This is a genomic window from Segatella paludivivens DSM 17968 = JCM 13650 (assembly GCF_000373185.1).
In the GTDB taxonomy this organism is placed as follows: Bacteria; Bacteroidota; Bacteroidia; order Bacteroidales; family Bacteroidaceae; genus Prevotella; species Prevotella paludivivens.
The window spans coordinates 1-43,412 of the sequence record NZ_KB890645.1; the positions used below are offsets into that span (position 1 = coordinate 1).

Below are 43,412 nucleotides of genomic sequence, written 5' to 3' on the forward strand. Positions count from 1 at the left end.
AAGGATGACGAATAATCACTCTAGCGGTAGCTTTGTCCTTTTTTTTTAAATAAAATGACACTTAAACAAGCAAAAGAGAAAAGACTAACNGAGCATTTTACTCTTTATGAAATGATGCGTTCTGAGACTGCTGAAAACCACAACATCGACAACACCCCCGACGCAACACAGATTAATAACTTAAAGAATCTGTGTGAAAAAATCCTAGAACCTTTACGCCGTAACTTTGGCGTAATCAAAATTAACAGCGGTTTCCGCTGCCCAGTACTTAACGAACGAGTTAATGGAGTTGGAAACTCTCAACACCTCTTTGGTGAAGCTGCTGACATACATTGCTATAACGCATATATAGCCAGAAAATATTTTGACTTTATTACGAATCACTGCCCGTATGACCAACTGCTTTTCGAATACCGAAAAGGCGGTTCTTTCTGGATTCACGTTTCACTTAAACGTAACGAAAAGAATCGTAAAATGAGAATAGAAAATTATCCAGCTAAACATTAACACTGAATTATGAAATACTATATGCTATCATCAAATTTCCTTAATAGTGAGGAAATGCAAAAATTAGACATTAATCACAGACTTGAAGGACGTGGAGCAATCATGTTTATCTTTGAGTACCTCATTGACCGCAGGAATGGATTGGGAAGTTATATCAGCATCCCAAGTCTTGCCAGGGCAATGGGTAAGAACAAGAAGTTTCTGCTTGACATTATCAACAACTACGGATTGTTTTGCAGTCCTAAAGATACTGATATTTTTTATAGTCCTTATCTGCGTACTACTCTTGGCTTGCCAGAACACCCTTCTGATGATGAGATTAAGGAGTGTGTTGGAGGGTGGAAAAGCACAAAGAAGGTCAAGGAAAGTTGCAAGAAAGTTCAAAAAAGTTCCAACAAAGTTGCAACATTTTCAAAAAAAGTTGCAAAAATAACGCCGCAACTCACTGATAATCAGCAACCCCACTATATAGAAGATAAAGATAGAGATAGAGATATAAAAAAAGATAAAAGAAATTCTTCGTCTACGACTACGAATTCCCAAAAAGACGACGTAATCGCAAACGTAAATTCTTCTTTTGATTCTATTAAAAAATCTTTTGCTGACGCCGATTGGGTGAAGTCCATTTCGGGTGTTACGGCTCTCGAACTGACCAACGAGACTGTTGCCGATGCCAGTATAGAGTGGTTCTGCATGCAGTGCAAGGCAAAGGGCAAGACCTTTGACACGGACGAAAATGCAAGGTGGTATTTCTGTAATCTGCTACAGCCCGGACGCAAGACAAGGGAGTCGTTTAATGAATACTACCAGCAATATAAATACGACGAAATGGTGAGGAAGACAGCCATGGAATGCTGCGAGGACGATTATTACGACTACAAGGAGAATGGTCGACGATATGATTCACACCACCAGATTATACCGCCTGATGCTCCACGGCAGATTGATCCAAACACGATATGGAGTTGGATAAAACTTGAATTTATTCCAGTTGGTGACTTCAAGATGGACCCTGAAATGGCTGCCCGCTCTGAATACTACGAAGAGTACAGAAGAATTCATAACATGAAATGACATGGCACAGACGTATGATGACGGCTACGGTCACAAGGTTGTGGCAAAAGAAGACTTACAGATATCAAGGGCTACGAGCGGAAAGACGGGCGGAAAGATAAGATGCAAATGCCCTGAATGCAGCATGCACGATGGCAACAACGCCAACTCTGACTGCGTGAGCATAGACCTTGACACTGGTTGGGGACACTGCTTCAGATGCGGAACGGTATTTCTGCTTGAAAGCCATTTCAAGACATGGAAGGAAGGGCAGGAAAAGCGATATGCCAAGAAGAAATACAATCTGCCCACTGCTGATTACTTCATGGCTAACTTCGGCACAAAGACGATGGAATATCTCAAATTCAGATGCATCAGCACGGAGACGGCGCATAAGCTGGGCATCAGAACGAGAGTTATTGAGCATGGAGCTGAGAAAGAGGAATATCTGGGATTCCCATTCATCGACGGTAGCAACACCATTGACGTGCAGTTTAAACTAGCTTCAAAGACTGAAAAGAAGTTTTTCTTTGAACAAGGTTGCGAAAAGATTCCCTATAATGTGAACAGTGCTATCGGTGCGTCGCAGATACTCATCACAGAGGGGATGATGGATGCAGCGGCATGCGTGGAGTGTGGCTACGATGCAGTGGTGAGTCTGCCCAACGGAGCACAGAGCGACCTACGATGTTTTGATAAATACAAGGACTACTTTGCCCATGCCACAATCATTTATGCAGGAGACACTGACGACCCCGGAATTGAGGCACGCAACAAGGTGGCAGCATATTTTGGTGAGGCACGCATGAAGTTTGTTGACTGGACATATAAATGGAAGGATGACGAGGGCGAGGACAATCTGCACTGTGCCAAGGATGCCAACCAACTGCTCATGGAGAAGGGCAGAGATGCCGTGGTATGGTGCATTGAGCACGCAAAGAAGATGAATGTAGCTGGACTTGTGGAACTGGACAGCGTGGAGTCGCAACTTGATGATTTGTATGAGAACGGACTGCCTAAGGCAAAGGACTTGCATGTGGCTAAGCTCAACAATGTTTTCAGAATCGAGGACGGACTTATCTATCTTGGTTTTGCTGCTCCGGGCAGTGGAAAGTCTACGATGATGAACTTCATCATGATGAGTATGGTGCATCTTTACAAAATGCACATCCTCGTTTACAGTCCTGAGAAATATCCAACGGCACGTCATTATTCAGAAATGATAAACGTGATGACGGGCAGAACTTTCAACAAGGGCAAACTGATAGAGCCTGCCTATAAGCGGGGAAAGGACATCTGTAGGGAATATATCCGAGAGATTGATGCAAACGTGACCAACGACATCGACGGCATACTGCACATCGCCCAGCAGGAATATTATCAGGGACTGTGTGACATGCTTGTGATAGATCCGTTCAACTGGATTCAGCTACCCGAACAGACTGGTATCACGGACACGATGAAGTACACGATGCTGCTGATGAAGATTGTTCAGTTCGCGCATCAGTATAAAGTTCCAATATTCATGATGCACCACCCCCGTAAATTTGATGATAAGACCAAACTCACCATCAACGACATCTTCGGTAGTAGTGACTTCGGAAACAAGAGTGATTACGTGTTCTGGCTTGACCGCAAGAAGGACGAGAACCCAGAGATGGAAGTAACGTACTGGAACTGCATCAAATGCCGTTGGAGTGAGATAGGAAAGACGGGTACGGTGGCGCTGAAGTATTCCACGGACACCATGCGGTATGCTGGCTGCAATCAGAACTTCGATAAGACGTATTGTGCTATCAGCGAGGATACAAGCGATTGGACGAAGCATGAAGCTACGTCGCAGGAAATAGACTTTGAGGAAAAGCCCCCAGAGGTATGCCCGTTCTAGTTAGCTGCTGTTTCGTGGAAAGATTGGGAACATGAGGTTTATGCTGTTTTGTGGTTATGTGGTTTGTCTGCGTAAATCTGCGAGATCAGCGGGAGATACTGGGGTTTCTTCTGTGTGGATTGATTGAGTACTCTTATGTGAATATTCTCCCGCAGATAACGCAGATAACGCAGAGGAATGCAGCAAGCTGCATCATTACGCAGAGAAAGACAGATTGGGGATGGTTGTTGCTGTTTTTGTTGTTTTTGTTGTTTTGGGTTTCGTCTGCGATCATCTGCGGGATCTGCGAGAGACACTGGGGTTTCTTCTTTGCGGATAGATTGAGTACTCTTGCGTGTTATTCTCCCGCAGATAGCGCAGATCACGCAGAGGAATGCAGCAGGCTGCATTATTACGCAGAGAAAGACAGTTTGGTTATTGTTGTTTTGGGTTTTGTCTGCGATAATCTGCGAGATCTGCGGGAGACATTGGGGTTTCTTTGTGCCGATAGATTGAGTACTCTTGCGTGTATTCTCCCGCAGATAACGCAGATCACGCAGAGGAATGCAGCAGGCTGCATCATTACGCAGAGAAAGACAGTTTTTGTGTGGTTAATGTGGTTTTGTTGTTTTGGGGTTTGTCTGCGATTATCTGCGTGATCTGCGAGAGATACTGGGTTTTCTTCTGTGCAAATTGATTGAGTACTCTTGCGTGAATATTCTCTCGCAGATAGCGCAGATTACGCAGAGGAATGCAGCAGGCTGCATCATTACGCAGAGAAAGACAGTTTGGTTATTGTTGTTTTGGGTTTTGTCTGCGATAATCTGCGAGATCTGCGGGAGACATTGGGGTTTCGTTTGTGCGGATAGATTGAGTCCTCTTATGTGAATATTCTCTCGCAGATAGCGCAGATGACGCAGAGGAATGCAGCAAGCTGCATTATTTCGCAGAGAAAGACAGGTTCGTGAGGCGGTGAGGTTAATGTGGTTTTGGGGTTTTGTTGTTTGTCTGCGTAAATCTGCGAGATCTGCGGGAGACACTGGGTTTTCTTCTGTGTGGTTTGATTGAGTACTCTTACGTGTATTCTCCCGCAGATTACGCAGATCCCGCAGAGGAATGCAGCAAGCTGCATTATTTCGCAGACAAACAGCAAACAACATGAACTGTATTGTTTCCACTATGTGGTAATTGTCTTTCTCAGCGTTATCTGCGGCATCTGCTTTAGTAGATACATTTGCGCTAACTGTCTTTTGTCTGCGTAATCTGCGAGATCTGCGGGAGAATCGGCCGTTAAACACATAAGGAACGAGCAAAGAAAGAACGAGGAATAAAACAGCAACGAAACAAAAATAAATAAAGAAAAAAATAAAGCAAGGAAATAAACAGTGAGCAATAACAATATAAGTATTAATAATTAAAACAAAACGATGATGTCAAATTTATCAATCGGGAGACACTCCCGCAAACAATCAAATGTCAGAAGTGCGGACGCGAATTGCCTAAGCAGAAATTAGAACGCATGCGCTCTGGCACGTACCGACAAGTGTGCAATCAATGCAAATACGAGTACTACATCAAACCTGCTAGGATAAGACGAATACTCAGGGAACTGGATGCACGGGGCATGCCCTAAGGGTTGCAAAAAGAATAGCTACGAAGCTACGGCGTGCCTTATGTTGCTAATAATCAACATTTTACAATGATGAAATTAAGAATTTAGCTACGATAAGCTACGTTTTAGCTACGTATTTTCTTGCGTTTTACGAAGCAATGCACTGCAAAGCATCGTATTTTCCACTGCAATATGATAGCAAACGCACTGCAATAAATCGTGAAACGCACCCAAATGCTTCGTAAAACGCAAAAGGGAATTGAATAATAATTTTTCTACAACTATGAACATCAAATATGTGTATAAATCAAGAGGTGAGACGAAACAAAAGCTCATCAGTCTTGATGAATTCTGCAATCAAGTGAAAAATTGCAAGTATCAGAAGCTCTGTGACAGTCTGAAATACAAACTTGGAGCCTCTATCAACCTAGAAAAGACTAAATTTGAGGAGACAGAACGGCTGCCACACGTGTTTTTCTCTGTCGGCAAGGACTATACTGGGCTTGTGATGCTCTCTTTCCGTGCTGAAGGTGGATGGGCAGACAACTACAAGTTTCTGGCTTCTGCACTTCCGCAGACGCTGCTGTGCTTTGTGGGTTCGTCTGACCGAACATTGAAGATTATTGTGCCATTTGCACTGCCCGACGGTAGTCTGCCGACTGATGAGAAGGATATTCAGCAGTTTCATCAGACGGCATACGTGATGGCTGCAAAGTTTTATGAGTCTGAACTGGGTACGCAGTGCGAGGCAGTATGTCCTGGAATAGAAAACGGATGTTGCATGTCGTGCGACGAAAGCATCTTTTACAACCCCAATGCGGTGAAAATGGTGGTGAGTGAACCATATAACAATGTGCAGAAACCAGACAAGTTGCGGCGCAGTATCATCAAACAGACCGTTATGGCACCTCATGACATGTTGCCCGACTTTGACTTGCATCAGATGTCGATGATTAAATATCTGATGTGTTATCGCAATGTGGTGGAGAACGGCGGATATGAGGACACAGACGAGTTGTTGACGATGCTTGCCAAGGAATGTCAGCACAACGGACTGGAAGAGGAGTTTGCCGTGAGCAGGACGTTGAGATATGCGTTTGCCAAGGATATTGAGATTATCGTGCGCAACTGCTTCCGCAATGTCTACGACGTCAGTATAGCTCCGTCAAGTTGTGCGGTTCCTAAACCAACAATTAATCAGGCACGGCTGCGCCAGTTTCTCTTTGTGCGCTATGCTTTTCGCCGAAACAGTATGACGGGCGACAGCGAATATCACACCAAAGACAGTTACATATTTTCGTGGCATCCGCTGACAAAGGAAGTTTACAACACGATGACAATCAACGCGAAGGCTGAAGGCATAGACGCATGGGACAAGGATATCAAGCGATTTGTGGAGTCGACGTTTGTAGAAAGTTTCGATCCTATCATGGAATATATCTCGGCATTGCCCGAATGGGACGGCGAAGAGCGCATAGAACGGTTTGCAATGCGTGTGCAGACCGATTTTAAAGGTTGGGCACAATACTTCCATCTGTGGTTTCGCGGCATGGTGAGCCAATGGATGGGGCGCAACGTGATGCACGGTAACTCAATGGTGCCCATGCTTGTAGGTGCTCAGGGAGACGGCAAATCCACGTTTTGCAGAATGATTCTGCCAGAGGAACTGCTGGTGTACTACACGGACAGGGTGGACTTTGCAAAGCGCAACGATGCCGTGAAGGCACTGACAAGGTTTCTGCTGGTAAATATTGACGAATATGACAGCATTTCAAAGCGTCAGACGGCATTTCTGAAATATATGCTGTCAACGGCTGACGTGAAATATCGCAACCTCTATGAGAGTATTGTGCAGCAGCATCAGCGATATGCGGCGTTTGTGGCGACAACGAATAATCCGCAACCACTAACAGACAGCACCGGTTCTCGAAGATACATGTGCGTGCAGGTGAACGAGCGCATAGACACGTCGTCAACGGTAGACTATGGGCAACTATATGCTCAGGCAGTGGCGGAGATTAGGGCAGGCATGAAGACGTATTTTGACAACGAGGACGAGCAGGCGATTCAGATCAGTAACGGTCTTTTTCAGCAATACGACTGCATAGACGAGATATTTTCGGATATGTTTCATCGTCCGCTCAAGACAGAGGTTGCAATACGTATGACGGTGACGGAGATCGTGGGGCGCATGAAGGAGAAATACAAGAACATAGAACTCAATAAGAGCAACATCATGCGTGTAGGTCACATCTTGCGCAACGGCAGATACAAGTTCATCCGCAACAAGCGCCTCGAATATTTCGTAGGTGAGAACGTAGCTAATACGTAGCTTGCCGTAGCTGAAAGGTGATGTTGCGAGGATGCAACAGGATGCGTATCAGTTGTTTGAAATGTCGCCGTAGCTTCGTAGCTGGAATATATGAAATTGCTAGGGGGGATTCATGAATTATTATCAATAATAAGTAGTTGCATTATAAGGTCATGTCAAGCCGAGAAACATTTAATAGAGTAAATTGGCCCAAACACTTTTAATGTTTGGGTCAAGATATAATAATCATTCTCTCAAGTTATATACATCTTGCATCTCTGTTACAGGCAAGGAAACTGGCACGCTGAATTTAATTCTATTTGTATTCATTGTGTTATCTGTATCTTTTATGTTTCCTCCCACACCAAATACAGATATACCTATTTTACCACCAGCTGAATTCTCTGAAGAGTTAGATATCGCAACTGAAACATCTATTTCAATAGGTGTTATCCTTCTACATATTCCGTGACGAGATGGATCTTCCGGTATGTATAACTCGTTATTTGATTGTTGGTAAATATTTGGATTTACAATAATATCTAAATCCTTGCATTTCTCCATTGACTCTTTAACTCCAGTTGCAATCTGATAGATTGTCTCGCTGATAAAATCTTTTAGTTCCATATTTTATTTACAATATCGTTTTATTTTTTTATTATCGAAATAATTTTTAAAATTGTCAATTATGCCTCGTGATGTTTTTAAATCGGCAGCATTGCCTGCAAAAACATTACTGTATTTGTTAAAGTTATAATGTTTTTCTATTACATAAGATAAATCTCTTGTATGAATTGCTATTTTAAATAATATAGATGCTGGTGATGGATTTAATTTTTTCATTTCATCCAATGTAGGTTGAATATATTCCGATTCCCAAATATCTAAATTAGAACAATTTGAAGATTTATCTATTGCATTTTTAAATAAACGGTAAAAATGTTCAGCTTCAGGATTATCTTTATAATTTATGTTTGAGTATACATTAAGTAAGTTCATACAACAGTTATTCCATTCGTTCATTATTTCTTCACTATGTTTGATATATTCATTATATCTGTCCATAATTAAAGATTGTATTTTCTCTAAATACTCAAGTTGATAGATGAAATTCATTAATTGTATACGTTTTTCTTTATAGTCTTTGTGCTTAATTCCAAATATATAAATATCAGCGTATCTTTCTAGTGGTATTTTATTTATTTGAGAAAAATGAATTATACTGCTTGTCCACTTTGGTATATTTAAGTCTTTATTATTTTTTATGTCATCCGAAAATTCCTGAAGTGAAGATATATATTCATCTAAGACTTGATAGCTTTCGGTTACCCATTCTTCTATAAATTGTTTATATTGTGTTAATTCTGTTGATTTGTTATACCTTCTGATTGCTTCTGATATTATAAATCCAAGCCCTAAAATAAAGAAAGATATACAACCAGAAATTATAACTGTTTGATAATTAACATCTAAACTTGACCACCAAGTAGATATATTTAAAATTAAAATTATGAATCCCATACTATAGTTCATTTGAGATGAGTTTGACGAATTAAAAGTACAAAGAATTGGTTGTCTATGAAAAGATCTGTATGTGTCTGGTTATTTATCATTGGTACTTACAAACAATTCTCGTAGTGATTACTGTGCCCAAAATTACGTAATTATTTTGTGTTACAGATAATTTCTACAAGTTTTTTTTCATGACGATGCTAAAATACAAACAGCAAAGTAAAATACTGGGCGTTTAAATTTTATAATTAATTCCCTCACATTATTCATTTACCCAAACTGTCTTTGTCTGCGATAATCAGCGTGATCTGCGAGATATATTTGGGGTTCGTTGTGCAGATTGATTGAGTACTCTTGCGTGTTATTCTCTCGCAGATAACGCAGATGACGCAGAGGAATGCAGCGAAGCTGCATTATTTCGCAGAGAAAGACAGTTAGGTGAGGTTAATGTTGTTTTGGGTTTTGTCTGCGATTATCAGCGTGATCTGCGAGAGACATTGGGGTTTCATCTGTGCGGATTGTTTGAGTACTCTTACGTGAATATTCTCCCGCAGATCCCGCAGATCCCGCAGAGAGGAATGCAGCAAGCTGCATTATCACGCAGAGAAAGACAGGTTGGGATGGATAATGTGGTTTTGGGTTTCGTCTGCGTAAATCTGCGAAATCAGCGGGAGACTACTGGGGTTTTCTTTGTGCAGATAGATTAAGTCCTCTTGCGTGTTATTCTCCCGCAGATTACGCAGATCACGCAGAGAGGAATGCAGCAGGCTGCATTATTTCGCAGAGAAAGACAGGTTGGGATGGATAATGTGGTTTTGGGTTTCGTCTGCGTAAATCTGCGAAATCAGCGGGAGACTACTGGGGTTTTGTTTGTGCAGATAACTAGAGTACTCTTGCGTGTTATTCTCCCGCAGATAGCGCAGATCACGCAGAGAGGAATGCAGCAGCAGTGGATATTAATCTATTTAATGGATAATATAACGTGAACTTTACCAATGATTATTCGCTGATTATCAATTGATAATTGCTAATAATATGTTTTATTATGTTAATTTTGGCTATAAATTCGGCGCTATTTTATTGCAAGCGTGAAAAAAACACGTGAATAATTCACGGAATACAAAAAATAATGTATCTTTGTATTCAAAAGATAGCTATTTTCAATTTATATAAGCTACCAAAAGATATATAACCTATTAAAATTACGTTGTTATGATACTCCGTGTAATCCTTAAGAATTTTCTTTCTTTTAACGAAGAGGCTCAGTTTGATATGTTTCCCAATAGGAAAAGGACTTCTTTGTCGAAGCATATTAACGTATTTGAAGATAAGGTGGCAGTTTTAAAAATGGCTGCTATCTACGGTTCTAATGGGGCAGGTAAATCGAATTTATTGAAGGGACTTAATTTCTTGAAGGAATTGGCAACCGATAAAACTTTTTTAGATAAAGAAAGTGTTGGCAAATATTTCTTTGGATTGAAGAAAGATGCAGGAATGCAACCTTTAGAGTTAACTGTTGAATTTATAACAAAAGCGGGCGTTCCATACGTCTATTCCGTAGAGATTACAAAAGGTGGTATCAAGTATGAAACTTTGCAAGTTTCTGGTTTAGGAAAAAGTGATAATATAAATGTATTCACTCGTGAAGGAAGAAAAGTGCAATATGCAATAACTCCATCTGAAGAAATTAGTAAAATGGTTACAGTATGGTTGGAGAAAAATCCGTTTGCAAGTTTGTTAACTATTAATAATGATGTGCCCATCCTAACAGATGAGAATATTAATAATGGGCAGAAATGGTTTGAAGATGAACTTGAAATCATTGGGCTTCATTCATTTACTCCAGCATTGATAGATATATTTAAAAACAAACAAAGAGTGAGAAAATTTGCTTCTCAACTTTTTAAAGCTATTGATCTTGGCATTGATGATGTAAAAGTGGAAACAGAGAATATTGAGGACTATATTAGTACTCATAATGCTAGCATGTTACCCATAGACAAGGTGAAAAAAATGCGTTCTGGGAGAATGTCTCAAATTGTTAATTTCAGAAATACTAGTATTATTAGTATTGAGAAAGGTGTGCAGAAGATAAGTCAGATGATGTTTGAGCAATTTGGAAAAGATGGATTTTCAAAAGAAATGGATATTCAAGCTCAATCTGATGGAACGGTTCGTTTATTGTCTCTTGTTCCAGCCTTTTATGATGCAATGAAAGTTGGTAAAACTGTGGTTATTGATGAATTGGATCACAGCATACATCCCCATTTGGTTCGCGAACTCGTGCGTTATTTCTCTTCACAAAAAACCAAAGGTCAGTTAATATTTACGACGCATCAAACATGTTTGCTGAATCAGAATTTTATCCGTACAGATGAAGTTTGGTTAGTTGAAAAGAAAGATGGATGCACCCACATGTATTCGCTTAATGATTTTAAAATCCATAATACGATTAGCTTAGAGAATGGTTATTTAGAGGGACGATATGGTGCAATCCCGTTTATTGGTGATTTAAATATGTAAATGAATTTCATAGATGGATTTGTCAAAACTAACATATAAGAAAAGCAATTCTACAATAGAGTTACCAAAGAATGTAGTCCAAACAACTTCTAAAGCGAAACGAGAAAGGCAGAAGACAATTAATATTCCTCATGTAGACTTGGCATATGAGAAACAGGAAGGAATTTTGTCTTCCAATTTGTTTTTTGTACTCTCTGGAGGAGAAAAAAAAGAGAAAGACTTTTTAAAAGAACTCATCAAAAAACCTAATTTGCATTCACTTAAAGTTCTCTTTATGTCTAAAAAAGGGCAGGGCTTGTTTCCATATCAGATGCAAAAGAAATGGCTAGAAATACAAAAAGAGCATGAATTTGTAATAGAAGATCAGATATACCATCTTGATACTATGGATAAAATTTTTCTTTTATCTGATGTGGATGAGTTTTATGAACAGTTGTTAGAAATTAGTAAAGATACTGTAGCTGGGGATCAAGGTCAGTGGATTATAAGCAATCCTTGTTTTGAAATTTGGTTATACTATTGTTATTTGAATAATCCAGAAATAGACTTGGCAGCTTTAAAATCTCTTACTGTTGCAAAAAGAAGCCTGAAACTTAAATCTTTATGCCAAACTGTTGTTGATGGAGGTTTGAATCCTTGTCTTGCTTTTGAGAAAATCAATACGGGTATTAAGAATAGTAAGCCTCATTATGACATTGATGCAAATGGAATCCCTGTTTTGTTTGCAACCCAAATGTATCAAATGGCTCAATACCTTATTGATTCAATGAATTCTAATAATAACGAATACATTAATTATATAAGGCAGAAACAAAAATGGAGAGCGGATATGAAAAATAAAAACAAAAATAAATAGTATATCTGCTTGCAGAATTAAATTAATATATTTAATTCCGCTAACAAGTTAAGAGTATATTTTATAAGGGTAAATTTTTGTATGTGTGAAAGTTTTAGTTAGTTCCCGACAATACAATCTAACATCATATTCGGTTATTTAACCGCACACACATTGAATGCTTTTTTTAGGATATGTAATTGTAGCATTATGATACTTTTTCAATAGAGAGTCATGTTTGGTAATCTGCCTTAGTACTTCTTTTATTTAACTTTTCTTTGTCTGCGTAAATCAGCGAGATCAGCGGGAGAATAAATCTGCTTTAGCAGATTGTACGGGATGTATACAGAAAGAGCAAAATACTTTTTGATGATGATAGAATTGACTTATAACGGCACGTAAATTAAGTTTTTTGCATAAAGAGAGTAGAATATATCATAAAAATAACTATATTTGTAACTTGATAAATATGCCATAATATCCATGAGGTGTAAAATGAACTATGCTAACATTGAATGTTGATGCAATACGTTAGATATCATATATGATATCCTCATCGTAAGAGAATTAATCGTAATGTGCTTCTTGGATGTTTTGAATATCCAGGAACGCCAACCACAATATGAATATCATCTGCATGCAAGACATTGAACAAGATGATGACAGAAAAATATAATAATTGTAGAACGTAATATGATACAGCAAATTAATATTGAAAATTACAAATCAATCCGTGATGCAAAGATTCCTTTGAAGAATCTTAATGTCTTGATTGGCTCTAATGGAGTTGGAAAAAGTAATTTCATTTCATTTTTTGATCTACTTAAAAATATGCTGGATCGGAACTTGGGTAATTTCATCTTGAGTCAAGGGGGGATAGAAAGATTCTTGTATTGCGGTTCTAAAAGTTCGAAATATATCAAAGGAACGATTGATTTTAATAATATAAATGCTTTTTTCTTTACGTTAAATCCAACAACAGATAATAAGGCTTTTATTGAAGAATCTGGAGACTACTATAATGGATTCAACGGTGATATAAAGGATTATTTAAAATGGGATAGGCATCTTTATGATACAGCTGTAGAAGAATCTAGTATTATGAAGACTGATAACAGTAGAGTAAAATATTTGAAATCATATATTAAGAACTTAATTGTTTATCATTTCCATGATTCTAGTAAAAACTCTCCGATGAGACTTGACTGTCCTGTTGATGATAATGAGAGATTGAAACATGATGGATCAAACTTGGCTGCTTTTCTGTACAGACTTCAACAAACTGAGCCACAATCGCTAAAATTAATTGAAGGTGTTATCAGGTCTATTGCTCCATACTTTAAAGGTTTCAAACTTCAGCCTAGTCGCATAACTCCAGACCGCATAAAACTAGAGTGGGAGCAATTTAATTCAGACATGTATTTGGATGCACAAAGTTTTTCTGATGGTACAATTCGTTTTATTGCATTGGCAACAGTTTTGTTGCAACCAAACTTACCGGATACGATTATTATCGATGAACCAGAGTTAGGTCTTCATCCTTCTGCTATTAATAAATTGTCAGCTTTAATGAAAAGAGCTTCAAAGAAGACACAATTAATTGTGGCTACACAGTCTGTCAATCTTGTAGATTGTTTTGATGCAGAAGATATTGTTGTTGTTGACAGAAAAGATAATCAGACAGAGTTCAAAAGATTGTCATCAGATGATCTGTCAGCATGGATAGATGATTATAGCATGGGAGAGATGTGGGAGAAAAATGTGATAGGAGGTCAACCATGAAAAGACTTTATATCATTGTAGAGGGGCAAAGTGAACAAGAATTTGTCAACACACTCATCGCTCCTTATTTATCTGGATTAGGGATATATACTGTTACCCCTATTCTCATTCGCACGAGTAAAAAAGCACGAGGTGGCTTTGTTAATTATGAGCATTTAAAAAATGATGCATTGAAATTATTATCATCTCAAAAAGATGATTTTATCGTTTCAATGTTTGTCGACTTCTTTAGATGTCCTGAGTTACCACAAAAAGAACGCTATGAAGAAATCATAGATCATAAAGAGAAAGTGGATGAAATGGAAAAATGTATTGGCGATGATATAAAAGATAATCGCTTTATTCCCTATATTCAGCTTCACGAATTTGAGTCTCTGCTTTATTCTTCCAACGTAGGATTTGAAGTATTCTTCTCAGACAAACAACAGCAGCAAACAAAAAATATAATCGAAGAGTTTTCAAATCCAGAAGATATAAATTCCTGTCCAGAAAAGGCTCCTTCTAAGCGCTTGTTGGCGATAAAAGAAGACTATGATAAGGTGATAGAAGGTAACATGATTGCTTTGGAAGTTGGACTTGAGCAGATAATGAATAAATGTCCAAGATTCAAAGCTTGGATAGAAAAATTAATCTCTGCTTGTAAAGACGATTGAATTACAACCTAGAGTAAATTTTCATAAGTAAACGTATGTATAATCAGTGTTATCTGCCTGAGACACATTTGGTGTCCTCGCAGATAGATTGGGCAGGCTTACGTGTTTATTCTCTCGCAGATGGCGCAGAGGACGCAGATGAATGCAGCAAACTGCATTATATCGCAGAGAAAGACAGTTACGGTAATCTTCAGAAAATATGGCTCGTCCAAGATGTACTTTTGCTTGCGGCATGTGGTTAAAATAAAAGAATGTAGATTTAGTAACTTACATAATATGTGTAAATTAGGTACTAGTCTTGATTGTTTTAAGCTAGCTTAAGTTAATTTATAAAAAACTCAATTTGTATATATATATATAATGTATACCTTTGTATGGAATTAGAAGAACTATATATGAAATTAAAAATATTAGTTGTTTGTTCTGTTATTTTGGGAATGGTTTCTTGTGCAGATAAAGAAGACTTGTCCAATCTTACTGATGCTTCTGACACAAATCAATCCTTACAAAACAATGTTGGTAAAAATAGCAATATCGAATATGAAATGCAATTTGCTAAATGTCTTTCACGAGCGGTATATGAGCGCCAAGATGTTCGCCAGTTTATGAAAGATGAAGCCCTTAAAAAAATAGATAATGCTTATGATGTTTTCTTTCCTATTGCAAAAGATAAATATATAGGAAATAAAACTTTTGAAGATGTACTTTGCCAGTATGTATCACATGATGTTTTGGTGGATTCTATTGAAAAGCATGTACCAATGTTGAATATCCATTTACCTGAGTTAGGAAGTGCTAAAGTAAGTGATTTGAATACTTCAGAAGCAGAATTACCTGTTCTTTGTGAGCAAAAAATATTCATTAATGGAGAAGTGGTTGATTCTCTTTCTGATGATGAAATACCGGATTTTAACGTGTTAGTTATTTCAGAAAATAACACGATACAAAAAAAGACTTCATCAACACGCAGCTTTGATCGTGATGATAATGCTATGTTAGGAAATAATTATGAATATGTTTCCCCTGTGTTCAATCCTAGTTACAATAAGTACAACTCTATTTCAAGTACAAGGAGCGGAGGGCAAATGGCACCATCTGATAAATATACAGATGGAAGAATACCAAGCTCTGATTTAGATCCAAAACTTATCTATGCATATAAAATATCTAAATCATCCAAACGAGGGACACGATTTGCGATGTATTATGGTTTGAATAATTTAAACGATACAACGCTGACTTTGAAATCTGATGTTAAGGATTGCATTTATAGAATGAAATTTTCAGTTAGTGCTGATTTTAAAGATATGGCAATAAATAAAGGGGCTTATAACTTTTTTAATAAGGATGTAATAGTTAAGAAGAATCCTATAACTAGAGAAAATGCTATTAGTAGACTAATAAATGGGCGCGTATATTGCTTTCTATTTACTTTTATTTCAGGAAACGAGGCTCAGGATAATGTGGCAACTCAGAGTGTAAGAATTTATGCACGACCTGATCAACTTTTTAATTTGGATGTAACTCAAAGTAAGAGACACCATACAGCATTTAGACATTCACGATATACTTATAGTATCAATCTAAAAAATATAGATTCAAAATGGTTTTATCCTTTGGAAAATAACCAATTACCTATTTTAGACAGATGGAATATTTTAAAAGGACCAATAACTAAGTATGTTGTGGTATATTTAATAAATCCAGATGAAAAATCGACAACCACTACTTCTGAATCTTATACTATGAAGTATTCTTCTGATGTAAATTTAGGATTAGACGCAAAAGCAAAATTATTTAAGATATTGGATTTGGGTATTAATGGAAAATTTGACTCTAGTAATTCGTTTGAGAAAACGGTTACGAAAACATTTTCAATAGCGGCTCATAATTTAAGAATAGGTGATTTTAAAATGGATTATTTTGAGGATTACCCAATATCAACAATATACTCAGATGGGAGTGTTGTTCCAATGATTTTGGGAACAGGTCCACTAACAATGAGTATATTACCACTTTCAATAGATTACTTAACTCAAAAAAGATACAATAAGCAATGAAAACAACGAAGAAGTGTGTTTTTACGATAAGTCTTATACTGTTATTGTTGAATACCTTTACGGCATGCAGTAAGGACGATGACAGCCTAGATAAGGAATTTGCAAACACAGTATGGATTCATCGCTTTACTCCTGCAGATCATATGGAGAATGGCGTGTGTGCAGAAGTTTATGTATTTTTGAGTGACGGCACTATAAAAGATTGCGCTTTGGATAGCAATAATAAATACTTGATGGATTTGGGAACTTATCATTTTTATCGAATAGATAAAAATCATATTGCGTTTTCTAAAGGTGATTCCAATGGTATGCTTATAGATGGTAATCATTTCAACAGGTTTTATGATTTCTACAAAAGTGCTTATCGTCCAGAAGACTTGGCTTAGTTGTTAAGTGAAGAGCAATCGTAAAACATTAAATGGGGTGTCTTACGATTGCTCTTTTCAATATGATTGAAACAATTAATCCTTGTTGTCTCTTGACCTAACAAGCTCTATCGCTTCCTTACTTGTAATATGATCTATTTCCATTCTCATGACGGCAACATGCGACCATCCTTTTTCTATTTCCTTACGAAGATTTTCGTCATCTCCTGGATTATAATGGTTTCCTAGAATTTGTAAAGCTCTCATTCTGGTAGCGTCATCATGTATTATATGTATGCGTCCAAATGCAATTACACTGCGAAAATAAGTAGTAAATTCACTAGGTATGACATTGTCTTGCTCTATGACGCAGAATGAACACTTTTCATTTGATGCGATTGCATCAATTTTATGCCCGGATGTTGCGGAATGAAAATATATATCCCCATCATTATAAACATAACTAATTGGCAATGCATATGGATATTCTTGATCTCCCAAGAGTGCTAGTACTCCAGATGTGCATCTATTAAGAATGTTGATAGTCTCATCATCGCTCAGTTGTTGGCGCTTGCGACGCATTTGTCTAAAAGTTTCGTTCATAAGCATTTAAGTCCAATAATAGAAATTATAAGTGTTGAAATAAAAAACAGTCTTTTAAAAGTAAATGGTTCCTCAAAAAATAAAATACCAATTATAACCGTTCCTACGGCTCCTATTCCCGTCCATATAGGATAAACTGTTCCTATTGGCAACGTTTGAGTTACTTTTGCTAATAGTGACATACTAATGATGGTAAAAATAATAAAGCCTAGCATCCAAGCCATCCATGCTGTGCCTGTTAATAATTTTGCACGACCAAGACAGTAGGAAAAGCCTACTTCACACAGCCCTGCAATAATCAAGATAATCCAATTCATGATTTTTATCTTAAAATGATTATTTCGAGGGCTGCAGAGCTATCCGGCGTCTCCTTCTGGTTGCAAAGTTAATATATTTAGTGATTATAATAAAATTTATCGGTGGAATATTACATGTAAATTTATATAATTCAGTTGTAAATACAATGTTGTCCATATAAGTAGATTATTCATTTATCTACTTTTGTCGCCGTGAAACATGTGGCAACGTAACTTTGGCTAACATGCCAAACATGATTTCATTGCATGCCTTAAAAACTTGCAGTATCTTTGCCGTGTCATTTGAAAATCAGGTGACTGGGCTTAATGAAAGGAGGAACATTATAGGTGCACATATATGATGCTTTCAGCAAGTCTCAAACAGTAAAAAAACAATTTAAAAAAGAAAGAAACATGCTGAATTACAAAATTTACAAGAACAACAACAAAAAGAATCTGAAAACCTATAACAAGTTTTACGCTCGTGCCGTCTATCTCGGAATAGCTCAACTTGATGACATGGCAGAAAAGATTCAGGCAAACTGCTCAGTCAAAAAGAGTGATGTACTAGCAGTACTCACAGAACTTGCAGAGGTGATGACTGTCGAACTTCAGGAGTCAAAGGTCGTAAAGATCGCAGGACTAGGTTCATTCAAACTAACACTAAAGTGTGTTGGCGCAGATAGCGTTAAGGAGTTCTCACCAGCCAAGAACATCAAGAAAGTTAACATCCGCTTCAGTCCGGAAGCACATGTAGACATGGGTTCAAAGACACGAACAAAGGCACTTGTAACCGGTACGCAGGTAAAGGAGTACGCAGAGTACAACAAAATCAAAACTGCACCAGCTGCAGGTGATCCAAACGGCGGAGTAGTAAAGCCTTAAACATCGTTCCCGCTCTGATGCGCAGCAGAGGGGGATTTGTTTTTTAAGAACACACACACAACGATTAATTAAAAGAAAACTAAATGAACAAGAACAACGTAAACATTTCATGGATCATTAAGATAGTAATCGCTATCGCTTCCAGTCTTCTAGGGTTGCTTGGGACGCAACAAGATGAAACACAGAATTAGCTATATGAGCTATCACGATTTCAACGACTTAATTAAAATCATAACCAGTCTAGTCTGGTTAATTGCAGCGCTCACAGCGCTACTTAGCTGCACGGTATGGATTGCAGGATAACAAGAGAGGGATGTGCTAAAGCGCATCCCTCTTAATCGTTTATGGGGTCTCGTAGATAATGTGTTGTTTGTTGTCTCTCTGATAGATGGAGTACACTTGTGTGTTTATTCTCTCGCTGATAACGCAGATAGCGCAGACGAATGCAGCTGAGCTGCATTTGTCCCGCAGATGATTGTTGTTGATGTTATTGTGTTTTAGTCTGCGTGAATCAGCGAGATCTGCGAGAGAACATGTAGCAGATATGAAGGAATTATAGTCTTATTTCCTACTTTCGTTGAAAGGAGATGATTAAATAGATTCACTATTTTTCATCTATTTTTTGTCCATGTCATCCATGTTGAGACTATATAGGTTAGAATTGGGAAATAAGTATTATCTTTGCAACAGTAATATGATGAAATAAGTTATATGATAGATATAAATTTGTATTTAATCATTTATAATGTCTTATTGTGGCAGACCACAGCGTCGCCTAGTGGAGTGATATTGAATAAACGGCATTAACACTAAAAAAGTATGAATGAAAAGTTCTGTGCTCGTAATATCAAGTTTTATATATTCGAATAAATCTTGTTACAGTAGACTTTTACATTATCGTTTAGAAGGGGACCATTTGAACTTAATGGTGAAATTATATTGTGTATCAAAGAATAGAATGGCAAACAACACTGCAATATTAGCATTGATTAGCCACTTTATATACTCAGATAACAAAATTAAGGACAAGTTATATTTTGCTTTATCCACTTGTTTGCATAAGATATTGGACTCCGTGAGGAGTTCTGTTTGTTAATTCTAGTATTGTATAAAAATACAATAACAATGTCTAGAACGCCTGAGCAGTGATGCTGTGGCGTTCTTTTTTTTAAAAGATTTTGTAATTATAACGATGTTACGTCTATATTCTTAATTTACACATTACTATTGTAGATGTGAAATTTTCATATCAATAAAGTGAGCATTTTCCAGTAAAACATTTAAGTCATTTCTGAAAGTATTTTAATTTGTATTTAATGGCTTGGTTTTATCTGACTTTTCATTACCATATAGTTATTTGTATATGATATGGCTCCATCACTACGCTTGGCGTAGCATGTAACTAAACACGGACGATTGATTTTAATAGGACTGGTATAACGCTGCTTAAAACGTTCGGGACGCTGCCAATCACCATTTATCGTATAATAGAAAGCAACAGGAGAATTAATTTCTTTTTTATCTTTAGAGATATACAGCATTCCATTTCTATATGTCATGACCGGTAACTTAATACGCGTTGTATATGATTTCCATAAAGGGTTGCTTACACCTGCGTATGTATACCAAATTTTATAGTTCCAACGAGTTTTCAGTTTATAATATCCAGTTTCTTTCGTATCAAAATTGCGTATACATTCTAAAGGTTTTTCGTTGCTTGAATAATAACAAAAAGATTTCTTTAAATCTATAATCTCGTCGGTCTCCACATCAAATAATGTGTAATCTCTAAAACAAAAGACGTTAGCGACATCTGGTGCTCCGGAAAATCTTTTGAAGTTTTTCGTGTGGATATGTAACGCCTTGCCATAAATATATTTTAGTTTTTTTGTTACAGCAAATGCTTTCACATAATAATCAGTATTTCCCATAAGAAGCATCAGTGGCATAGTGAACTGTTCTTTGTCGAGATAATAAAAATCAAACTTTTTGAAATTACGAATATTCGTTTCGCCATAAATCGTTCCAGAACTACCATACACAGTTTGTTTGTTACTTGTTGTGTCTGTATCATAAAGATCATCAGGATTGGTTGCAATAAGCAGCCCCTTATTTATGATTTTCTTTTCATCATAATTCTCAATAAATCCACCAACCAATGGAGGTTGAGAAGTTGAATCTAATATGATAGTCTTGACTTTAATATTACTAGTAGAATCTATTGGATATAATCTCGTGCTATATTTTGTTGCTATTCTTCTATTGCTATATGCATGTAAGCCACATAACAAGATTACAAGTAACAATAGGGATAATAAAATTAAAATGAGAGAACGCTTTCTTGTAGAAACTGCTCTTTTCAATTCAGATACAGACTGAAAACGCTTAGTAGGGTCTTGCTGTAAGCAACGTGAAAGAACTTTCTTGTTTACTAGGCTGTATTTCTTAAATATATTTCCAATCGCATATATATCGCTATAAGTTCCGACAGCATATTTGTCGGTAAATTGTTCTGGAGCTGAGTAGCCTTCTGTTCCTCCTGGAGTATAAATATAACTATCCTGATAGGCAAAACCACAGTCAATCAGTTTCACGTGATGTCCGATACGGGTTATGATGATGTTGTCTGGTTTCAGATCAAGATGGAGCATCTGGTGTTGGTGCATACAGCCCACAGCTGATAGAAACTCGTCAACAAACTGTTTGCGGGCTGATTTTGAGTTGAAGTAATCAGGATTTAAGGTTATAAATTCGGAAAGATTGTAACCATCTACAAATTCTGTGAGCAGATAAGGACCTTTTTCATCCTCACCCATACCCTTATAACGCACAATAAAGTCATTATTCAATGACGCACCAAGTTCAAATTCTTTTTTAAGTGAGTCACGATATAAAGGATTATCCTTGTATTCAGCTTTAAGTTGTTTTTTTGAATACCATTTACCATCAATTTTGACCTTATAGTTAATAGCAGTTCCACCTTCGGCAATCACCGTCTCATCTGAGTCTGCTGATAATTCGTCATTAAAGAAAAAGCGAGATTCTGTATCCATATAGGTAGTTACATTATTTTAATTGATTTCACGCCACCCTCAATGCCACCGATATATTGTCCTAATTTATGTCCTTCATGTTCGACCTCACTCACAAAGAACGAATGACCTACAGCAATTTCGGAAATAGTTAATATATCCCCTTTATTCAGTTTTCCACCGTTTGCAGATTGTACCATACAATGATAGGCATCAGTCACCTTTAATAGCAGTTTTCTTGCTGGTTCATAGCAAACTTCAATATTTGCTTCTTTGTTCATGTCTTTTATAAACAAAACATTTTCGAGGATGCTAATACACGAGTTTCCATTCTCTGAAACATCATTCAGTTGTTCCCAATTCTTGAATCCCAAGTATTCCGCAATAATATTTAATGTAGTGTTTGAAGTCTTTACGCATGGTTGCATTCCGAAAAGACGTTTCAGAGTATTTATACTTAGGGTTTCACCTGTAACTTCAAAGATGTCTTTTGATAATATATCAAACTGACTTGATAAAGTAAGGTGGTTTCCAACCTTATCACGAATTAAATTTTGAATATATGAACTTAAAATCATAACAATATTAAAATAGTTGTCATCTCTATGATACTAAAATAAAAGGTCGTTATAGAAAACGAGATAGGGCTGTCCACGACTTACATGCACAGCCCTACTTAATATTCATTATAGAAATAAGCAATTATGCTTCTTCTGGTGTTGTTTCTTCTTCTGCCTTCTTCGTAGTCTTACGAATTGTGCGTTTAGCGCGCTTTGGCTTCTCTTCTGAAGCAGGCTTTTCTGGCTTAATACCAGCAAGTTCTGGATCAATCATGATTCTACCGCAATACTCACAAACGATAATCTTCTTGTGAATCTTGATGTCTAGTTGGCGCTGAGGTGGAATCTTGTTGAAACAACCACCACAAGCATCACGCTGAACGTAAACGATACCCAAACCGTTACGGGCATTCTTGCGAATACGCTTGAAGCTTGTAAGCAAACGAGGCTCAATCTTTGTTTCTAATTCCTTAGCCTTTTCCTTCAGCTTTTCCTCTTCTTCACGAGTTTCCTGCATAATCTCGTCAAGTTCGTTTTTCTTTTCATCATGATCAGCCTGACGGTCAGCCATTGTTTCCTGAGCCTTTGCTAAATCTTGATTGCATTCTTCAATCTTAATCGCAGCTTCTTTGATCTTCTTTGTACAAAGTTCGATTTCCAAAGTCTGGAACTCAATTTCCTTTGTAAGAGTATCATATTCGCGATTATTCTTAACATCCTCAAGCTGAGTTTTGTAACGATCAACACTAACCTGCGCATCAGTAATATCGTGCTTCTTCTGAGTTACTGCATTTTGGAACTCTGCAATCTCGTTCTGAATTTTCTCAATACGGATATTCAGACCTTCGATTTCATCCTCCAAGTCTTGAACCTCAAGTGGAAGTTCACCGCGAAGAGCCTTTTTGTCATCAATGCTACTCAATGTAGTTTGCAGTTGATAAAGAGTTTTCAACTTCTCTTCAACTGACAAGTCTGTAGGATCTTTCTTTGCCATAATTTTTATAGATAAATTATTGGATTCGTGTTTATCTTCGTGAGTTTGCACTCTACACCAGGACACTTATCCTCTATTATTGATTTGAAAATTTCGTTTGTATATTGTTCACTCTGATAATGTCCAATCACTGCAATCTGTATCTGCTGATCTCTGCCGAAATACTCATGATAGTGCATTTCTCCAGTGATAAAGGCGTCAGCACCAGCATTTATAGCATCTTCGAGCATAAACGAGCCAGCACCGCCACATACAGCTATCTTTGAAATAGGACGTCTCAACAATTCGTTTGCCATGACACATTCCACGTCAAAGTTTCGTTTCAACATTATTATCAGGTCGTCGGCAGCAATTGGTTCATTCAGTTCACCGATAACTCCGTCACCGCCCTGAACACCGTCAACAGTATTCTGCTTACCAAAGAAACACAAATCATGCAATCCAAGTTTCTCGGCAATCTTATGATTCACACCTCCTTGTGCACTGTCCATGTTTGTATGCATAGACACTACAGTGATATGATTCTCTATAGCCTTGCGTATAGTTATCTGAACTTCATCTTCATCAGTGATATGAGCCAACTTGTGGAATATCAGCGGATGATGTGAAACAATCAGATTGCAGCCACAAGCAACAGCTTCGTCGACGATTTTAGGGGTCACGTCAAGACACAATAAAGCCCCTGAGACTTCCACTTCTGTTAATCCAACCTGTAAGCCTGCATTATCAAAATCAGCTTGCAGAGGCAGAGGCGCGAACTGTTCAAGGGCACCAATTACTTCCTTTATTTTCATGCGTTGCATAAAATTAGATTGCAAAGGTAGTTAAATTTCTATATTATAATGGTGTAGGTGTTGTTTGTTTAACATCTTTTACATTATATATATTCTCATTCTGTGGATAACAAACAGTAAACGGGACACATTCCATGAAGAAATATATCCCGTTTGCTATGAAACCTAAATATTATCTAAGATAAGTTCACTCTTCCGTAGTTGTATGTGTTAAGTACATTAACCATATAATGAACTACCTTTTCTTTGTTTACGGTACTCTTTATTAATACCACTACCTTTGTCATCTTTTTCATAATTGTTATCCTTTCAATCTTTCTACCTTAAATAAGCTAATATCTTTATATTTTTATTACTCTATACTTTTATCCTTTTTACAAGTGCAAAGTTAACGCCCTTATCATTAGTAAACAATGATAAGGGCGCAAATTAGTTTCAAAAAGCGTTATTTTTGACTTGAATCAATCAACTTGACACATATCAATACCGTGTTTTGATATGCATCAAGCAGTTTTATCCATATTCTTCAGTTGACCATAAGCATCAAAAGAATAAACACGAGCCACAGCCAATGTTATCAACAATGATACTGGTGCTGCTGCAAGCATTGCTGAGAGCATGAGTATCTGCATGAATACGGCATCAATAACACCCATTCCTGCCAATATCATGCTCCACAAGATCATTGGGGTAACACCTAATAATATATAAGCCATCTTACCCAACATCGGAATCATATTCTTTTCTAAAGCACGCTTCACGAAATAGTTTACAGCCTGACCATGTGTAGCTCCATTGCCTAAAAGATAATAATATATTGCATTATGATTCTTTAATCCAACGTAGTAAGTTTCAAGTGACTTGGAATTACACTCTATCATTGAACCTGCTAAAAAGCCAGCGATAGGAATCATATATCGGGCATCGAACATATTCTTAAATGAGAAAACAGCGAATAAGATGGCTAGTCCCATAATGATAACCACAGACAAAGCTCCTACGAAAGAAGGGAAAAACAATTTGTTCATGCTTAGTCGCGCTTTGCTGACGGAAATGATGGCAGCAATAACAGCCATAAATATCATCCAGAGGATGTTGATGAGGACGCTATTCCACAAGGATATGTAATATAGAAACACACCGGTTAACACCATATATGCAAACATCTTCACTACTGACATAGCAAACTTGTTGAGCAGGTTTAACTTGTATGTAAATATAATATAAGCCGGAATGCAAAGTAATAATATCACAATACATATTCCAAGGAAAGATATGTTCATAACTTTTATTTTTTTATACGTTTATATCTAATATCAGCGATTTGTCACACATTCTCTTTACGTCTTCATCATCACTTACGATAACTACAGAATGCTTTTCAGCGGCATAGTCCCTTAAATAAGGCACCAAGAGATTTGCAGGAATCTCGCTATATAGTTTGTCAATTATCAGATAAGGTCTATCACTCAATACTGCCACAATAATGAGAATTAGCTGTGCAATATGCTTCTGAAGCTTACTGTATTCTGCGTCGAGCAAGGTAGCATCAATGCCAAAACTATCTAATTCAGTTTTCAGCATCTTCTTAGTGATCTTATTCTTTTTCTCGAATGGAGATGAAAGCACATCTGTGATCTTATCCCAAGGCATATCCAAATCATGCGGAACATAAGAAAACATGTTGCGGAAGTAGGCAGCTGAAGAGGTATCGACAACATCACCGTCGACAGTGATAAAGCCTGATTTCAATGGCTGCAATCCTAGCATGGAGCGAATGAGAGCCGTGATATAATCATCTTGCGTTCCATAGATGCAAAATAGCTCACCTTCATCAACCGAAAAATTGATATCAGCCAATGTAGCAGGGTATTCCACGCCGTTTAATATTCCATTTTTTATTTCAAGCATTACCAGTCAGTTACGTTGTTTATACATTTAAAATAATGCAGATGAGTGCAGATTTATCAAGCTTGTCAGAATGTTCTTCATTATGCAGCTTATCTTATGCAAAGATAATTATTTTTATTCTAATCTGTAAACAATTAGAAATAAAATAGCTATATTTGCACAATTAATCAAGGTAAAAACAAAGCTAACCATCATATATGGCAAACAATAAAAATTGCATTAACAATTTAAGACTTCCTGCAGAATGGGAACCACAATGCGGTATACAGCTTACATGGCCTCATGCCAATACAGACTGGAAACCATATCTTGAAGATATTACAAAAGTATTCGTAAATATGGCGAAGGTCATTACTAATGAAGAATTGCTTGCTGTGGTAACTCCGGAGACTGAAACTGTGAGAAAGCAACTTTCGCAAGAACTTACAACAGCACAACTGGACAACGTAATATTTTATGATATAGACACCAATGATACATGGGCACGTGATCACGCTCCGCTAACAGTGGTTGCAGATGATAAAGAAACATGTATCCTTGACTTTAAATTCAATGGTTGGGGAGATAAATTTGAATGGACTAAAGATAATAACATCACAAGTAAACTAAACAATAAAGGTGCCTTCAAGGCATGTTATGAATGTGATACAGATTTCGTGCTTGAAGGTGGAAGTATTGAAAGTGACGGCAAAGGCAGCATATTTACAACGACATTCTGTTTGATGGCTGAACACCGTAACCAACCTCTTACACGTGAAGAAATAGAAGAAAGATTACTGAAAAGTCTGCACGCAAAAAGAATCGTTTGGCTTGATTACGGACAGTTGATAGGTGATGATACTGATGGACATATAGACACTATCGTGCGTCTGGCACCAAACGATACCATCGTTTATAATGGATGTGACGATGAGCGTGATGAACAATATAATGATTTCAACTCACTTGAAGAACAACTGCGCCAGTTAAAGACATTAGACGGACAAGCATACAACTTGTTACGCCTGCCAATGCCAGACGCAATATATGACGACGGCGAACGATTGCCGGCTACTTATGCCAATTTCGTGATTACCAACAAGAGCGTAATATGCCCCACATATTCGCAACCGATAAAAGACAATATCGCTATGGAAGTATTGCAACGCGCATTTCCTAATCACAATATCGTAGGGATAGATGCTTCGGTCGTGATTAGACAGCATGGATCGCTACATTGTCTTACAATGCAATATCCAGAAGGAACATTGAAAACAAAGAGTTTATAATATACAGAATATGAGAGAACTTAAAATAGGCATTATACAACAGCACAATATAGCTGACACAAATGATAACATGCGCAGACTTTCTGAAAATATAGAGAGTCTTGCTCATGAAGGAGCACAACTAATCGTGCTTCAGGAACTTCATAATTCACTATATTTCTGTCAAGTTGAGGATGTGAAGAACTTTGATTTAGCAGAACCTATACCTGGACCATCAACAGATTTCTATGGTAAAATGGCAAAAGATAACAATGTTGTCATAGTAACCTCTCTTTTTGAGAAACGTGCTCCTGGATTGTATCACAATACAGCCGTGGTAATAGAGAAAGACGGAACGATAGCAGGTAAATACCGAAAGATGCATATTCCTGATGATCCTGCTTATTACGAAAAGTTTTATTTCACTCCAGGTGATCTAGGCTTTAAACCAATAGAAACAAGCGTTGGAAAATTGGGCGTATTGGTTTGTTGGGATCAATGGTATCCAGAAGCTGCACGACTGATGGCACTTAGCGGAGCCGAAATACTGATATATCCAACAGCGATAGGATATGAAAGCAGCGACACCAAAGAAGAGCAGGAACGACAGCGAGAAGCATGGACAACGGTTATGCGTGGACATGCTGTAGCAAATGGACTGCCTGTAGTTGCTGTAAACCGTGTGGGATATGAGCCTGATCCAAGCAAACAGACAAACGGTATCGAATTCTGGGGAAGCAGTTTTGTAGCAGGTCCACAGGGTGAGATGTTATACCGTGCAAGCAATAACGAAGAAGGCACCAAACTTCTTTCCATAGATATGGAACATAGTGAGCAGGTGCGCCGTTGGTGGCCATTCTTGCGTGATAGGAGAATTGATAAGTATAATGAAATAACAAAGAGGTTTATTGATTAATAAACCTCTTTGTTATATATGTAAGTATAGAAAGATAGATATTCTATTCTTCTCTACGTCCAAATTCAGGATCAACCTTTAGGAATGATGCCACGACGAATGGCAACAAGCAGCACAACATCACGATAACAAAGAACATTCTGTAGCCAACAAACTGTGCTAACGCTCCAGCAAAAAGTCCAGGAATCAACATAGAAAGAGCCATGAATCCTGTACAAAGTGCATAATGAGATGTCTTATGCTCTCCCTGACTGAAATATATCATAAACAACATATAAGCGCTGAATCCGAATCCATAACCAAAGTTCTCAAAGAATACACATGTATTTATTGCTATCAAACTGTCGGGCATCACATAAGCAAGATATACATAAGCTACATTAGGAATAGTGATAGCAAATGTCATCGGCCATAACCATTTCTTAAGTCCGTCTTTGCTAACAAGCATCCCACCAATGATGCCACCAGCAAGAAGTCCTATCACTCCTACAGTTCCATTAACCAAACCAAATTCTTGTGGTGATAACCCTAGACCACCCTTGCTAGACTGTGCCTGCAAGAACAACTGCGAAATAGGGGTGAGAAGAGCCTCGGGAAGACGGAAAAGTAACATGAATGCGATAGCGGTAAGTATCTGTTTCTTTTTGAAGAAAGTAGCGAATGTCATAAGGAATTCATGAAAAACAACTTTGGCATCCTGCTTTTCTTCATGGTCTATATCTTCCTTTGGATGTGGCAATATAAAGTTATGATATAGATAGAAAGCAATGAACAAGCCTGTGAGTCCATAGAATATCAGACTCCAAGAAAACTTAATCTGATAGCGGAACATCACCTGTAATACTCCTGCCAACATGATAAGTACGCCCTTACCAACTATCATGGATAATCGATAGAATGTGCTTCGTATGCCTACAAAGAATGCCTGTTCGTGCTGGTCAAGCCCCATCATATAGAAACCGTCTGCAGCAACATCATGCGTAGCGCTTGAAAATGCTAACATCCAGAAGAAGCAGATACTGCCCTGCAACCACCAGTCTGCCTGAATAGTAAATGCCACACCAGCAAAGGCTGCTCCTAGAAACAACTGCATTGTAGTTATCCACCAACGTTTAGTCTTGCATAAATCAAGGAATGGACTCCAGAATGGTTTTATAACCCATGGTAGGTAAAGCCACGACGTATAGAATGTAATCTCTGCGTCGCTAAGTCCAAGTTGCATATATATCTCGATTGCCAATACCGTTACAGCGATATATGGCAAGCCTTCAGCAAAATAAAGTGTCGGCACCCAAGCCCAAGGATTTCTTTCTTTCATTTTCTATTTATATAGTTTTTCAATCTCTGCACCTTTATAATAATGCAACAGAATGTCATTATAATCATAACCTTTTTCGCCCATTACAGCTGCACCAATCTGACATAAGCCTACACCATGTCCCCAGCCAGCACCAATAAGTTCTATGCGCTGTGGAACTCCGTTTTTGTCAGTGTCATATTTATCTACAACAAAAGCAGAACTGTATAAATGACTTTCGCTTAATGTACGACGTATCTCAAGTTCCTTTCCTATAGTGAAAGTTCTGTTTTCACCAACAATTTTCAACTTAGATATACGTCCGCTCTTGCCACGTTCCATAGGAATGAGATCAAGGATCTTGCCTAATCCTAGTTTCATCTTGTCCTCGATAAGTGCAGATATTTCTTGCTGCGTGAAGCTAACCTTCCAACGATAGAAGTCTGCCGTCTCCAAATCATAGTCTTGAAGCACCTGTGACAATATTTCTTTGTCGGTAGTGTTGCAGAAACTTTCAGGATTAGAACGTATCCATTTCACAGCATTTGCCTCTACGGTCAAATCATCAGGAGAAGTTTCAGAACTATCGTCTCTAACGGCTAACAGATAAGGTTTCTTTATATTTTCCCAGCAATACTGGAACTCTTCAGTTTCTCCACCACAGCATTTAGAAAAGCGGGCATCGCAAATCTCTCCATCGCTGGCAAGAATCTGTCCCTTAGTCTGGCGTATCGCCTCGGCAACGTGCTTACTCGTTTCCTTCGTTATACCTTGATAACGCTGGCAATGGTCATCAGCACATACATCGAATATAGTATGGTCTTCACGGTCATACCAACGGATAAGTTCATCATCTTTCTTAATGAAAGAGAAGAAGTTGTTTCCGCCTTCGTTAAGTTCCGTACGCTTTCTCATCTGTGCCAATAGCCAACTACGAGAAATAACAGCATGAGCCTTTAGTAATTCAAGACTTGAAGTAGCACTCATCTCACTTGAAATAACGCTCTCCAAATATCGTTCTACAGGCAATTCATTGATAGCGCATATCTTATCAGCCTCTACAACGAGTTTCAGCGAACCTAGGAATGTCTGCGTTTCCTTACGCTCCCAATGGAAGTTTACACCTATCGTGACATCAAAAAGTGAGAAAGACGCTTCCTGACTTTGTGGACTGAAAACCAGTTGACTGTATTGATTGCCATTCCATAGGATTCCCCCTTCAGAGAATTCCACTTCCTGATCGCCCTCTACAGCTTCACCCTTAGCCAGATAAGGTTTGTTAAGTTTGAACTTTATTTTTTCTCCGCTAACTATTCCTACTGTAACGTCAGGTTGTTTTGGATAATAATCAACATGCTTGCTTTCTGTTATCCTAACGTTGAGATTATCTTTGATAACCTTCATAGTCTGTTCGCTTGCTCCGCATTCCTTCAATATATCAGAAGCCTTTTGAGCATCAATCTTAACAAAATCTTCTTCTCGTGGAGTAATGAGTAAGCCAGCCATATCAAGAGCACCCGGACTGACTAGCATTTGTCCATAGCCTTCAATAGAATAGCATTCAGGACGATGTTTCTCTCTTGGTATAACTACGGTTATATGATCGTCGCCACTTATCCAACTGACGATATTCATCATCGGTTCCGTGTCTCCGTCATGCAATGGCATTGCATTATAGACACGTCTGAACAAATTGCTGTCATTTTCACAGTTGCGGCTCTTGATAACAATTGCCGGTACAACAAAATCTGTCAGAACATATATGCCTTCATCATCATTGAGTGGAACTACTTGTTCCATATTTCGGCTCAATCTCTGCCATTCAGTCTGCAACGGTATGATGCCGCTTGTTCCTGCCTGAAAATGCAGATGGTCAGGTGCACTTGCACCACATTTAGGACCATTGTAGAACACAATGATGTCATCAAATCTAGATAATATCTTATAAATTTCACTATAGTTCTTCTTGATGCTCTGCAGTTGATGTCTCTTTGCAGGTATAGTGAAATGAGTAGGCAAAATAGGGAATGGATTTACTAGCAATGCAAACTTATCGTCAATGCTCTTAGCCATCTGCTCTTTAGGGCGGTTGGAATCACAAAGAAAACATGGTCGCTTTTCCAAGGTCTTTGAATCAATCTTAGCTCCAGTACTTACAATTCTTCCAGGATTGAACTGAACCTTCATATCACCAATCTGCTTGAGCTGTACATTATGCAGATCGCGATAACGAGTACTTACTTCATTCCATACTTCCAACTGACGACTGAAGAAACGCTGCAAACTGCTGTCGACAATGATATCCGTCTTTCCTGCTAGCATTTGCTGGCGCGCCTTGATTTCCATCGTGCGCAAACGGTCTTTATACAAATTGTTTGCATTAATCTTTTCAATACTCAGTGCTGCATCACTGTTTCCTCCCCACCGGCGACATAGATATAGCTCATCATATATTCTTCCTATACGATATCTACGACTGAAAGCTAAGCCCAGTGCATAGTCCTCACCATAACTGGTGTTAGGGAACTGAATCTGTCTTACTAAAGGAGTGAAAAATGCTCTAGGCGCACCTAGTCCGTTTATTCTCAATGCATTGTTGCATCCGTTATCTTCTGTCCACTCACGGTGGTCAATCATTCCAGGAGGAAGTGTATTCAAATCAAAGTCACACATGCGGTAAGCACCAATAATCATGGCAGCTTTCTGCTTATGGAACGCTTCAATAATCAACTGCAATGTGCGAGTAGAAGAATATAAATCGTCGCTATCCAACTGCACAGCAAACTTTCCGCATCTGTCATCATTAATAGCCATGTTCCAACAACCACCAATACCTAAGTCATTTCTTTCAGGTTCGATGACAATAAGTTTGTCATTTTTCAACCTGTCAAGAATCTCTCCAGTACGGTCAGTGCTATGGTTGTTTACAACAATTACGTTATACTTGAAACTTGTTTTCTGTTCTAAAGCGCTATTTACAGCATCAGCAATAGTTTTTTCGCGGTTGAATACAGGAATAACAACAGAAGCCTCGTATTCAAAATCCTGTTCCTTGAAATCTGGTTTTCTGTAATAATTAGTATCAATCAATGAGCCTATTGCCGTAAGATGTGCTGTTATAGCCTTTTCCATTTCAATCTGTACTTCACGATTGCGTGGATTGACGTAATCAAATTGTTTCTCTCCACTTTTTCGGGTATCAAGTTCCAATTCTGTATATAGAAATTCATTGATATGGAACAGTTCTCCTTTACGACTCAGAAATAGTCTGAAATCATAAAGTCCGGCATACTTGTAGTAAGCCTTCTCATTTCCAGAAATACTGTTTGCGTATTCATGTAATAAGTCTGCTTTGACGAGTAGTATAGAACCGAAATCAAAATCATCTCTCACGCTACCAATCTGATAATCAATAACAGGATGTTTCTCGGTCTTACCATCAACAACCGAATAATAATCGCTATAAACCATAGCTGCATCTGTATCAGCTGCTACATGCAACATTCGGTCTAATGCAAACGGTCCGAAAGATACAGGAGTGGTTTTTAGATATAGCATAACATAATCAGTATCCGTATTCTCCTCAATATCCAAAATAGTCTTTGTTGAAACTATATTGTCGATTGCGATAAGAGCGCAATCTTCTGGAGTATTGTTTAATCTGAAACTACTGTCAACCAATAAGTTAATATGTTGTACGGTCTTGCTTTGCCTAAGCATAGATAGCGTTTTATCTATGTTTTTTATGTCTTCACAAGGCAGGAAGCAATCTATTTTTCCTCTCATAAATGATATTAATTTTGACTACAAAGATAACAATTATATTACATTTATGGTCTGTTTCAATAAGTTTTTTTTAAAAAACGTCTATCTTTGGATAGATAGGTCGCCATCTGAATAATAAATAAAAAACTTTGTTTTATTTTGCTTTTCCACTCGTTTACACTATCTTTGCACTATGAATTCTTTAAAGAGATCACTTCTTGGCTTGACCTTAACAGAACTTAAGGCTGTCGCGAAAGAAATAGGCATGCCTGCTTTTACGGGTGGACAAATGGCCAAATGGATATATGAGCATCATGTAAAGTCTATTGACGAGATGACGAATATATCTAAGGGTAACCGTATTAAACTCGAAGAAAAATATACTATTGGATGTGCTGAACCTACTGATGCACAGCACTCTAAAGACGGAACTATAAAATATCTTTTTCCTACAGATAACGGAAAATTTGTTGAGTCAGTGTACATTCCTGATCATGACAGAGCTACACTATGCGTTTCGTCACAGGTAGGCTGCAAAATGAACTGTATGTTCTGTCAAACAGGTAAGCAGGGATTTGAAGGCAATCTTGACGCAAAAGATATACTTAATCAGATTTATTCACTGCCAGAGTCTGACAAACTCACGAATATTGTATTCATGGGACAAGGAGAGCCTATGGATAATCTTGACAACGTGCTGCGTGCTACCGAAATACTTACTGCTGATTATGGTTGGGGTTGGAGCCCAAAGAGAATAACAGTTAGCAGTGTTGGTGTGAAAAACAAGTTGCAGCGATTTATTGAGGAAAGTGAATGTCATTTGGCTATAAGTCTGCATACAGCTATTCCAGAACAGCGTGCTGAGTTGATGCCTGCACAAAAGGGTATGGGTATTGAGGAAATAGTAGAACTTTTGAAGAACTACGATTTCAGCCATCAGCGTCGTTTATCTTTTGAGTATATCGTTTTTGGAGGCGTTAACGATTCAACAACTCACGCACGTGAAATTGTTAAGTTGCTGAAAGGACTTGACTGCCGTATAAACTTGATAAGATTCCATAAGATCCCAAACATTTCGTTGCATAGCGCAGAAGAGAAGAAAATGGAAGAATTCCGTGATTATCTTACTAACCATGGATTGTTTACAACAATACGTGCCAGTCGTGGTCAGGATATATTTGCGGCTTGTGGTCTGTTGTCTACATCGAAAAAGAACGGAAATACAAAAGATGAATTATAGAAATATCTATGCGAATATTCCTTATTGGGTCCTTAAATCAAAGACAAGACAAATCTACTCAATCAGTCTAAGGCTGTAATTGGGTTCTTTAAATATAAAAACAATGGAAAATAAAAAAAATCGTGTGGCTATTACACATGGAGATACCAACGGTATCGGATATGAACTTATTTTTAAAACCTTTGCTGAACCGGAAATATTGGAACTATGCACTCCTATTATATACGGTTCTCCAAAAATAGCAGCTTATCATAGAAAAGCACTTGATATTCAAGCTAATTTCAGTATCATTAATGATGCCAGTGAAGCTGTGGACGGACGAGTAAACTTGTTGACATGTTATGATGATGATATCAAGGTTGAACTCGGTACTCCAACAGAAGAAAGTGGCTATGCTGCTATTAAAGCTCTAGACCGTGCTATGACTGATTTCCGTGATGGCGCATACGATGTTTTAGTAAACTGTCCTGTAGACAACACTAATATTAATGTTGAGGGCTATAAATTCCATGGTATAAGCAAATATATTGAGACATGCTTAGGAGATGGCGAAAAGTCAATGTCTGTATATCTCAATGACACAATGCGAATGGTTGTAGCCACAGAAGGTGTCTCTATCAAGGACGTGCCTGAATCTATAAGCAAGGATTCTATTAAGGAGAAAGCTACAAAGCTCTTCAATTCAATATGCAGAGACTTCAGTGTGTCTTCTCCTCGTGTAGCAATATTATCTCTTAATCCAGGACAACTAAGCAACGAGGAAAATGAAATTTTAATTCCAGCTATTGATGAACTTGCTGAAGCTGGTATACAGACTTTCGGTCCTTATTCTTCAGAGACATTCTTCGGGAATGGATATTATGGAGATTTCGATGGCGTTATAGCCATGTATTATGATCAGGGTATTCCTGCTTTTAAGGCAATATCAACAGACAGTATCGTGAAATTCGATGCAGGACTAAAGATCGTTTCAGTAACTCCAGACTGCGGAACAGAATTTGACATTGCGGGAAAAGGTGTAGCTGATGAGGCTGCTTTCCGTAATTCAATATATACTGCTATAGACATATTCCGCAATCGTGCGAATTATGATGATCCTATGCACAATCCGCTTCAGAAACTTTATCATGAGAAGCATGATGATGGAGATAAAATAAGATTTTCAATTCCAAAGAAAAGAGAAAATAGATGAAAAAGAAGTATCAAAACATATTTTTTATATTCGGTTTTATTGTTCTCTTGATAATGGTTACGCAGCTTAATTTCCAACAAGTTTGGAGTGGACTGCGTCATGCTGGATATTGGTTTATCGCTGTTCTTGCTCTGTGGCTCGTCCTTTATTTTATTAATACCTCATCATGGTATTTAATCATAAAATCCCAGGAAGCAAAACCCGAGCACAAACGCGTCAGCTTTGGTTGGTTGTATAAGATAACTATTTCAGGATTTGCGTTGAACTATGCAACTCCTGGTGGACTTATGGGTGGAGTGCCATACAGAATAATGTCTCTTGTGCCAAAGATAGGTACAGAAAGAGCCTCTTCGTCTGTCATATTGTTTTCTATGACACATGTATTCTGTCACTTCTTGTTCTGGTTCCTTTCTATATTTCTTTTTATCTTCACACAGAAAGTAACAATATTAATGGCTATACTTCTCACAGTGATAGGAGCTTTCTGTCTATTGGGAATATGGTTCTTTTTGTCTGGTTACCGCAAGGGACTTGCAAACCGTGTGATGAATTTCATAAAACATCTCCCATTAATAAAGAAATGGGCACAGAAATTTGTAGAAAATCACAAGGAACAACTTGACACTATAGACCAACAGATAGCAGCATTGCACGCACAGAATCCAAAGACATTCTTCTCGGCTGTATTATTAGAACTTTCCTCTAGGATAACTTCTGCATTGGAGGTATTCTTTATTCTTTTGGTGATAATGCCAGATGTAAGTTTCTTGCAATGTGTAATGATAATGGCTTTCACTAGTTTGTTTGCTAATCTTCTGTTTTTCATTCCTCTTCAATTGGGGGGACGCGAGGGTGGATTCCTTATGGCAACAGCTGGACTTGGTATATCAGCCAGTGCTGGTATATTCGTAGCACTGCTAGTACGTATGCGTGAGCTTGTCTGGACTAGTATCGGACTCCTGTTGATAAAATTGGATAATACAAAGTCTAAAGACTCATAAAAATCTGCCAAAATTGCAGTATTTAAGAATAAATTGTGTAATTTTGTCACCCTATGAACACATCAGAACTGCAAAAAATAAAACAGCGCTATAACATCGTAGGTAACTGTGATGCACTTAACAGAGCTTTAGATGTCGCCCTTCAGGTGTCACCTACAGACCTTTCTGTGCTTATAGTCGGAGAAAGTGGTGTCGGAAAGGAAATCATTCCACGAGTCATCCACGACAATTCTCCACGCCGAAGAGAAAAGTATTTCGCTATCAACTGTGGTTCTATACCTGAAGGTACTATTGATAGCGAACTGTTCGGACACGAGAAAGGATCTTTTACTGGTGCAATAGGTGAAAGTGACGGTTATTTCGGTACCGCCAATAAGGGTACTATATTTCTTGATGAAGTAGGAGAGCTGCCACTTGCAACGCAGGCACGCTTGTTGCGTGTGCTCGAAACAGGTGAATATATTCGTGTAGGTGGACAAAAAATTCTACAGACTGATGTGCGCATAGTTGCTGCTACTAATGTCAATATGCAGAAAGCGATCAGCGAAGGTCGCTTTCGTGAAGACTTATACTATCGTCTGAACACGATTCCAATACAGGTTCCGCCATTGCGTGATCGTGGTAACGATATCATACTACTTTTCCGCCTCTTCGCTATGCAGATGGCTGACAAATATCATTTGCCTAAGATCGTGCTTGATGAAGACGCCAAAGAGATATTGCTTAAATATAAGTGGCCGGGAAACGTACGCCAACTGAAGAATATCACCGAGCAGATGTCTGTATTGAGTGAACAGCGTGATATAAGTGCGCAGCAGCTTTTACAGTTCATTCCGCAGGATGCAGAAAGCACACAGCTTGCAACTATAAATAAACCTGGTGAGCATTCTTACGAGACAGAACGTGAGATTCTATATAAAATACTATATGAACTACGTGGAAACGTAAGTGACCTGAGACGTGATATGAACAGTCTGCGCAAGCAGTTGGATGAAGAGCGCGCTTTATCGGGTGCTGCTCAAAGCTTCCAAGGAAGGCAATTCCCTGTAGCTGCAGAACGACAGCCAATAGTGACACCAGATGATGCGCAGCAATACTCTATATTGAATCCTAATTCGGAAAGTGCTTCTGCTGCCTATGATGCCATTGCTGAAGAAATTAATGATACAGCAAGCCTTAATCTAAATGATCTTGGGCGACAAATGGTAGAAAAAGCTTTGGAACGTAACGGTGGCAACAGAAAGAAAGCTGCTCAGGAATTAGGTATTTCTGATCGCACACTTTATAGAAGAATAAAACAATACGGACTTGAGAAGGAATAGTTTCCCGAACTTGTAAACCTCATTAGGAACAGTGAATTCGCTGAAAGAAATGAAAATAAATATTATATATAGTAAATTGAAGAACATGGTATCTGCAAGATGGCACATGACCATGATGCTTTCTTTCTGCATTGTTACAATGCTGTTGTCGTCATGCAGTATCAGCTACAAGTTTAACGGTGCAAGTATAGACTACACAAAGACTAAGACAATACAGATTACTGATTTTCCTATACGCTCAAGTTATGTATGGGGACCAATGGCACCATTGTTCAACAATACTCTAAAAGACGAATTTGCCAACCATACTCATCTTTCTCAGGTAAAGCGTAACGGTGATATGAAGATAGAAGGTGAGATAACACAATACGCCCAAAGAAACAAATCCGTATCTAGTCAAGGTTATTCTGCACAGACTGAATTATCTATGACTGTAAACGTGAGATTCACTAATAATGCAAATCATAGCAATGATTTTGAAAAGCAGTTTACTGCTACATCAACATACGAGACAACAAAGAATCTTAACTCTGTTCAGGAAGAACTTGTAACTCAAATGGTGAAAGACCTTTCTGATCAGATATTTAATGCAACAGTAGCCAATTGGTAATCTATGGACCTAAAACGCCTTATACAACATCCGGAATATATGGACAAGGAGACCCTTTACGATCTCCGAAGTCTTATCGCGCTCCATCCATACTATCAAACAGCACGCATCCTTTTATTGCAGAATCTTTATATACTGCATGATCCGTCTTTCGACGAAGAGTTGAGACGCACAGCAATATGTATTAGTGATCGTCGTGTTATTTTCAATATGATTGAGGCTGCACATTATAAATATAGGAATGAGCAAAGGTTGGAGGCTAAAGCAAAAGAAGACGAGCAAGATAATGGTGATCGTACAACTACCCTCATAGATAGCTTCTTGGGCTCTATACCAAAAGATTCGAATTCGGAAACTCCAAAGGAAAAGAGAAAACCTACGCTCGCAGATGCTGCCATTGACTATGTTTCATATCTTCTTGAGATAGAAGATGAGGATAAAAAGGAGAAAACAGCTGTTGGAAATGACGGTAAGACTATTACTTCAGACTGTTCAAATGGTGACAGAACAACCGACCTTATCAATAGTTTCATGGAAGACGGAGGTTTTAATTTGAAGGAAGAGACAAACTTATCCGAAGGCTATCAGGCATATGATTTGCAAACTTCAGATAATACAACTCAGAAAGAAGCCGAAAAAAATGATGAGGAAAGGGAAGGCGATGAATGTTTTTTCACGGAAACATTAGCCAGAATTTATATAAAACAAGGTCGTTACGAGAAGGCTTTGGAAATAATTAAGCGTTTAAATTTGAATATTCCAAAAAAAAATGCTTACTTTGCAGACCAAATACGTTTCTTAGAGAAATTGATAATAAATAATAAAAATAAAAAATAAGGAAATGATTTACACATTATTCGTAAGTTTGATAGTACTTGCAGCTATATTTATGGTGCTTGTAGTACTAATCCAAGAATCAAAAGGTGGCGGTTTGGCATCAAACTTCTCATCTTCTAATGCCATTATGGGTGTCCGCAAAACTACAGATGTTGTAGAAAAGGCAACATGGGCTTTGGCCATTGCAATGGTTGTACTTAGCGTAGCATGCGCTTATGTAGCACCACAAGCAACAACAGACCAAAGTGTTATGGAAAACAGCGCAACTAAAAATCAGACAACAAATCCAACAAATACACAAGGCTTTGGTGCAAGTCAACAGACTGCACCTGCTGGTGCACAGAAAGCTGCTCCTGTAGCTCCTCAAGCACCTGCTGGACCTGCTAAATAAATTTTATCAAAAAAGTGAGGGAAAAATTTGGCAGTAACATTTTTTTCCCTTACCTTTGCACCCGCTAAACAACAATAGCGAAGTACTTTAAAATGGTGGACGTAGTTCAGTTGGTTAGAGCGTCAGATTGTGGTTCTGAATGTCGTGGGTTCGAACCCCACCGCCCACCCAGAAAGCTAAGTAGTAAAACTACTTAGCTTTTTTTGTTTTTATATGGTATAAACAATCATGTCTGTCCAGAATAAGTTCATTAATTTCCGAATCTATTTATTATATAGATAAAGTACTTGAGCTAAATTGCACGTCAGAGGTCAGTTAATAATCTTGGAGATTTCACAATTCTGATGAATAAAGTTTAGCAACCTCAACGAGGATAATTCATAGGGCATCGAAATTATATCTATTAACGATGGTTTGCTAGGCTTTAACTACGAAATGATAAAATAATAATCACGCCAAACTTATATATCTTCTGTATATCACTCATTATCAATTATATAAGCTAAATGTGTATAAAATGTAAATGTTAAAACTAATATTATTCAAATTATTTATCTGTATTATTTGTACATTTGCAGTAAGAAATAATACCATAAGTATATATGAAAAGAGTCTAAGCTTTCTTTTTTTTTCATTTGTGTTGTTACGATATTCTTTGTTGTAAATAATGAAATGGAGATGACTGTAATAAAATAGCGCAGTTTGTTAATAGAGACTAGAATCAAATCATTTATGAGTATGCATGAAATGCTGACTATTGCAAATATTGAAGGACATACATTATTATCTAATAATAGTCTTTTACTATGAACTGGTCGTAAAATGGAAAGACGATAATGGACATGTTGTGTAATATGACTAGATACCATATTATATCGTTGATGATGTAATCCACAAAGAAACAAAAATTTTATAGAGTATAATGGAAAAAAGAAGAACATTACTTATTGTACTAATACTACTAGCAGCAATGCCAATGCTGTCAAATAACAGAACAATACTACTTTGGGGACATGTAAAAGATGCATTCACCAATGGTGGAATTAAGAATGTGAAAATCACCCTTCTTGACGAAAACAAGGTGCCTATTGATAGCCAGACAGTTCAATACTTTGATGAAGGTAAAAGCAACATGGACTCTTATTATAAGTTTAGCATACCAGCTGAACCTAAAAAATATATTATCAAGGCAGAACATCCCGATTATGAAACATGTTATATTAAGTATGACGTAAAATATGTGGGACGAAATGAATATTTTGATGCACCTTTTCATTACATGAAGCGTAAGATCAAGACTTTGCAAGGCAAGGACTTGAAAGATGTTGTGGTGAAAGCTACAAGGGTTAAGATTGTATTCAAGAATGATACTGTTGTGTATAATGCAGATGCATTCAATCTTCCAAATGGTTCAATGCTTGACGAACTCATTCGGCAACTGCCAGGAGTTAAACTGACTGATAGCGGAGAGATTTTTCTTAATGGAAAGAAGGTGGACAATCTGTTGTTGCAGGGTGAAAAGTTTTTCAATAAAGACAGACAATTGGCTTTAAAGAATTTTCCTGCATACACTATTAAGAATGTGAGTTTTTATGATAAGACGACTGATCGCAGTAAATATCTGGGATATAATAATGAGCGTAAAGAGTTTGTGATGGATGTCAAACTTAAAAAGGAATATTCTAAGGGCTACATTGCTAATGCTGAGGGAGGACGTGGAACACATGACAGATATGCTGGTAGATTGTTTGGGCTGAGATACACGCCACATTCACGCATTTCTTTATTTGGTAATTTTAATAACCTAAATCAAGATTTGTCACCCGGATCTGATGGCGAATGGAATCCCGGTTCTTTTGGCCAAGGTGTGTCTTCTCTAAAGATTGTTGGAATGGACATCTTTTCTGCAAATAAAGAGGAAACAGTTAAGAATGATTTGACAGCAAGAGTAAAATGGGATAATTCTTATTATAATGCAAAAACTGTAGCCTCTACATTTCTGCCAACGAAGGAAAACTATGTGGCTTCATCTTTTAACCAGAACGCTCATCAAATATTTTCTTACGTTGACAATGAACTTACTATATCGAAACCTTTTTATATATCTTCAAGTACAGGATGGCAGTATGATAATGGTCGTTCATGGTCTACACAACGTTCGGTTACTTTTAATAAGAGTCCGTTTCATGACAATGAAGGCGCTGAGAGTTTGATAGACAGAATATTTAAAGCGGAGTTGCAACCCATTGATACCACAATGGTAAATAGTATGCTAAAAGATAAGCATGGACATGGATATTATTCCTCACTATGGGAAGTACTCGGTACGTCCAAAAAACTACCTTGGGGAGACAGTTTTGATGTGAACATGGATGCCACATATACTAAAGAGAAAAGTACCGGTTTCAATGACTATCAGATTAGATATATGGACCAAAACCATGATGATCTGCAGAATCAGTATAGTAAGGAACCTACAACTCATTTTAGATACAAAGCATGGGGTAGTTACAATATTCATCTACTAAATAAATGGAACTTTGCTATGGGATATGAGTATGAGCAGCGGTACAGGCATGAGATACATGATAAATATAGACTCGACTGGTTGGATGGCTGGTCAAAGAGTCACCATATAGGTAATCTTCCTTCGACAAGAGATTCGCTTTTGGCAGCTCTAGACTATGGTAATAGTAACTACACATGGTATCATTCACGTGAACATTCAGGTCTCTTTCATGTATTCTATGACAAGGATGACAAGGAAAGTAAGATGAGGTTTGACTTAAATGTTAACATCATTAATAAGTATGAAAAGCTGCACTACCAGAAAGCCAGTCTAGACACAATGGCGTTTAATCGCAATTGGCTGTTTACTCCGTCGGTATCATTCAACTATTCTACACCTAAGGGAATGGGACTTGATATGAGTTATGGTACAGAAATAAATACACCAGAATTGATAAAGAAAATAAATGTTACCGATACAACCGATCCACTCGCAAGGTATCGCGGAAACAATGACTTGAAAAATTCATTAAGTCATGTATTCCATTTGGGATTCCGCAACAGAATTGCAAGTATTCAGGCTCAATATAATGTAGCAGCTGATTTTAGGATTGACAGAAATCTTATTGGAAATGCCGTCACATACAATCAGTCAAATGGTGTATATACTTATCAGCCACGTAATATAAATGGCAACTGGACCGGTTCTGTAAGTAATGGATTCTCAATGGCACTTGATAAGGATAGACTATGGAACTTGGAGAATAATGCCAGTTTCAACTTCAATCGCAATGTAGACTTTGTAACGCTTGCAGGAAGTGCTGATTACCAGATTAGCAAGGTGAACAATATCTATGTTACAGATGGACTGAAGCTTACGATGCAGAAGAATAAGTTTCGTGCTGCGTTGCTTGGCAATATGGAATGGCAC

General features: G+C 37.8%; 36 protein-coding genes and 1 tRNA gene. 25 read left to right on the top strand and 12 right to left on the bottom strand.

Going from position 1 to position 43,412, the window contains the following annotated elements:
• The first annotated feature begins 54 nt into the window (after positions 1-54).
• From B045_RS0107540 to B045_RS0107560, 4 genes are all read left to right on the top strand, one after another.
• Entirely contained in the window at positions 55-507 is a 453-nt protein-coding gene (locus B045_RS0107540) for a D-Ala-D-Ala carboxypeptidase family metallohydrolase (RefSeq protein WP_018463667.1), read from the top strand.
• A gap of 9 nt (positions 508-516) precedes the next feature.
• Positions 517-1,581: a hypothetical protein gene (locus tag B045_RS0107545; RefSeq protein WP_026234367.1), complete on the top strand. Its 1,065-nt coding sequence runs from the start codon at positions 517-519 to the stop codon at positions 1,579-1,581.
• 1 nt (position 1,582) lies between these two features.
• A complete protein-coding gene (locus B045_RS0107550; RefSeq protein ID WP_018463669.1) occupies positions 1,583-3,448 on the top strand; it encodes a bifunctional DNA primase/helicase in 1,866 nt (621 codons plus the stop codon).
• A 1,874-nt stretch (positions 3,449-5,322) separates the two neighbouring features.
• Positions 5,323-7,371 carry a VapE domain-containing protein gene (locus B045_RS0107560; RefSeq protein ID WP_018463671.1) on the top strand — a complete coding sequence of 683 codons (2,049 nt, stop codon included), beginning with the start codon at positions 5,323-5,325 and terminating at the stop codon, positions 7,369-7,371.
• Between the two features lie 225 nt (positions 7,372-7,596).
• Here B045_RS0107560 and B045_RS0107565 read toward each other — a convergent pair whose 3' ends face one another.
• On the bottom strand, positions 7,597-7,977 hold the full coding sequence (locus tag B045_RS0107565) for a hypothetical protein (protein ID WP_018463672.1): 381 nt from the start codon (positions 7,975-7,977) through the stop codon (positions 7,597-7,599).
• A gap of 3 nt (positions 7,978-7,980) precedes the next feature.
• Entirely contained in the window at positions 7,981-8,871 is an 891-nt protein-coding gene (locus B045_RS0107570) for a hypothetical protein (protein ID WP_154650128.1), read from the bottom strand.
• A gap of 1,203 nt (positions 8,872-10,074) precedes the next feature.
• Between B045_RS0107570 and B045_RS0107585 the strand changes: the two genes are divergently transcribed.
• The 7 genes from B045_RS0107585 to B045_RS0107615 all read left to right on the top strand — a co-directional run bounded on the left by B045_RS0107585 (position 10,075) and on the right by B045_RS0107615 (position 17,101).
• The gene (locus B045_RS0107585; protein ID WP_018463676.1) at positions 10,075-11,385 is read left to right on the top strand and encodes an AAA family ATPase; all 1,311 of its coding nucleotides are present in this window, start codon (positions 10,075-10,077) and stop codon (positions 11,383-11,385) included.
• A gap of 13 nt (positions 11,386-11,398) precedes the next feature.
• The gene (locus B045_RS15070) at positions 11,399-12,241 is read left to right on the top strand and encodes an RloB family protein (RefSeq protein ID WP_018463677.1); all 843 of its coding nucleotides are present in this window, start codon (positions 11,399-11,401) and stop codon (positions 12,239-12,241) included.
• Between the two features lie 672 nt (positions 12,242-12,913).
• On the top strand, positions 12,914-14,002 hold the full coding sequence (locus B045_RS0107595; protein ID WP_018463678.1) for an AAA family ATPase: 1,089 nt from the start codon (positions 12,914-12,916) through the stop codon (positions 14,000-14,002).
• Positions 13,999-14,655, top strand: a complete 657-nt coding sequence (locus tag B045_RS0107600; RefSeq protein ID WP_018463679.1) for a DUF4276 family protein — start codon at positions 13,999-14,001, stop codon at positions 14,653-14,655. The genes B045_RS0107595 and B045_RS0107600 overlap by 4 nt, the downstream gene beginning before the upstream one ends.
• Positions 14,656-14,690: 35 nt before the next feature.
• A complete protein-coding gene (locus B045_RS0107605) occupies positions 14,691-14,897 on the top strand; it encodes a hypothetical protein (protein WP_018463680.1) in 207 nt (68 codons plus the stop codon).
• Positions 14,898-15,029: 132 nt separating this feature from the next.
• Positions 15,030-16,715 carry a hypothetical protein gene (locus tag B045_RS0107610; protein WP_018463681.1) on the top strand — a complete coding sequence of 562 codons (1,686 nt, stop codon included), beginning with the start codon at positions 15,030-15,032 and terminating at the stop codon, positions 16,713-16,715.
• On the top strand, positions 16,712-17,101 hold the full coding sequence (locus B045_RS0107615; protein WP_018463682.1) for a hypothetical protein: 390 nt from the start codon (positions 16,712-16,714) through the stop codon (positions 17,099-17,101). The genes B045_RS0107610 and B045_RS0107615 overlap by 4 nt, the downstream gene beginning before the upstream one ends.
• A 75-nt stretch (positions 17,102-17,176) precedes the next feature.
• On the opposite strand, the gene B045_RS0107620 is transcribed toward B045_RS0107615, so the two are convergent.
• Together B045_RS0107620 and B045_RS0107625 are read right to left on the bottom strand one after the other, a co-directional pair.
• Positions 17,177-17,683 carry a pyridoxamine 5'-phosphate oxidase family protein gene (locus B045_RS0107620; RefSeq protein WP_025884261.1) on the bottom strand — a complete coding sequence of 169 codons (507 nt, stop codon included), beginning with the start codon at positions 17,681-17,683 and terminating at the stop codon, positions 17,177-17,179.
• Positions 17,680-18,000, bottom strand: a complete 321-nt coding sequence (locus tag B045_RS0107625) for a DMT family transporter (RefSeq protein WP_018463684.1) — start codon at positions 17,998-18,000, stop codon at positions 17,680-17,682. Before B045_RS0107625 ends, B045_RS0107620 begins: the two co-directional genes overlap by 4 nt.
• A 393-nt stretch (positions 18,001-18,393) precedes the next feature.
• Between B045_RS0107625 and B045_RS0107630 the strand changes: the two genes are divergently transcribed.
• The 3 genes from B045_RS0107630 (at position 18,394) to B045_RS15790 (ending at position 19,167) form a co-directional block, all read left to right on the top strand.
• Positions 18,394-18,864, top strand: a complete 471-nt coding sequence (locus B045_RS0107630; protein ID WP_018463685.1) for an HU family DNA-binding protein — start codon at positions 18,394-18,396, stop codon at positions 18,862-18,864.
• An 83-nt stretch (positions 18,865-18,947) separates the two neighbouring features.
• Positions 18,948-19,055: a DUF6486 family protein gene (locus B045_RS15850; RefSeq protein WP_373277758.1), complete on the top strand. Its 108-nt coding sequence runs from the start codon at positions 18,948-18,950 to the stop codon at positions 19,053-19,055.
• A complete protein-coding gene (locus tag B045_RS15790) occupies positions 19,039-19,167 on the top strand; it encodes a hypothetical protein (protein ID WP_262502992.1) in 129 nt (42 codons plus the stop codon). The genes B045_RS15850 and B045_RS15790 overlap by 17 nt, the downstream gene beginning before the upstream one ends.
• Before the next feature lie 1,010 nt (positions 19,168-20,177).
• Here the strand turns inward: B045_RS15790 and B045_RS0107635 are convergent.
• From B045_RS0107635 to B045_RS0107660, 6 genes are all read right to left on the bottom strand, one after another.
• Positions 20,178-21,917, bottom strand: a complete 1,740-nt coding sequence (locus B045_RS0107635) for a protein kinase domain-containing protein (protein WP_018463686.1) — start codon at positions 21,915-21,917, stop codon at positions 20,178-20,180.
• Positions 21,918-21,925: 8 nt separating this feature from the next.
• Positions 21,926-22,474 (bottom strand): hypothetical protein, encoded by a 549-nt coding sequence (locus B045_RS14895; protein ID WP_018463687.1) that lies wholly within the window; start codon positions 22,472-22,474, stop codon positions 21,926-21,928.
• Positions 22,475-22,598: 124 nt separating this feature from the next.
• The gene (locus B045_RS0107645; RefSeq protein ID WP_018463688.1) at positions 22,599-23,450 is read right to left on the bottom strand and encodes a zinc ribbon domain-containing protein; all 852 of its coding nucleotides are present in this window, start codon (positions 23,448-23,450) and stop codon (positions 22,599-22,601) included.
• A gap of 5 nt (positions 23,451-23,455) precedes the next feature.
• Complete coding sequence (locus tag B045_RS0107650) at positions 23,456-24,244, bottom strand: Nif3-like dinuclear metal center hexameric protein (protein WP_018463689.1); 789 nt, start codon at positions 24,242-24,244, stop codon at positions 23,456-23,458.
• 503 nt (positions 24,245-24,747) lie between these two features.
• On the bottom strand, positions 24,748-25,527 hold the full coding sequence (locus B045_RS0107655) for an ABC transporter permease (RefSeq protein ID WP_025884257.1): 780 nt from the start codon (positions 25,525-25,527) through the stop codon (positions 24,748-24,750).
• A 13-nt stretch (positions 25,528-25,540) separates the two neighbouring features.
• On the bottom strand, positions 25,541-26,155 hold the full coding sequence (locus B045_RS0107660; protein ID WP_018463691.1) for an ATP-binding cassette domain-containing protein: 615 nt from the start codon (positions 26,153-26,155) through the stop codon (positions 25,541-25,543).
• A gap of 197 nt (positions 26,156-26,352) precedes the next feature.
• Here B045_RS0107660 and B045_RS0107665 point away from each other — a divergent pair, with 197 nt between their 5' ends.
• Both B045_RS0107665 and B045_RS0107670 read left to right on the top strand, forming a co-directional pair.
• Positions 26,353-27,423 (top strand): agmatine deiminase family protein, encoded by a 1,071-nt coding sequence (locus tag B045_RS0107665; protein WP_018463692.1) that lies wholly within the window; start codon positions 26,353-26,355, stop codon positions 27,421-27,423.
• A 10-nt stretch (positions 27,424-27,433) separates the two neighbouring features.
• Positions 27,434-28,318 (top strand): carbon-nitrogen hydrolase, encoded by an 885-nt coding sequence (locus B045_RS0107670; protein WP_018463693.1) that lies wholly within the window; start codon positions 27,434-27,436, stop codon positions 28,316-28,318.
• A 43-nt stretch (positions 28,319-28,361) separates the two neighbouring features.
• On the opposite strand, the gene B045_RS0107675 is transcribed toward B045_RS0107670, so the two are convergent.
• Complete coding sequence (locus B045_RS0107675; RefSeq protein ID WP_018463694.1) at positions 28,362-29,636, bottom strand: MFS transporter; 1,275 nt, start codon at positions 29,634-29,636, stop codon at positions 28,362-28,364.
• A 3-nt stretch (positions 29,637-29,639) separates the two neighbouring features.
• Positions 29,640-33,401 carry a DUF4922 domain-containing protein gene (locus B045_RS15075; protein WP_018463695.1) on the bottom strand — a complete coding sequence of 1,254 codons (3,762 nt, stop codon included), beginning with the start codon at positions 33,399-33,401 and terminating at the stop codon, positions 29,640-29,642.
• A gap of 172 nt (positions 33,402-33,573) precedes the next feature.
• Between B045_RS15075 and rlmN the strand changes: the two genes are divergently transcribed.
• From rlmN to B045_RS14445, 9 genes are all read left to right on the top strand, one after another.
• On the top strand, positions 33,574-34,620 hold the full coding sequence (gene rlmN, locus B045_RS0107685; RefSeq protein ID WP_018463696.1) for a 23S rRNA (adenine(2503)-C(2))-methyltransferase RlmN: 1,047 nt from the start codon (positions 33,574-33,576) through the stop codon (positions 34,618-34,620).
• A gap of 103 nt (positions 34,621-34,723) precedes the next feature.
• Positions 34,724-35,812 (top strand): PdxA family dehydrogenase, encoded by a 1,089-nt coding sequence (locus tag B045_RS0107690; RefSeq protein WP_018463697.1) that lies wholly within the window; start codon positions 34,724-34,726, stop codon positions 35,810-35,812.
• Positions 35,809-36,813 carry a lysylphosphatidylglycerol synthase transmembrane domain-containing protein gene (locus B045_RS0107695; protein WP_018463698.1) on the top strand — a complete coding sequence of 335 codons (1,005 nt, stop codon included), beginning with the start codon at positions 35,809-35,811 and terminating at the stop codon, positions 36,811-36,813. Before B045_RS0107690 ends, B045_RS0107695 begins: the two co-directional genes overlap by 4 nt.
• A gap of 53 nt (positions 36,814-36,866) precedes the next feature.
• Positions 36,867-38,135, top strand: a complete 1,269-nt coding sequence (locus B045_RS0107700) for a sigma-54 interaction domain-containing protein (RefSeq protein WP_018463699.1) — start codon at positions 36,867-36,869, stop codon at positions 38,133-38,135.
• Positions 38,136-38,241: 106 nt separating this feature from the next.
• A complete protein-coding gene (locus B045_RS0107705) occupies positions 38,242-38,745 on the top strand; it encodes an LptE family protein (protein WP_373277759.1) in 504 nt (167 codons plus the stop codon).
• Positions 38,746-38,748: 3 nt separating this feature from the next.
• A complete protein-coding gene (locus B045_RS0107710; protein ID WP_018463701.1) occupies positions 38,749-39,582 on the top strand; it encodes a hypothetical protein in 834 nt (277 codons plus the stop codon).
• Positions 39,583-39,586: 4 nt separating this feature from the next.
• Entirely contained in the window at positions 39,587-39,973 is a 387-nt protein-coding gene (gene secG, locus B045_RS0107715) for a preprotein translocase subunit SecG (RefSeq protein WP_025884249.1), read from the top strand.
• A 95-nt stretch (positions 39,974-40,068) separates the two neighbouring features.
• A tRNA-His gene (locus B045_RS0107720) sits at positions 40,069-40,142 on the top strand.
• A gap of 753 nt (positions 40,143-40,895) precedes the next feature.
• On the top strand, positions 40,896-43,412 hold a 2,517-nt coding region (locus B045_RS14445), incomplete at its 3' end, for a hypothetical protein (protein WP_018463703.1).

Bases quoted from the DNA above. Each gene is read 5' to 3' on its own strand.
- B045_RS0107670 (WP_018463693.1), top strand. From the start codon at position 27,434: ATGAGAGAACTTAAAATAGGCATTATACAACAGCACAATATAGCTGAC.
- B045_RS0107570 (WP_154650128.1), bottom strand. From the start codon at position 8,871: ATGGGATTCATAATTTTAATTTTAAATATATCTACTTGGTGGTCAAGT.
- B045_RS0107700 (WP_018463699.1), top strand. From the start codon at position 36,867: ATGAACACATCAGAACTGCAAAAAATAAAACAGCGCTATAACATCGTA.
- B045_RS15790 (WP_262502992.1), top strand. From the start codon at position 19,039: ATGAAACACAGAATTAGCTATATGAGCTATCACGATTTCAACGACTTA.
- B045_RS0107650 (WP_018463689.1), bottom strand. From the start codon at position 24,244: ATGAAAATAAAGGAAGTAATTGGTGCCCTTGAACAGTTCGCGCCTCTG.
- B045_RS0107645 (WP_018463688.1), bottom strand. From the start codon at position 23,450: ATGGCAAAGAAAGATCCTACAGACTTGTCAGTTGAAGAGAAGTTGAAA.
- B045_RS0107560 (WP_018463671.1), top strand. From the start codon at position 5,323: ATGAACATCAAATATGTGTATAAATCAAGAGGTGAGACGAAACAAAAG.
- B045_RS0107705 (WP_373277759.1), top strand. From the start codon at position 38,242: ATGACCATGATGCTTTCTTTCTGCATTGTTACAATGCTGTTGTCGTCA.
- B045_RS0107655 (WP_025884257.1), bottom strand. From the start codon at position 25,527: ATGAACATATCTTTCCTTGGAATATGTATTGTGATATTATTACTTTGC.
- B045_RS0107550 (WP_018463669.1), top strand. From the start codon at position 1,583: ATGGCACAGACGTATGATGACGGCTACGGTCACAAGGTTGTGGCAAAA.
- B045_RS0107630 (WP_018463685.1), top strand. From the start codon at position 18,394: ATGCTGAATTACAAAATTTACAAGAACAACAACAAAAAGAATCTGAAA.
- B045_RS15070 (WP_018463677.1), top strand. From the start codon at position 11,399: ATGGATTTGTCAAAACTAACATATAAGAAAAGCAATTCTACAATAGAG.
- B045_RS15075 (WP_018463695.1), bottom strand. From the start codon at position 33,401: ATGAGAGGAAAAATAGATTGCTTCCTGCCTTGTGAAGACATAAAAAAC.
- rlmN (WP_018463696.1), top strand. From the start codon at position 33,574: ATGAATTCTTTAAAGAGATCACTTCTTGGCTTGACCTTAACAGAACTT.
- B045_RS0107675 (WP_018463694.1), bottom strand. From the start codon at position 29,636: ATGAAAGAAAGAAATCCTTGGGCTTGGGTGCCGACACTTTATTTTGCT.
- B045_RS0107605 (WP_018463680.1), top strand. From the start codon at position 14,691: ATGTATAATCAGTGTTATCTGCCTGAGACACATTTGGTGTCCTCGCAG.
- B045_RS0107635 (WP_018463686.1), bottom strand. From the start codon at position 21,917: ATGGATACAGAATCTCGCTTTTTCTTTAATGACGAATTATCAGCAGAC.
- B045_RS0107595 (WP_018463678.1), top strand. From the start codon at position 12,914: ATGATACAGCAAATTAATATTGAAAATTACAAATCAATCCGTGATGCA.
- B045_RS0107625 (WP_018463684.1), bottom strand. From the start codon at position 18,000: ATGAATTGGATTATCTTGATTATTGCAGGGCTGTGTGAAGTAGGCTTT.
- B045_RS0107710 (WP_018463701.1), top strand. From the start codon at position 38,749: ATGGACCTAAAACGCCTTATACAACATCCGGAATATATGGACAAGGAG.
- B045_RS0107620 (WP_025884261.1), bottom strand. From the start codon at position 17,683: ATGAACGAAACTTTTAGACAAATGCGTCGCAAGCGCCAACAACTGAGC.
- B045_RS15850 (WP_373277758.1), top strand. From the start codon at position 18,948: ATGAACAAGAACAACGTAAACATTTCATGGATCATTAAGATAGTAATC.
- secG (WP_025884249.1), top strand. From the start codon at position 39,587: ATGATTTACACATTATTCGTAAGTTTGATAGTACTTGCAGCTATATTT.
- B045_RS0107545 (WP_026234367.1), top strand. From the start codon at position 517: ATGAAATACTATATGCTATCATCAAATTTCCTTAATAGTGAGGAAATG.
- B045_RS0107665 (WP_018463692.1), top strand. From the start codon at position 26,353: ATGGCAAACAATAAAAATTGCATTAACAATTTAAGACTTCCTGCAGAA.
- B045_RS0107565 (WP_018463672.1), bottom strand. From the start codon at position 7,977: ATGGAACTAAAAGATTTTATCAGCGAGACAATCTATCAGATTGCAACT.
- B045_RS0107610 (WP_018463681.1), top strand. From the start codon at position 15,030: ATGGAATTAGAAGAACTATATATGAAATTAAAAATATTAGTTGTTTGT.
- B045_RS0107695 (WP_018463698.1), top strand. From the start codon at position 35,809: ATGAAAAAGAAGTATCAAAACATATTTTTTATATTCGGTTTTATTGTT.
- B045_RS0107600 (WP_018463679.1), top strand. From the start codon at position 13,999: ATGAAAAGACTTTATATCATTGTAGAGGGGCAAAGTGAACAAGAATTT.
- B045_RS0107690 (WP_018463697.1), top strand. From the start codon at position 34,724: ATGGAAAATAAAAAAAATCGTGTGGCTATTACACATGGAGATACCAAC.
- B045_RS14895 (WP_018463687.1), bottom strand. From the start codon at position 22,474: ATGATTTTAAGTTCATATATTCAAAATTTAATTCGTGATAAGGTTGGA.
- B045_RS0107660 (WP_018463691.1), bottom strand. From the start codon at position 26,155: ATGCTTGAAATAAAAAATGGAATATTAAACGGCGTGGAATACCCTGCT.
- B045_RS0107585 (WP_018463676.1), top strand. From the start codon at position 10,075: ATGATACTCCGTGTAATCCTTAAGAATTTTCTTTCTTTTAACGAAGAG.
- B045_RS0107615 (WP_018463682.1), top strand. From the start codon at position 16,712: ATGAAAACAACGAAGAAGTGTGTTTTTACGATAAGTCTTATACTGTTA.